General features: G+C 70.3%; 56 protein-coding genes (1 of these 56 cut by a window edge). 21 read left to right on the forward strand and 35 right to left on the reverse strand.

Annotated features, from left to right (window positions below):
- Positions 1-449, forward strand: the 3' portion of a protein-coding gene (gene lipB / locus ACIBQ6_RS22525; protein WP_358289648.1) for a lipoyl(octanoyl) transferase LipB. The gene continues 187 nt to the left of window position 1, outside the view; 449 of the gene's 636 nt are visible here — the last part of the coding sequence; its start codon lies beyond the left edge, outside the window; the stop codon is at positions 447-449.
- 4 nt (positions 450-453) lie between these two features.
- On the opposite strand, the gene ACIBQ6_RS22530 is transcribed toward lipB, so the two are convergent.
- The 4 genes from ACIBQ6_RS22530 to ACIBQ6_RS22545 form a co-directional block, all read right to left on the reverse strand.
- A complete protein-coding gene (locus ACIBQ6_RS22530; RefSeq protein WP_358289645.1) occupies positions 454-1,008 on the reverse strand; it encodes a TetR/AcrR family transcriptional regulator in 555 nt (184 codons plus the stop codon).
- Positions 1,001-1,837 (reverse strand): alpha/beta fold hydrolase, encoded by an 837-nt coding sequence (locus tag ACIBQ6_RS22535; protein WP_397214166.1) that lies wholly within the window; start codon positions 1,835-1,837, stop codon positions 1,001-1,003. Before ACIBQ6_RS22535 ends, ACIBQ6_RS22530 begins: the two co-directional genes overlap by 8 nt.
- 117 nt (positions 1,838-1,954) lie before the next feature.
- Positions 1,955-3,484 (reverse strand): amino acid permease, encoded by a 1,530-nt coding sequence (locus ACIBQ6_RS22540; protein WP_358289639.1) that lies wholly within the window; start codon positions 3,482-3,484, stop codon positions 1,955-1,957.
- A gap of 97 nt (positions 3,485-3,581) precedes the next feature.
- Positions 3,582-4,496, reverse strand: a complete 915-nt coding sequence (locus ACIBQ6_RS22545) for a zinc-binding dehydrogenase (protein ID WP_397214168.1) — start codon at positions 4,494-4,496, stop codon at positions 3,582-3,584.
- A gap of 92 nt (positions 4,497-4,588) precedes the next feature.
- On the opposite strand from ACIBQ6_RS22545, the gene ACIBQ6_RS22550 reads away from it, so the two are divergent.
- Complete coding sequence (locus tag ACIBQ6_RS22550) at positions 4,589-5,143, forward strand: TetR/AcrR family transcriptional regulator (RefSeq protein WP_387679880.1); 555 nt, start codon at positions 4,589-4,591, stop codon at positions 5,141-5,143.
- Between the two features lie 42 nt (positions 5,144-5,185).
- Here ACIBQ6_RS22550 and ACIBQ6_RS22555 read toward each other — a convergent pair whose 3' ends face one another.
- Positions 5,186-5,731 carry a type 1 glutamine amidotransferase domain-containing protein gene (locus ACIBQ6_RS22555; protein ID WP_358289634.1) on the reverse strand — a complete coding sequence of 182 codons (546 nt, stop codon included), beginning with the start codon at positions 5,729-5,731 and terminating at the stop codon, positions 5,186-5,188.
- A 110-nt stretch (positions 5,732-5,841) separates the two neighbouring features.
- On the opposite strand from ACIBQ6_RS22555, the gene ACIBQ6_RS22560 reads away from it, so the two are divergent.
- Positions 5,842-6,102, forward strand: coding sequence for a heavy-metal-associated domain-containing protein (locus ACIBQ6_RS22560; RefSeq protein ID WP_352325934.1), 261 nt, complete (start codon positions 5,842-5,844; stop codon positions 6,100-6,102).
- Positions 6,103-6,106: 4 nt separating this feature from the next.
- Here the strand turns inward: ACIBQ6_RS22560 and ACIBQ6_RS22565 are convergent, their stop codons facing one another.
- The gene (locus ACIBQ6_RS22565) at positions 6,107-6,457 is read right to left on the reverse strand and encodes a DUF2809 domain-containing protein (RefSeq protein ID WP_397214170.1); all 351 of its coding nucleotides are present in this window, start codon (positions 6,455-6,457) and stop codon (positions 6,107-6,109) included.
- 146 nt (positions 6,458-6,603) lie between these two features.
- On the opposite strand from ACIBQ6_RS22565, the gene ACIBQ6_RS22570 reads away from it, so the two are divergent.
- From ACIBQ6_RS22570 to ACIBQ6_RS22590, 5 genes are read left to right on the forward strand one after another with little or no spacing between them, the layout of a single operon-like run.
- Entirely contained in the window at positions 6,604-8,424 is a 1,821-nt protein-coding gene (locus ACIBQ6_RS22570; RefSeq protein WP_397214172.1) for an ABC transporter substrate-binding protein, read from the forward strand.
- Entirely contained in the window at positions 8,421-9,476 is a 1,056-nt protein-coding gene (locus tag ACIBQ6_RS22575; protein ID WP_397214174.1) for an ABC transporter permease, read from the forward strand. Before ACIBQ6_RS22570 ends, ACIBQ6_RS22575 begins: the two co-directional genes overlap by 4 nt.
- Positions 9,473-10,354 (forward strand): ABC transporter permease, encoded by an 882-nt coding sequence (locus ACIBQ6_RS22580; RefSeq protein WP_397214176.1) that lies wholly within the window; start codon positions 9,473-9,475, stop codon positions 10,352-10,354. Before ACIBQ6_RS22575 ends, ACIBQ6_RS22580 begins: the two co-directional genes overlap by 4 nt.
- Complete coding sequence (locus ACIBQ6_RS22585) at positions 10,351-11,331, forward strand: ABC transporter ATP-binding protein (protein ID WP_397214178.1); 981 nt, start codon at positions 10,351-10,353, stop codon at positions 11,329-11,331. The genes ACIBQ6_RS22580 and ACIBQ6_RS22585 overlap by 4 nt, the downstream gene beginning before the upstream one ends.
- Positions 11,328-12,332 carry an ABC transporter ATP-binding protein gene (locus ACIBQ6_RS22590; RefSeq protein WP_358289613.1) on the forward strand — a complete coding sequence of 335 codons (1,005 nt, stop codon included), beginning with the start codon at positions 11,328-11,330 and terminating at the stop codon, positions 12,330-12,332. The genes ACIBQ6_RS22585 and ACIBQ6_RS22590 overlap by 4 nt, the downstream gene beginning before the upstream one ends.
- A gap of 1 nt (position 12,333) precedes the next feature.
- On the opposite strand, the gene ACIBQ6_RS22595 is transcribed toward ACIBQ6_RS22590, so the two are convergent.
- Together ACIBQ6_RS22595 and ACIBQ6_RS22600 are read right to left on the reverse strand one after the other, a co-directional pair.
- The gene (locus ACIBQ6_RS22595) at positions 12,334-13,158 is read right to left on the reverse strand and encodes an NAD(P)H-binding protein (RefSeq protein ID WP_397214180.1); all 825 of its coding nucleotides are present in this window, start codon (positions 13,156-13,158) and stop codon (positions 12,334-12,336) included.
- A gap of 60 nt (positions 13,159-13,218) precedes the next feature.
- Positions 13,219-14,394: an FAD-dependent monooxygenase gene (locus ACIBQ6_RS22600; RefSeq protein WP_397214182.1), complete on the reverse strand. Its 1,176-nt coding sequence runs from the start codon at positions 14,392-14,394 to the stop codon at positions 13,219-13,221.
- A 73-nt stretch (positions 14,395-14,467) separates the two neighbouring features.
- On the opposite strand from ACIBQ6_RS22600, the gene ACIBQ6_RS22605 reads away from it, so the two are divergent.
- Positions 14,468-15,037, forward strand: a complete 570-nt coding sequence (locus ACIBQ6_RS22605) for a TetR/AcrR family transcriptional regulator (protein ID WP_358289605.1) — start codon at positions 14,468-14,470, stop codon at positions 15,035-15,037.
- Between the two features lie 13 nt (positions 15,038-15,050).
- Here the strand turns inward: ACIBQ6_RS22605 and ACIBQ6_RS22610 are convergent, their stop codons facing one another.
- From ACIBQ6_RS22610 to ACIBQ6_RS22630, 5 genes are all read right to left on the reverse strand, one after another.
- Positions 15,051-15,689 carry a maleylpyruvate isomerase N-terminal domain-containing protein gene (locus ACIBQ6_RS22610; protein ID WP_358289603.1) on the reverse strand — a complete coding sequence of 213 codons (639 nt, stop codon included), beginning with the start codon at positions 15,687-15,689 and terminating at the stop codon, positions 15,051-15,053.
- A 100-nt stretch (positions 15,690-15,789) separates the two neighbouring features.
- The gene (locus tag ACIBQ6_RS22615) at positions 15,790-16,536 is read right to left on the reverse strand and encodes a nucleotidyltransferase domain-containing protein (protein ID WP_397214185.1); all 747 of its coding nucleotides are present in this window, start codon (positions 16,534-16,536) and stop codon (positions 15,790-15,792) included.
- 54 nt (positions 16,537-16,590) lie between these two features.
- Positions 16,591-17,529 carry a ribose-phosphate pyrophosphokinase gene (locus ACIBQ6_RS22620; RefSeq protein WP_358289597.1) on the reverse strand — a complete coding sequence of 313 codons (939 nt, stop codon included), beginning with the start codon at positions 17,527-17,529 and terminating at the stop codon, positions 16,591-16,593.
- A gap of 18 nt (positions 17,530-17,547) precedes the next feature.
- A complete protein-coding gene (locus ACIBQ6_RS22625) occupies positions 17,548-18,006 on the reverse strand; it encodes a GNAT family N-acetyltransferase (RefSeq protein ID WP_397214187.1) in 459 nt (152 codons plus the stop codon).
- Positions 18,003-18,629 carry an HAD family hydrolase gene (locus tag ACIBQ6_RS22630; protein ID WP_397214189.1) on the reverse strand — a complete coding sequence of 209 codons (627 nt, stop codon included), beginning with the start codon at positions 18,627-18,629 and terminating at the stop codon, positions 18,003-18,005. The genes ACIBQ6_RS22625 and ACIBQ6_RS22630 overlap by 4 nt, the downstream gene beginning before the upstream one ends.
- 160 nt (positions 18,630-18,789) lie before the next feature.
- Between ACIBQ6_RS22630 and ACIBQ6_RS22635 the strand changes: the two genes are divergently transcribed.
- Positions 18,790-20,589, forward strand: coding sequence for an alkyl/aryl-sulfatase (locus ACIBQ6_RS22635; RefSeq protein WP_397214191.1), 1,800 nt, complete (start codon positions 18,790-18,792; stop codon positions 20,587-20,589).
- 156 nt (positions 20,590-20,745) lie between these two features.
- Here ACIBQ6_RS22635 and ACIBQ6_RS22640 read toward each other — a convergent pair whose 3' ends face one another.
- Both ACIBQ6_RS22640 and ACIBQ6_RS22645 read right to left on the reverse strand, forming a co-directional pair.
- Positions 20,746-20,973, reverse strand: a complete 228-nt coding sequence (locus ACIBQ6_RS22640) for a hypothetical protein (protein WP_352327393.1) — start codon at positions 20,971-20,973, stop codon at positions 20,746-20,748.
- A 41-nt stretch (positions 20,974-21,014) separates the two neighbouring features.
- A complete protein-coding gene (locus ACIBQ6_RS22645; RefSeq protein ID WP_397214194.1) occupies positions 21,015-21,902 on the reverse strand; it encodes a maleylpyruvate isomerase N-terminal domain-containing protein in 888 nt (295 codons plus the stop codon).
- Positions 21,903-22,068: 166 nt separating this feature from the next.
- On the opposite strand from ACIBQ6_RS22645, the gene ACIBQ6_RS22650 reads away from it, so the two are divergent.
- Entirely contained in the window at positions 22,069-22,827 is a 759-nt protein-coding gene (locus tag ACIBQ6_RS22650) for an NAD(P)H-binding protein (RefSeq protein ID WP_397214196.1), read from the forward strand.
- Positions 22,828-22,832: 5 nt separating this feature from the next.
- Here the strand turns inward: ACIBQ6_RS22650 and ACIBQ6_RS22655 are convergent, their stop codons facing one another.
- Positions 22,833-22,964: a hypothetical protein gene (locus ACIBQ6_RS22655; protein WP_397214198.1), complete on the reverse strand. Its 132-nt coding sequence runs from the start codon at positions 22,962-22,964 to the stop codon at positions 22,833-22,835.
- A gap of 133 nt (positions 22,965-23,097) precedes the next feature.
- On the opposite strand from ACIBQ6_RS22655, the gene ACIBQ6_RS22660 reads away from it, so the two are divergent.
- Positions 23,098-23,601 carry a diadenosine tetraphosphate hydrolase gene (locus ACIBQ6_RS22660; RefSeq protein ID WP_397214200.1) on the forward strand — a complete coding sequence of 168 codons (504 nt, stop codon included), beginning with the start codon at positions 23,098-23,100 and terminating at the stop codon, positions 23,599-23,601.
- Between the two features lie 24 nt (positions 23,602-23,625).
- Here the strand turns inward: ACIBQ6_RS22660 and ACIBQ6_RS22665 are convergent, their stop codons facing one another.
- Positions 23,626-24,432 carry an inositol monophosphatase family protein gene (locus ACIBQ6_RS22665; protein WP_397214202.1) on the reverse strand — a complete coding sequence of 269 codons (807 nt, stop codon included), beginning with the start codon at positions 24,430-24,432 and terminating at the stop codon, positions 23,626-23,628.
- A 10-nt stretch (positions 24,433-24,442) separates the two neighbouring features.
- On the reverse strand, positions 24,443-24,778 hold the full coding sequence (locus tag ACIBQ6_RS22670) for a hypothetical protein (protein ID WP_358289570.1): 336 nt from the start codon (positions 24,776-24,778) through the stop codon (positions 24,443-24,445).
- A 162-nt stretch (positions 24,779-24,940) separates the two neighbouring features.
- On the opposite strand from ACIBQ6_RS22670, the gene ACIBQ6_RS22675 reads away from it, so the two are divergent.
- Positions 24,941-25,462 carry an EF-hand domain-containing protein gene (locus ACIBQ6_RS22675; protein WP_387679623.1) on the forward strand — a complete coding sequence of 174 codons (522 nt, stop codon included), beginning with the start codon at positions 24,941-24,943 and terminating at the stop codon, positions 25,460-25,462.
- A gap of 2 nt (positions 25,463-25,464) precedes the next feature.
- Here ACIBQ6_RS22675 and alc read toward each other — a convergent pair whose 3' ends face one another.
- Genes alc through ACIBQ6_RS22730 form a run of 11 tightly spaced genes read right to left on the reverse strand, consistent with a single transcriptional unit; the run spans position 25,465 to position 37,677 of the window.
- On the reverse strand, positions 25,465-26,646 hold the full coding sequence (alc, locus tag ACIBQ6_RS22680) for an allantoicase (RefSeq protein WP_397214204.1): 1,182 nt from the start codon (positions 26,644-26,646) through the stop codon (positions 25,465-25,467).
- Positions 26,643-27,983 (reverse strand): allantoinase AllB, encoded by a 1,341-nt coding sequence (allB, locus tag ACIBQ6_RS22685; RefSeq protein WP_397214206.1) that lies wholly within the window; start codon positions 27,981-27,983, stop codon positions 26,643-26,645. The genes alc and allB overlap by 4 nt, the downstream gene beginning before the upstream one ends.
- Positions 27,983-28,765, reverse strand: coding sequence for an aspartate/glutamate racemase family protein (locus ACIBQ6_RS22690; RefSeq protein ID WP_397214208.1), 783 nt, complete (start codon positions 28,763-28,765; stop codon positions 27,983-27,985). Before ACIBQ6_RS22690 ends, allB begins: the two co-directional genes overlap by 1 nt.
- Before the next feature lies 1 nt (position 28,766).
- The gene (locus ACIBQ6_RS22695; RefSeq protein WP_397214210.1) at positions 28,767-30,020 is read right to left on the reverse strand and encodes a DUF6986 family protein; all 1,254 of its coding nucleotides are present in this window, start codon (positions 30,018-30,020) and stop codon (positions 28,767-28,769) included.
- The gene (locus ACIBQ6_RS22700; protein WP_397214212.1) at positions 30,017-31,471 is read right to left on the reverse strand and encodes an amidohydrolase family protein; all 1,455 of its coding nucleotides are present in this window, start codon (positions 31,469-31,471) and stop codon (positions 30,017-30,019) included. The genes ACIBQ6_RS22695 and ACIBQ6_RS22700 overlap by 4 nt, the downstream gene beginning before the upstream one ends.
- Positions 31,468-32,253: an ABC transporter ATP-binding protein gene (locus ACIBQ6_RS22705; RefSeq protein WP_397214214.1), complete on the reverse strand. Its 786-nt coding sequence runs from the start codon at positions 32,251-32,253 to the stop codon at positions 31,468-31,470. The genes ACIBQ6_RS22700 and ACIBQ6_RS22705 overlap by 4 nt, the downstream gene beginning before the upstream one ends.
- 16 nt (positions 32,254-32,269) lie before the next feature.
- Entirely contained in the window at positions 32,270-33,199 is a 930-nt protein-coding gene (locus ACIBQ6_RS22710; RefSeq protein WP_397214216.1) for an ABC transporter ATP-binding protein, read from the reverse strand.
- Positions 33,196-33,996: an ABC transporter permease gene (locus ACIBQ6_RS22715; RefSeq protein WP_387679601.1), complete on the reverse strand. Its 801-nt coding sequence runs from the start codon at positions 33,994-33,996 to the stop codon at positions 33,196-33,198. The genes ACIBQ6_RS22710 and ACIBQ6_RS22715 overlap by 4 nt, the downstream gene beginning before the upstream one ends.
- The gene (locus tag ACIBQ6_RS22720; RefSeq protein ID WP_397214218.1) at positions 33,993-34,925 is read right to left on the reverse strand and encodes an ABC transporter permease; all 933 of its coding nucleotides are present in this window, start codon (positions 34,923-34,925) and stop codon (positions 33,993-33,995) included. Before ACIBQ6_RS22720 ends, ACIBQ6_RS22715 begins: the two co-directional genes overlap by 4 nt.
- On the reverse strand, positions 34,922-36,547 hold the full coding sequence (locus ACIBQ6_RS22725) for an ABC transporter substrate-binding protein (protein ID WP_397214220.1): 1,626 nt from the start codon (positions 36,545-36,547) through the stop codon (positions 34,922-34,924). The genes ACIBQ6_RS22720 and ACIBQ6_RS22725 overlap by 4 nt, the downstream gene beginning before the upstream one ends.
- Positions 36,547-37,677, reverse strand: coding sequence for an amidohydrolase family protein (locus tag ACIBQ6_RS22730; RefSeq protein ID WP_358289537.1), 1,131 nt, complete (start codon positions 37,675-37,677; stop codon positions 36,547-36,549). The genes ACIBQ6_RS22725 and ACIBQ6_RS22730 overlap by 1 nt, the downstream gene beginning before the upstream one ends.
- 76 nt (positions 37,678-37,753) lie before the next feature.
- Here ACIBQ6_RS22730 and ACIBQ6_RS22735 point away from each other — a divergent pair, with 76 nt between their 5' ends.
- Both ACIBQ6_RS22735 and ACIBQ6_RS22740 read left to right on the forward strand, forming a co-directional pair.
- Positions 37,754-38,422 carry a FadR/GntR family transcriptional regulator gene (locus ACIBQ6_RS22735; RefSeq protein ID WP_397154222.1) on the forward strand — a complete coding sequence of 223 codons (669 nt, stop codon included), beginning with the start codon at positions 37,754-37,756 and terminating at the stop codon, positions 38,420-38,422.
- A 129-nt stretch (positions 38,423-38,551) separates the two neighbouring features.
- On the forward strand, positions 38,552-39,013 hold the full coding sequence (locus ACIBQ6_RS22740) for an NUDIX domain-containing protein (RefSeq protein ID WP_358289529.1): 462 nt from the start codon (positions 38,552-38,554) through the stop codon (positions 39,011-39,013).
- Between the two features lie 116 nt (positions 39,014-39,129).
- Here the strand turns inward: ACIBQ6_RS22740 and ACIBQ6_RS22745 are convergent, their stop codons facing one another.
- Positions 39,130-39,780 carry a histidine phosphatase family protein gene (locus ACIBQ6_RS22745; protein WP_397214222.1) on the reverse strand — a complete coding sequence of 217 codons (651 nt, stop codon included), beginning with the start codon at positions 39,778-39,780 and terminating at the stop codon, positions 39,130-39,132.
- Positions 39,781-39,920: 140 nt separating this feature from the next.
- Between ACIBQ6_RS22745 and pyrH the strand changes: the two genes are divergently transcribed.
- The 3 genes from pyrH (at position 39,921) to ACIBQ6_RS22760 (ending at position 41,845) form a co-directional block, all read left to right on the forward strand.
- A complete protein-coding gene (gene pyrH, locus ACIBQ6_RS22750) occupies positions 39,921-40,634 on the forward strand; it encodes a UMP kinase (protein WP_397214224.1) in 714 nt (237 codons plus the stop codon).
- A 15-nt stretch (positions 40,635-40,649) separates the two neighbouring features.
- Positions 40,650-41,258, forward strand: a complete 609-nt coding sequence (locus tag ACIBQ6_RS22755) for an SMI1/KNR4 family protein (protein WP_397214226.1) — start codon at positions 40,650-40,652, stop codon at positions 41,256-41,258.
- A gap of 332 nt (positions 41,259-41,590) precedes the next feature.
- Entirely contained in the window at positions 41,591-41,845 is a 255-nt protein-coding gene (locus ACIBQ6_RS22760) for a hypothetical protein (protein ID WP_352323926.1), read from the forward strand.
- A gap of 593 nt (positions 41,846-42,438) precedes the next feature.
- Here ACIBQ6_RS22760 and ACIBQ6_RS22765 read toward each other — a convergent pair.
- From ACIBQ6_RS22765 to ACIBQ6_RS22775, 3 genes are all read right to left on the reverse strand, one after another.
- On the reverse strand, positions 42,439-42,693 hold the full coding sequence (locus ACIBQ6_RS22765; protein ID WP_397214228.1) for a hypothetical protein: 255 nt from the start codon (positions 42,691-42,693) through the stop codon (positions 42,439-42,441).
- A gap of 82 nt (positions 42,694-42,775) precedes the next feature.
- On the reverse strand, positions 42,776-43,135 hold the full coding sequence (locus ACIBQ6_RS22770) for a CPCC family cysteine-rich protein (RefSeq protein WP_397214230.1): 360 nt from the start codon (positions 43,133-43,135) through the stop codon (positions 42,776-42,778).
- Between the two features lie 58 nt (positions 43,136-43,193).
- Positions 43,194-43,472: a hypothetical protein gene (locus tag ACIBQ6_RS22775; protein ID WP_397214232.1), complete on the reverse strand. Its 279-nt coding sequence runs from the start codon at positions 43,470-43,472 to the stop codon at positions 43,194-43,196.
- A gap of 1,516 nt (positions 43,473-44,988) precedes the next feature.
- Here ACIBQ6_RS22775 and ACIBQ6_RS22780 point away from each other — a divergent pair.
- Together ACIBQ6_RS22780 and ACIBQ6_RS22785 are read left to right on the forward strand one after the other, a co-directional pair.
- The gene (locus ACIBQ6_RS22780; RefSeq protein ID WP_397214234.1) at positions 44,989-45,375 is read left to right on the forward strand and encodes a hypothetical protein; all 387 of its coding nucleotides are present in this window, start codon (positions 44,989-44,991) and stop codon (positions 45,373-45,375) included.
- Between the two features lie 297 nt (positions 45,376-45,672).
- Positions 45,673-46,215 carry a hypothetical protein gene (locus ACIBQ6_RS22785; RefSeq protein ID WP_397214236.1) on the forward strand — a complete coding sequence of 181 codons (543 nt, stop codon included), beginning with the start codon at positions 45,673-45,675 and terminating at the stop codon, positions 46,213-46,215.
- A 19-nt stretch (positions 46,216-46,234) separates the two neighbouring features.
- On the opposite strand, the gene ACIBQ6_RS22790 is transcribed toward ACIBQ6_RS22785, so the two are convergent.
- Together ACIBQ6_RS22790 and ACIBQ6_RS22795 are read right to left on the reverse strand one after the other, a co-directional pair.
- Positions 46,235-46,384, reverse strand: coding sequence for a hypothetical protein (locus tag ACIBQ6_RS22790; RefSeq protein ID WP_397214238.1), 150 nt, complete (start codon positions 46,382-46,384; stop codon positions 46,235-46,237).
- A gap of 942 nt (positions 46,385-47,326) precedes the next feature.
- Positions 47,327-47,734 carry a DUF5655 domain-containing protein gene (locus ACIBQ6_RS22795; protein ID WP_397214239.1) on the reverse strand — a complete coding sequence of 136 codons (408 nt, stop codon included), beginning with the start codon at positions 47,732-47,734 and terminating at the stop codon, positions 47,327-47,329.
- An 898-nt stretch (positions 47,735-48,632) separates the two neighbouring features.
- Between ACIBQ6_RS22795 and ACIBQ6_RS22800 the strand changes: the two genes are divergently transcribed.
- On the forward strand, positions 48,633-49,646 hold the full coding sequence (locus ACIBQ6_RS22800; protein ID WP_397214241.1) for a Shedu anti-phage system protein SduA domain-containing protein: 1,014 nt from the start codon (positions 48,633-48,635) through the stop codon (positions 49,644-49,646).
- The last annotated feature ends 65 nt before the right edge of the window (positions 49,647-49,711 follow it).

Below are 49,711 nucleotides of genomic sequence, written 5' to 3' on the forward strand. Positions count from 1 at the left end.
CGCGCGGCATTCCCGTGCTGGAGACCGGGCGCGGCGGGCAGCTCACCTACCACGGCCCCGGCCAGCTCGTGGGCTATCTCATCGTCAAGCTCGGAGAGGACGAGGGCATCGTCGACTACGTGCGGGAGGTGGAGCTGCGCCTGGTCGAGGCGCTGGGCAAGCTCGGCCTGCCCGCCGAGCGGCGGGACACCCCGCCGGGCTCGGAGCTGCTGACCGGCGTCTGGACGTCCACGACCGGCCGCAAGATCATCTCGATCGGCATGCGCCAGAGCAGGGGCGTCACCAGCCACGGGTTCGCGCTCAACGTCGACGGCGACCTCACGCCCTGGAACTGGGCGGTGGCCTGCGGCATGCCCGACGTGGACATGACCTCGCTCAAGCGGGAGCTGGGCGACATCACCATGCAGGACGTGCGGCCCGCCGTGGCCGCCGCCTTCGAGGCGTCCTGACCCGTCAGCGGGGAGTGGTCAGCCCGGCCACGACCATGTGCTTGAGCAGGTCGTAGCTCTCGTCGAGCAGCTCGGGCAGGCCGAACCCGCCCGACGCCTCCAGCACCGCGAACCCGTGCGCCGTCGCGCGCAGGCAGCGGGCCGCGTGGATCGCGTCGGAGCCTTCCAGCCCGTAGCCGCGCAGCGCCGCGAGCATGATGCCCATCAGGCGCTCGCCCGACGCCCGCATGCCGGGGTGCGGCTGCTGGATGACCATCGCGTAGCGGTGCGGGTGGCGGGTGACGTAGGCGCGCCAGGCGTCCATGAGCGCGCCGACGGCCTCGTCGCGGGAACGGCCCAGCACCGCCTGGGCCAGTTCGTCGGTGATCTCGTCGGTGATCCGCACCGACAGCAGCTCGCGCAGCTCGGCCAGGTTGCGCACGTGCTTGTACAACGACGGCGTCGCGACCCCGGCGCGGGCCGCCAGCGCCGAGAGCGTCAGGGCCTCGGGCCCGTTCTCGTCCATCAGGGACACCGCCAGGTCGACGACCGTGTCCCGGGACAACGCCGCCCTAGGCATGCAGGCGCTCCTTGACGAACGCCAGCACCTCGGCGGCCACCTGAGCCGGGAACTGGGCGTGCGGGTAGTGGCCGGCGCCCTCGATCATGGCGATCCGGCCGCGCCCGGCGGGCATGGCGGCCACGACGCCCTCCGCCTCGGCGCGCGGGTCGGCCCAGTCGGGGTCGAGCGTGCCCATCACGACCAGGACGTCGCGGGTCAGGTCGGGGAGTCGCGCGCCGGCGTCGGCAGGGGGCGCCTGGCCCATCTTGGAGACCACGGCCATCCGGCCGGGCCGGCGCAGGTCGGCTTCGAGCGCCGCGATGTGCTCCGCGTGGTCGGCGGGCTTGACGCCCGGCATGGCGTGGTCGAGGTACTTCTTCCACAGGCCGATGCTGCGCAGGAGCGCCGCGCCGAGCAGCAGCATGGCCCCCTTGCGATGGCGGGCGTTGCGCAGCAGGCCGCCGCCGTCGATCTTCTGCACCCGGGTGAACGGGCCGATCTCCACCACGGCGCTGACCAGCTCGGGCGCCTGCGCGGCGGCGATCGTGACGGCCCCGCCCGCGAACGAGTGGCCCACCAGGACCGCCGGGCCGCCCAGGTGGCGGACCAGCGCGAGCAGGTCGCCCGCGACGTCGGTGCGGGTGTAGGAGGGCCAGTCGCGGCTGGACTCGCCGTGACCGCGCAGGTCGGTGGTCGCCACCCGGAAACCCGCCGCCACCAGCTCGGGCACCAGGAACCTGAACGACTGCCGTCCGACGCCCATGCCGTGCGCCAGCACCATCAGCGGCCCTTCGCCGGTCACGTCGTAGGCGAGCTGTCCACCCTCGACCGTCAGGAACTCCGTCATGTCCAACCCCTCTCGGCTAACTCTTATAGCCCTCAAGCTAAAGCCTTTAGCCAGGCGGTGTCAAGCAGCAGAAAAAGACGGGCACAGCCGGATCGGCCGTGCCCGCCCACAGGGTGCTCAGGAGATCGGCACCTCGTCGATCGTGCGGCGCGGGCCGGTGAACCAGTGCCTGGCCGACAGGCTCCACCACAACCAGATGCCGATCAGCACGACGCCGACCGCGATCGGCGCGTAGTTGACCGACGTCCAGGTGAAGTCCTTGTTGCCCGGCACACCGGCCGGGGAGAACGGCATGACGAAGTAGACCGACACGATGACGATCTCGACGCAGGCGATCCAGCCCAGCACCCGGTACTTGCGGCCGAGCGTCCACGGCCCGGGACGGAAGGCGTCGCCCATGCGCAGGCGCAGCCAGATCGGGATGAGGAACGCCAGGTAGAGGCCGATGACCGCGATCGACACGACGGCGTAGAAGGCGACCGGGGTCGTCGAGCCGGCCGGGGCGTACAGGGCGGGCAGGGTGATCAGGGCGGCGATGAGGCAGCCGGCCAGGATCGCGTTGACCGGGGTGCGGTTGCGGTCCACCGTCGACCACAGCCGCCAGCCGGGCACCGCGCCGTCGCGCGAGAACGCGTACGTCATGCGCGACATCGAGGTCACGCAGCTCATCCCGCAGAAGAACTGGCCGATCGTGGAGATCGCGAAGATCGCGGTGGCCAGCGGGGAGGAGAGCGCGGTCTCGAAGATGGCGCCGACGAAGCCGGACTGCTTGTTGATCTCGTCCACGTTGGTCGCGGCGAACAGGAACGCCAGCAGCAGGATCCAGCCGCCGATCGCCGAGTAGAAGATCGACTGCCACAGGCCGCGGGCGGCCGTCCTGGCCGCGCCCTGCGTCTCCTCCGACACGTGGGCGCAGGCGTCGAACCCGGTGATCGTGTACTGGGTGAGCAGGAAGCCGAGCGGGAGCACGTACAGCCAGAAGGGCACGCCGCCGTCGCCGTCGCCGAAGCCGGAGTTGTTGATCGTGCCGCCGAACACGAAGCCGAGCGACTGGTGCTCGGACGGCGCGAACACCAGGATCGCCACGATCACGACCGCGCCCGCGACGTGCCACCACACGCTGATGTTCTGCAGCAGCGAGATGAGCCGGTGGCTGAAGATGTTGATGAGTGCGTGCAGGATGAGGATGATCACGAACAGCAGGAACGCCTGGGGGAGCGTCCCCTCCCACGCGCCGCCGGTCAGGCGGCTGATCGTGATGTTGAGGAACGTGGCGCAGCCGTAGTCGACCGACGCGGTGACCGCGATGAGGCCGATCAGGTTGAGCCAGCCGGTGAACCAGCCGTGGATCGGCTTGCCCATGGTGGCGGCCCACCAGTAGATGCCGCCCGCCGTCGGGAACGCCGAGACCAGCTCCGACATGCAGAAACCGATGATCAGGATGAATGCGGAGATCAGCGGCCAGCCCCACGAGATGGCGATGGGGCCGCCGTTGTTCCAGGCCTGCCCGAAGGTCGTGAAGCAGCCGGCGAGGATCGAGATGATGGAGAAGGAGATCGCGAAGTTGGAGAAGCCGCTCCAGGTCCGGGCCAGCTCCTGCTTGTAGCCGAGCTCGGCGAGTCGCCTGGAATCCTCTTCGAGTGACATGAGGTCTCCCTGGGGGGCGCGGAGGACGCTCTGTTTGGTCTAGGTCTAGACCATTTCTTCCCGAGGGACAAGGCGTGACAGACGAGTTTCGATGTGGTCAGGAGAGAGCGTGTCCTGCCGGGCCGACGTCGAGCACGACCTTGCCCGTGACCGTGCGGTCGAGCTGGGCCGCGGCGGCCTCGTCCAGGCGGTCCCAGGGCACGCGGCGGCCGATCTCGACGGTCAAATCACCCGCGGCCACGAGGCCGAGCAGGAAGGCCAGGTCGGGGCCTGGGGGGCTGACGTCGCCGAAGGAGTTCATCGAGCGGGCGGGGCCGAGGGAGAAGGTCGAGCCGGGCGGGAAGACGGCCGGCTGCCCGCTGGCCCAGCCGACGCTCTGGAGGTTGCCGCCCGGCTTGAGCAGGCCCCAGGCGGCCACCAGGGTCGGGCCGCCGACCAGTTCGATCACGACGTCCACGGGGGCCACGCCGTCCAGGGCGGTCACGACGTCCACGTCCGGGCCGAGGGTCTTGGCGCGGGCCGGGGAGCTCACCGAGGCGACGACGTGGGCCCCGGCCAGCCTGGCGAGTTGCACGGCCAGCGTCCCGACCGAGCCGGACGCCCCCGTCACGAGCACGCGCGATCCGAGGGAGACGCCGGCGGCGCGTAGTGAGCGCAGGGCGGACAGGCCGGACATCGGCAGGGCGGCGGCCACCGCCAGGTCCACCCCGTCGGGCACCACCGCGAGCGAGCCGGTGTCGAACGCCGCCCGCTCCGCCCACGCCCCCGCCCCGAACGCCGCCACCCGCGTGCCCTCGGCCGGGCCCGTGCCGTCGGCGGCGGGCCGCAGCACCACCCCGGCGGCGTCGTAGCCGAGCACGACGCCCTCCGGCAGGCGGTCCATGTGCCGCAGCTCGCTGAAGTTGACCGACGTCCGCCGCACCTCGACGAGTGCCTGCCCGGCCCCCGGAACGGGCTCGGGGACGTCGGCGAGCCGCCCCACGGCCCCGGGGCCGACCACCAGTGCGCGCATACGAGATCCTCCCGCCATCATGCGGACCGGCGGTCCGCTTCGTTGCCGGGATACTATGGGGACCGACAGTCCGCTTGCAAGGAGGGGCCTTGGTGCGATCAGACGCCACCCGCAACCGGGAGGCGATCCTGCGGGCCGCCGAAGAGCTCCTGGACGCCCACGGCGCCGAGCACATCTCGCTCGACCGGGTGGCCGCGGCGGCCGGGGTGGGCAAGGGCACGGTGTTCCGCCGCTTCGGCAGCAGGACCGGCCTGTTCCAGGAGCTGCTGGCCGAGCGCGCCGCCGCCCTGGCCGAGGCCATCGAGACGCCCGGCTCGCCACTCGGGCCGGGGGCGCCGCCGCGGGAGCGGCTGCTCGCGTTCCTGGACGAGCTGGCCGGGCTGGCCGAGCGCAACCTGGCGCTGTTCGCCGCGCACGAACGGGCCTGCGCGGCCGACAAATACCGCGACCCCACCTACCTGCGGTGGCACGCCCACGTGACGGGGCTGGTCGCGGCGGCGGCGCCGGGGCTCGACGCCGAGTTCGCCGCCCACACGTTGCTGGCCTCCTTCGACGCCGACCTCGCCCGGCACGTGATGGCCGAGGGCGGCGCCGACCGGCTCAGGGCCTCGGTGCGCGGCGTCGCCGAGGCCCTGCTGCGCGCCTGACCTCACCAAGGGGCCGAGGCGGGCTCGGATCGGTGTGCCGGGCTAGGCCGAGAAGGCGTCCGTGGCGGCCTGGCAGAAGGCCTTGAGGTCGTCCGGTTTGCGGCTGGTGACCAGGGTGTTCGGGCCGTCCGTGCAGACCACGACCTCCTGGTCCTTCCAGGTCGCGCCGGCGTTGCGCAGGTCGGTCTGCAGGCTCGGCCAGGACGTGAGCGTACGCCCGCGCACGACGTCCGCCTCGACCAGCGTCCAGGGGGCGTGGCAGATGGCGGCCACCGGCTTGCCGGCGTCGAAGAAGGCGCGCGCGAACCGGACCGCCTGCGGCACCGTGCGCAGGAAGTCGGGGTTGGCGACGCCCCCGGGGAGCAGCAGGGCGTCGAAGTCGCCGGGGTCGGCGTCGTCCACCGTGGCGTCCACGGTGAAGGTGTCGGCCTTGTCCAGATGGTTGAACGCCTGGATCTTCCCGGAGGATGTGGAGACCAGCCTGGGCGTGCCGCCCGCCTGCTTGACCGCCTTCCACGGCTCGGTGAGCTCCACCTGCTCGACCCCTTCGGGGGCGACCAGGAACGCGATGGTCTTGCCGTTCGACATGACTGTCCCTTCGTTTTCCCCTCCCCTATCCGGACACCGGGGAAGTATGCACTCTCTACCCTGGGGGGGTATAGAGTGGGCCGCGAAGCCTAGGGAAGAGGAGTTCGGGCATGGTGATCACCGCGTACCAGGTCGAGGGCATGACCTGTGGCCACTGCGTCAGCTCGGTGCGGGCCGAGGTCGGCAAGGTCGACGGGGTCCAGGCCGTCGAGGTCGACCTCGCGGCCAAGGAGATGGTCGTGACCAGCAGCGCGCCGATCGACCAGGCCGTCATCGAGTCGGCCGTCGTCGAGGCCGGCTACGAGCTGGGCGGCGGCCGCGAGCTGCTGCCGCAGGCCGGGTCGTGCTGCGGCTCGGGCGGCTGCCACTGACCCCTCAGGGGGATCGGCGCCGGGCCCACAGGGTGTGCGTGGCGCACGCGGCGGCCGCGCCGACGGCGTACCAGAGCAGGTCGGGCGGGTTGAAAGTGCTGCCCAGCAATGGCCGCAGGACTGCCGGGATCTCACCCAGCTGGGCGAACTCGATCGCCCAGCTCAGCCCGCCCGACACCGTCGCGGCCACCCACGGCCGCGCCCGCGGCAGCGCCAGCACGACGAGCGCGTAGATCAGTACGGTGTACAGCGCGTCACCCGCGTATTTGGGCACGGGCCCGTCCCACAGCACCCGGACGCCGAGCCCGGCCACGACGGTCGCGACGGCGGCGAGGAGAACGGGCAGGCGGGGCACCCGATCACGGTAGTGCCAAGCCTACTGAAAATTTACACCGCAAAAGGAAACGAGAATGAAACAATTTTCCGCCACTCGTTGACACGCGGTCTCCGTATGGTGTGCCTTCATCTACACAGGAATCCCCCGCCTGAAGGTGAGGCATCATGAGGAAATGGTTCGCACGCCTGGCTGTGCTGGGCGTCGCGCTGTTAGTGGCCGGCCAAGGCGCCACGGCGGCCCAGGCCCAGGAACCTGCGGCGGGGAAGAAGATCCTACGCGTCGGCGCCACCCAGGCGATGGACTCCATGAACCCGTTCCTGGCGGTCCGGCTGGTCTCCACCGCGATCCAGCGCACGATGTACGGCTTCCTCACCGTCCCTGACTCCAAGACGCTCCAGCCCAGCCCCGATCTCGCCGAGTCGTGGACGACGTCCGACGACGGGCTCACCTGGACGTTCAAGATCCGTAACACCAAGTGGTCCGACGGCCAGCCGGTCACGGCCGAGGACGCCGCCTGGACGTTCAACAAGATGATGACGGACGAGGCGGCCAAGACGGCCAACGGCCCCGCCGTGGAGAACTTCGCGAGCGTCACCGCCAACGGCCAGGACTTGATCATCAAGACCAAGGCGCCGCAGGCGTCCATGCTGGAGAACCCGGTCCCGATCATGCCCAAGCATGTGTGGGAGAAGGTCACCGACATGGCCAACTACGAGGCGGAGACGTACCCGACCGTGGGCAGCGGCCCGTTCATCGCGGTCGAGCACAAGAAGGACCAGTACGTCAAGCTGCAGGCCAACCCCAACTACTGGCGGGGCAAGCCGAAGATCGACGAGCTGCAGTTCATCTTCTACGACAACCCGCAGGCCGCCATCGCCGGCCTCAAGAAGGGCGACATCGACCTGCTCGGCCGCATGACGCCGCCGGAGTTCCAGGCCATCGAGAACGACCCGAACATCGAGGCGTGGAACACCCAGGGCCGGCGGGCGTCGTACCTGCAGATCAACCACGGCGCCACGACCACCGACAACAAGCCCATCGGCGACGGCCACCCGGCGCTGAAGGACCCGAAGGTGCGCCAGGCGCTGCACTTCGCCATCGACAAGCAGAAGCTGGTCGACGAGGTGCAGGGCGGGCTGGCCAAGCCCGCCGACGGCTCGATCATCCCGCCCATGTACAAGGACTTCTTCTGGGAGGCCACGGGCGAGGAGAAGGTCACCTACGACGTGGCCAAGGCGAACAAGATCCTCGACGACGCCGGCTACAAGAAGGGCGCCGACGGCGTCCGCACGATGCCCGACGGCAAGCGCAAGCTGGAGTTCCGCTTCAGCATCCACACCGACACGCCGATCGAGGACAAGCTCGCCGAGTACCTGACCGGCTTCTGGAAGGAGATCGGCATCACGCTGACCACCCAGAAGCTCGACTCCAGCAAGTTCACCGAGGAGACCGGCGTCACGGCGCTGTTCGACATCGCGATCAGCGGCTGGTCGGTCAACCCCGACCCCGAAGAGGTCCTGGCCACCCACCTGTGCAGCCGCAGGCCGGCGCCGGGCGGCGAGGGCGGCGGCACCGAGTCGTTCTACTGCGACCCGACCTTCGAGAAGCTCTACCAGGAGCAGCTCAAGGAGCTCGACCGGCCCAAGCGCGCCGAGCTCATCAAGCAGATGGAGCAGCGGCTCTACGTCGACGCCCCCGTCATCGCGATCTACTACACCAACGACCTTGAGGGTTACCGCAAGGACCGGATCACCAGCATCACCCCGATCCCCGAGGACAAGGGCCTGCTGTACGGCGGCAGCGGCTACTGGCCGTTCTACACGGCCGACGTCAAGGCGGCCGCGGCGGGCGGCTCCGGCGCGGGCGGCGACTCCGGCTCCAACACCGGTCTCATCGTCGGCGTGGTCGGCGGCGTGGTCGTCATCGGCCTCGTGGCCTTCCTCCTGACCAGGCGGCGCAAGAGCGCCGCGGACGAGCGCGAATGACCACACCGCTCGAAGCAGCAGAGCCCGCCGCCGTCCAGGCGGCGGGCCCTGGTGAGGACCGCCCCGCTCGCCGCGGCACGCTGAGGTACGCGTTGTCGAAGGCCGGCGGGGCGCTGTTCAGCATCGCCGCGGTGATCGTCGGGACGTTCTTCGTCTTCCGCCTGCTGCCCGGCGATCCGGTGCGGAACCTGGCGCAGGGCCGCAACATGACCCCGGCGCAGCTCGACATGGAACGTCACCGGCTCGGTCTCGACAAGCCGGTGCTCGAACAGTTCTTCGACTTCGTGGGCAAGACGCTCAGGCTCGACCTGGGCACGTCGTACGAGTACAAGCGGCCGGTGCTCGACCTCATCGGCGAGCGCATCGGCCCGACGCTGCTGCTGGCCGGGACCGGTCTGGTCATCGCGGTCAGCCTCGGCATCTGGCAGGGCACCAGGGCCGGATGGCGGCGGGGAAGCCGGTTCGACCGCTTCTCCACCGGTCTGTCGCTGGTGTTGTGGTCGGTGCCGACGTTCTGGCTCGGCCTGCTGCTGATGATGGTGCTGGGCGTGGGCATCGGCCCGATCCCCGGCATCCTGCCCTTCCGCGGCATCGAGAGCGTCGACGCGCCCGACGGGTTCGCCTACGTGCTCGACGTGGCCTCGCACATGGTGCTGCCGTGCCTGACCCTGGTGGCGGTGATCTACGCCCAGTACCTGCTGGTCATGCGGTCGTCATTGCTGGAGGAGGTCAGCCAGGACTACGTCACCGTGGCCCGCGCCAAGGGCCTGCGCGACGACGAGGTACGCCGCCGCCACGCGGTGCCCAACGCCCTGCTGCCCACGGTGACGCTGGTCTTCATGCGCATCGGCTTCGTGGTCGGCGGCGCGGTCACCGTGGAGACGATCTACACCTGGCCGGGCCTCGGGCAGCTGTTCTACCGGGCGGTCCGGGTCCCCGACTTCACGCTCATGCAGGGCACGTTCATGCTCATCACCGTGGCCGTGATCCTCATGAACACGCTGGCCGACTTGCTCTACCACGTTCTCGACCCGAGGGTGAGGTCGGCATGACGAGTGTCGCTGCCACGCGCAGGCGGCAGGCGCTGAGCAACTTCTGGACCGACTTCCGCAGGCACCGCGCCGGGGTGGCCGGGATGGTCGTCCTGCTGGTGGCCGTGGTGCTCGCGCTGGTCGCGCCGCTGTTCATCGACGAGGGCGTGACGAGCGTCATCGACGCGCCGGGCGAGAAGTTCCAAGCCCCCGGCCTGGACTTCCCCTTCGGCACCGACGAGTCGGGCCGGTCGATCCTGCTGATGATCTGGTGGGGCTCGCGCGCCTCGCTGCTCATCGGCTTCCTCGCCGCGCTGCTCAGCATCGTGATCGGCATGGTCATCGGCATCGCCGCCGGGCACTTCGGCGGCTGGCTCGGTGGCGCGCTGATGCGGGTCACCGACTGGTTCCTGGTGCTGCCCTCGCTGGTGACCGCGCTGGTGCTGGCGGCCATCCTCGGCGGCAGCACGTTCACCATCATCATGGCGATCGGCGTCACCACCTGGCCGTCCACGGCCCGGCTGATCAGGGCGCAGACCTTCGCCGTCGAGGCCCGGCCCTACATCGAACGCTCCAAGGCGCTCGGCGGCGGCCACTGGCACATCACCACCCGGCACGTGCTGCCCAACGTGGCGCCGCTGCTGCTGGCCAGCACGACGCTGGAGGTGGCCAGCGCGATCGTCACCGAGTCCACGCTGGCCTTCCTCGGCGCCAGCGCGAACAAGACGTCGTGGGGCACCATGCTGCGCGGCTCCTACGACTACGGCGCGGCCAACGAGGGCGCGTGGTGGTACATCATCCTCCCCGGTCTGGCCATCCTCGTGGTCGTCATGGCGTTCACCCTCGTCGGACGGGCGCTGGAGGCCGTGCTGAACCCAAGGCTCAGGAGGGCGGCATGAGTCTCCTCGAACTGGACGGCCTGTCGGTGACCTACCGCATCGCGTCGGGCGAGGTGCCCGCGGTGCGCGGCGTGTCGCTGACCCTCGACCCCGGAGCGGCGCTCGGAGTCGCCGGCGAGTCGGGATCCGGCAAGTCGACGCTGGCCATGGCGCTGCTCAGGCTCCTGCCCAAGAGCACGCGCGTCGGCGGCCGGATCCTGCTCGACGGCGACGACGTCCTCACCATGAAGTGGGGACGCATGCGGGCCGTGCGCTGGGCCGAGGCCTCGATCGTGTTCCAGGGCGCGCAGCACGGCCTCAACCCCGTGCGCCGGATCGGCGAGCAGATCGCCGAACCGCTGCTCGTCCACGGCCTGGCCAAGCCGGACGGCGCCCGCAAGCGCGTCGGCGAGCTGCTCGAACAGGTCGGCCTGCCCGCCTGGCGGGCCCGCAGCTACCCGCACGAGCTGTCCGGCGGCCAGCGGCAGCGCGTGATGATCGCGATGGCGCTGGCCTGCTCGCCCCGCCTGATCATCGCCGACGAGCCCACCACCGCGCTCGACGTGATGGTCCAGGCGCAGGTCCTGACGCTGATCAAGGAGCTGATCGCCGAGCACGGCATCTCCCTGATCATGATCTCGCACGACCTGTCGGTCCTGGCCGACGTCTGCGACCAGCTCGCGGTCATGTACGCCGGCCGGGTGGTCGAGCACGGCCCCTCCCGCGAGGTGTTCCACGACGCCCGCCACCCCTACAGCCGGGCGCTGGCGGCCGCCTTCCCCACCGTGGGCGACCCGGTCTCGCGGCTGGCCCCCAAGGGGCTCGGCGGCGACCCGCCGGACCCGATGCAGCTCCCGACCGGCTGCGCGTTTCACCCGCGCTGCCCGGTCGCGCTGGACGAATGCGCGGGCCTCGACGTCGAGCTGTGGCCCGCCGGTCCCCGCCACGCCGCGGCCTGCGTGCACGTACGCTCCAAGGAGGAGGTCGAGGCTTCATGACCGAGACGCAGACCGCGGCCGAGACCGTCTCGACGGGCAAGGGCGCGCTGCTGGAGGCCCGTGACCTGCACGTCGCGTTCTCCTCGCGGGGCCGCAGCGCCCGCGCCGTCGACGGCGTCAACCTGGCGATCGGCCAGGGCGAGATCGTGGCCCTGGTCGGCGAGTCGGGCTGCGGCAAGACCACGCTGGCCCGCACGCTGCTCGGCCTCGAACGCCCCACGTCCGGCGAGGTCCGCTACGACGGCAACGCGCTGAACTACGGCTCCAAGGCGCTCCGGTCCTACCGCCGCCAGGTCCAGCTCGTCCTGCAGGACCCGATGGGCTCGCTCAACCCCCGCCAGACCGTCTACGAAGCGGTCGCCGAGGGGCCGCGCATCCACGGCCTGCCCGACGAGGAGGAGATCGTGGCCTCGGCCCTGTCCAGGGCCGGGCTGCGACCGCCCGAGCGGTTCTTCCTGCGCTACCCGCACGAGCTGTCCGGCGGGCAGCGGCAGCGCGTCGTGATCGCCGGCGCGCTCGCCCTCGACCCGAAGGTGCTGATCGCCGACGAGCCCGTGGCCTCGCTCGACGCCTCCGTGCGCGGCGAGATCCTGGCGCTGATGCTCAAGCTCAAGACCGACCTCGGCCTGTCGGCCCTGGTCGTCACCCATGACCTCGGCCTGGCCTGGAACATCGCCGACCGGGTCGCGGTCATGTACCTGGGGCGGATCGTCGAGTCGGGGCCGGTGGAGCAGGTGCTGACGGCGCCGCGGCATCCGTACACGCAGGCGCTGATGTCGGTGTTGCCGGAGTCGCCCGAGCGGATCGTGCTGTCCGGCGAGCCGCCGGACCCGACCAGGGTGCCGGGGGGCTGCCGCTTCCATCCCCGCTGCCACGTGCTGGCCTCCGGCCGCGCGGCGGAGGCGGGCGTGGACGCGGCCTGCCGGTCGCAGGCGCTGAGCATCCTGCCCGCGGTCCCCGACGCCCAGGCCGCCTGCCACTACGCGGCGGTCACCGGGTAGCTCACCCGCGGAACGCGTCGGCGTGCTCGCGCGCCCACTCGGCGAAGTCACGCGCGTCCCGGCCGGTGATCTCCCGGACGGTCGGGACGACCGTGTAGCCGACCTCCGGCGTGTTGCCCAGCGCGCCGACCAGGAACTCGATGGTCTGCTCGCCCATGCCGTCGGCGCGCCACTTGGCCCGCGCCTCGTCCACGGTGAGCTCGACGAAGCCGACGTCCCTGCCGACGGCCTCGGCCAGGACGGCGACCTTCTCCCGCAGGGTGATCGCGCGGGGGCCGGTCAGCACGTACGTCCGGCCGCCGTGGCCGCCCTCGGTCAGGACCTTCGCGGCCACCGCGGCGATGTCGCGCTCGTGCACCAGGGCGCTCAGCCGGTCGCCGAACGGCTCCTTGATGACGCCTTCCGTCCTGATCGTGTGCGCCCACCACTGGAGCGTGTTGGCCATGAACTCGACCGGGTGGAGCAGCGTCCACTCCAGGTCGGTGGCGGCGAGCGCCTGCTCCAGCTCGCCGTCCTCGCGGCCGCCGAGCACGGTGACCCGGCGCACGCCCGCCTCGACGGCCAGCTCGGCGAGCCCGGCGCCGTCGGGCAGCGGGGCGTAGTCGTCGCCGGCGAAGTTGATGAAGTGCACTGCGGTGACGCCCTCGAACGCGGCGGCCAGGGAGGCCGGCTCGGCGAGATCGCCGCCGACGACCTCGACGCCCTCGGGAAGGGCGGCCTTGGCGGGGTTCCTGGTCAGCGCGCGGACCTTCTGGCCGGCCTGGAGGAGCTCCTCGACGACGAGGCGGCCGACGGTCCCGGTGGCACCGGTGACGAGGATGGTCATGTGAACCCCACTTCTTTCGGAACGGAACGTTCTGCTCTTACTATAGCAGAACGGAACGCTTCATTCCGAGTAGTTCTTGAGCCGGATCGCCACGGCGGCCCGATGGATCGCCCCGGCGATCCGCTCGACGACCTTCTCCTTGCCCGGCAGGTACGGCAGCAGCCTGAGCATCCTGAGCTGGAACCACAGCGCCAGCCGTGAGCCCATCACCATGCCCCTGACGTTCACCGGGCCCAGCTCCTGGTTGACCCGGACGAACTCCCGCATCTCCCGCTCGTAGCCCGCCGCGCCGCCGCCCCCGGCCAGCTCGCCCGCCAGCACGTACGCGCCCACGATCGCCAGGCTCGTGCCCTGTCCGGAGGCCGGCGAGGCGCAGTAGGCGGCGTCGCCGAGCAGCACGACCCGGCCCTTCGACCAGCTGTCCATGTGCACCTGGCTGACCGAGTCGAAGTAGAAGTCGTCGGCGTCGCGCACCGCGCCGAGCAGCGCCGGCACCTCCCACTCGACCCCCGCCATGGCCTCGGCCAGCAGGTCCTTCTGGCGGCCGGTGTCGCGGTGGTCGTAGGACAGCGGCTGGGAGGCCCACATGAACAGCGCCTTGGCGGCGCCGTCCTGGCGGGTGCTGTAGACGTTGGCGGTGCGGCCGGGGGCGGCGTGCACGGCCTCCTCGCGGTCCAGGCCCAGGGTGTTGGGCACGGTGGAGATCGAGACGTAGTAGCCCAGGTCGCGGACGAACCGAGCGTCCTCTCCGAACACGATCCTGCGGATGTTGGAGCGCATCCCGTCCGCGCCGACGATCAGGTCGAACCGGCGGGGCGCGGCGTGCTCGAAGGTGACCAGGCCGTCGTCGGAGACGGCGGTGACGGAGTCGCCGAAGAGGTATTCGGCGTCGTCGCGGGTGAGGTCGTACAGGAGCTCGTTGAGGTCGCCGCGCATGATCTCGACGTCGTCGCCCGCGCGCCCGCCGAACAGGTCGGCGTCCATGGTGGCCACCCGGCGGCCCTTGCGGTCGTAGTGGGTGGCGACGCGCATGCCGGTGCTGCGGGCGGTGACCGCGTCCAGCAGGCCCATGCGCTCGATCACGTCGAGGGCGGCGCCGCGGATGTCGACCTTGTAGCCGCCGGTGCGGACGGCCGGAGCGCGCTCGACGACGGTGACGGTGCAGCCGTGGCGGCGCAGCCAGTAGGCCAGCGAGGTGCCGGCGATGCTCGCGCCGGAGATCAGGACGTTCTTCATGCCGAGAACAGTACATCTGTCTCAGACGCTTGTCTAGGACGATGTTTTCAGACGTTCGTGTTAACGTCTGGGCATGGGAAACAGGGAAGACCTGCTGGCCGGGGCGAAGCGTTGCCTGATCGAGAAGGGCTACTCGCGTACCACCGCGCGCGACATCGCGACCGCGTCGGGCGTGAGCCTCGCGGGCATCGGCTACCACTTCAAGTCCAAGGACGCGCTGATGAACGAGGCGCTGTTCGAGGTGATGCAGGAATGGGGCGACGACCTGGCGCGGACGCTCGTCGCCGACGCCGAGGAGGGCGCCTCACCGCTGGAGCGGTTCGAGGCGGCGTGGGACCGGGTGGTGGAGTCGTTCGACCGGCTGCGGCCGCTCTGGATCACCCAGCTTGAGCTGCTCGGGCAGATCGATCACGTGCCGGAGCTGCGCGAGCAGCTCGTCCCGGCGATCAAGGGCGCGCGGCTGGGGCTCGCCGAGCTGTTCCAGGACGTGCGGGCGGAGACGGACCCCGAACGGGCCCGGCTGGTGGGCTCGCTGTACCAGGCCATGCTGACGGGGTTCCTGGCGCAGTGGCTGCTCGACCCGGACAGCGCGTTGTCCGGGCGCGAGGTGGCCGAGGCGCTGCGCCTGGTGAGCGGCTCGTGAAAGGTGTCGGGGACTAGAAGGCGCTTATCGTGGCGGGGGCGCGTTCGGCCCTGCTGAGGGTGCGGATGACGGCGGTCGCGCCGTGGCGGTGCACCGCCAGGCGGGCCAGCAGCTCCACGACCGGCTCGTTGATCGACGGCGGCAGCTCCGGCGTCTCGACGCCCACGCTGGCGGCCAGGTCGTCGGAGTGCACGACCAGCTCCATCACCCTGGTGAGCAGGAAGTCGTCGAGCCGCAGCGACCAGCCGGCCCACGGCAGCCGCACGACCCGGTCCGCCGGCGCGGCGGGCAGCTCGGCCAGCAGCCGGTCCAGCAGCGCCTGCGTGCGCTCGACGAGCGCGGCGTGCCCGTCCGCGGCGGCCGCCTGGCCGCCTGCCCGGACGCTGACGTTGCTCTCGTGGTCGAGGCCGGCCTGCACCCACGGCGACCTCGTGTAGTGCTCGATGAGCGGGATCGGCGCCCCGGGTTCCTCGCCGGAGTCGAGCACGTCGACGACCCGGACGATCTGGTGGGCCAGGTGCCCGGCCAGGCCCGCGACGCTGAACTCGGTCAGCGCGCTGGGCTTGTCCCACGCCGCCCGGACGGCCGGGTCACGCAGCAGCGACATCGCCGACGCCGCGGCCACCAGATAGGACTGCCTGATCTCCCCCATATGCCGCCCTTTCCCCGGTTCAGGTGGTAACTCGGGGCCAAGACTATCCCTCGGCGATCCGCGGAGGGCCGCCGTCCTGCCCACTGAGACGGGGCCGGGCTCAGGTCTCGCCGGGGCCCTCCGCCAGCACCTTCCCGATGGCCGACCGGACGAAGGCGCGGGTCAGCCTGCCCCTTCTGAAGCGGCTCAGCACCGGGCGCGGCGTGCCGTACCGGCGGGCGCGCACGTCGGCCAGGACGGCCTCCGGCGCGCCCATCCCGGCCAGCACGTCCAGGGCCTCCCGCTTGGTGATCAACCGGCCCTCCCGCAGCGTGACCGAGGCTCTGGCGACGGTCAGCAGGCCGAGGTCCACCCAGACGTCCCGCAGCCAGCGCCGCCGCCCTCGGGTCTTGTCCAGCCAGAACTCGCGCAGGTCCGTACGGACGAAGTCGGCCAGCACGGCGTCGGAGACGGCCGGCAGGAGTTCGGCGGGCGGCGGCCCGTGCAGCACGAGCGGGGCCGTGTGCAGCTCGCGGCGGGTCACCGCCGTCACCGGACGGCGGAAGATCTGCTCGTGGGCCCACGTCACGTGCTCGACCCGCGGGTCCGCCAGCTCCTCCAGCGGCAGGTAGGAGCAGTGGAGGAGGTCGGCGAGCGGCAGGTCGAGCCCCCGGTGCAGCCCCTTGATCCGGCGCCACTGCTCCATCGTGACCGGTGTCTCGACCACCGCGATCAGGTCGAGGTCGCTGCGCCCCGGCTGGTAGTCGCCGGCGCCCAGCGAGCCGTGCGCCCACAGTGACACCAGGGGCACGATCTCGCCCACGCCATCTCGGAACCGCCGGAGCAGGACGTCTGTGGCCGCATGCATGATGTCCACTATGATCCATTCCCGGCCGTCCCGGAAGATCACCGGGGCGGGCCGTCAGGACGTGCTGAACAGAGCGCTCACCGACTCGCCGTCGTGGATCCGGCGCATGGCCTCGGCCAGTGCCGGCGCGATCGACAACACGGTCAGCTTGTCACTCGGCTTGGGCGGCGGCACGGTGTTCGTGCAGACGATCTCCATGACCTCGGGGAACGCGCCCAGCCGCTCGATCGCCCCGCCCGCGAACAGCCCGTGCGTGCACGCCACCCGGACGGAGTTGACGCCCTGCTCACGCAGCCGGCCCAGCAGCTCGATGACCGTGCTGCCCTTGGCGATCTCGTCGTCCAGGATGATCACGTCCTTGCCGGCGACCTCGCCGATGACCGAGCTGATCACCACGCGGTCGTCGGCGAAGCGCTGCTTGGCGCCCATCGCGACGCCCGTGCCGAGCAGCCGGGCGAAGTGTGCGGCCTCCTTGGCGTTGCCCAGGTCGGGGGAGACGACGACGGCGTTCGACAGGTCGTAGCGGCGGAAGTGCGCGGCCAGCTCGCGCAGCGCGTGCAGGTGGTCGACCGGCACGCTGAAGAAGCCGTGCACCTGCGGCGAGTGCAGGGTCATGGCCAGCACCCGGTTCGCGCCCGCGGCCACCATCAGGTCGGCGACCAGGCGCGCGCCGATGGAGATGCGTGGCGCGTCCTTCTTGTCTGATCTGGCGTAGGCGTAATGCGGCAGCACCACGGTCGTCCTGGCCGCGGACGCGCCGCGCGCCGCGTCGATCATGAGCAGCAGCTCGACCAGGTTCTCCTGCGTCGGCGGCACCAGGGGCTGGATGAGGAACACGTCGCGCTCGCGGCAGTTGGCCTGGAGCTGCACCTCAAGCGCGTCGTTGGCGAAGCGGGCGACCTTGACGGGGTGGAGCGGGGTTCCGAGGTGGGAGCAGATCTCCTCGGCCAGCTCGGGGTGGGCGCTGCCACTGAAAACCGTGATGTCTCGCACGATTCCCAAAGGATAGCCTCACGGGCTCACGTAGTGGTGGAGCAGGGCGGGTTCGCCCGCGGCGTTGAGCCATCGAGCGCGGGTGCTGCCGACGCGGCGCCAGCCCAGCCGCTCGTAGAGCGCGACGGCCGCCCGGCCCTCGTCGGAGACCTCCAGGACGACGGGCGTTCCTGCGGCCTTCCGCACGGTGTCCAGCAGCACGGGAGCCAGCCCGCGGCCCCGGGCGGCGGGCACCACGAAGAGCCGGGTGACCTGCGGGCCCTCGTCGGTGCCGGCCAGGCCCACGTGGCCGAGCACCTGGCCCTCCTCGACCGCCACCCAGGCGCGCAGGAGGTCGCCCGGGGTCAGCCAGCCCCGCGGGTCGGCCGGCCAGTCGACGGGGTAGCGGTCGGCGGCGTGCACCAGGGCCAGGGCGTCGGCGCAGGCGTTCAGGTCGGCCGGCGTCCGGGGACGGACGCCCATGTCGCCGGTCGTCACGTCAGCGCCTCGATCGTGAGCGCGTCGAGGTCGGGCAGGACCTGCCAGGCGAGGGCGAGGGCGTCGTCGTCGGGCGGGTAGCCGGGATGCGGCACGGCGATCACCCGCATGCCGGCCGCGTGCGCCGAACGCAGCCCGTTGCTGGAGTCCTCGACCGCCACGCAGTCCTTCGGGTAGATCTCCAGCCGCCGGGCGGCCTCCAGGTAGCCGTCGGGGGCGGGCTTGCCGCGCGCGACCTCCTCCGTGGAGACCGTGGTGACGAAGTACTCGCGCAGCTCGGCCGCGTCCAGCACCACGTCGATCAGCCGCCGCGGCGACGAGCTGGCCAGGCCGAGGGTGAAGTGCCCGGCCAGCCGGCGCACGGCCTCGCGGGCGCCCGGCAGCAGCGGCACGCCGTCCTGGTAGCGCTCGGCCATCTGGTCGACCACGCCCGCGGCGATCTCGTCGGGCGTCAGGCGCACCCCCAGCTCGTGCAGGTAGGCCGCCCACTCGCCGGTGCTCATGCCCATCAGCCTGGACTGCGTGTCGGGCTGCCAGGTGCCGCCGTGGTCGGCGACGAAGGCGCGCCGCACCTGCTCCCAGACGGGTTCGGAGTCGACGAGCACGCCGTCGAGGTCGAACACGCACGCTTCCATGACCACCCCCGATGAGATCAGCCTGGAACCACCCAATCACACCGTCCGAGTCGCTACGCCGCCGCTCCCTGTCCTTATTGCCCGAGTTTCATGCTATTGGGGCTGGTTGTTGAGCTACGAGCGTCCATTCGGGGGCATGCGAGCAGACATGGCAGACCTTCCATTTCATGACACGGGCGACTTCGAGGACGCCGATCGCGGCTTCATCGCGAAGTTGACCCCCGCCGTGGTCAGGTCGAGAAGCGGCGAGGTCGTCTGGGACAACGACTCCTACGCCTTTCTCAACGCCGAATGCCCCGAAACCGCTCATCCCAGCCTGTGGCGGCAGAGCCAGCTCTGCGCCAAACAGGGCCTGTACGAGGTCGCCGACGGCATCTACCAGGTACGCGGCCTGGACCTGTCCAACATGACCCTGGTCGAGGGCGACGTCGGCGTCATCGTCATCGACCCGCTGGTCTCCACCGAGTGCGCCGCCGCCGCGCTCGCGCTCTACCGCCGCCACCGCGGCGACCGGCCGGTCACCGGCGTCGTCTACACCCACAGCCACGTCGACCACTTCGGCGGCGTGCGCGGCGTCACCGACGGCAACGTGCCGATCCTGGCCCCCGCCGGCTTCATGGACCACGCGGTCTCCGAGAACGTCTACGCCGGCCCCGCCATGAACCGCCGCGCCGGCTACATGTTCGGCCTGGCCCTGCCGCACGCGCCGGACGGCCAGATCGGCTGCGGCCTCGGCATGACGTCCTCGACCGGCACCACGTCCCTCATCCCGCCCACCGTGGACGTCAGCCGCACCGGCCAGGAGGAGATCGTGGACGGGGTGCGGATCGTCTTCCAGCTCACCCCCGGCACCGAGGCCCCCGCCGAGATGAACTTCCTCTTCCCCGACCGCGACGCCCTGTGCCTGGCCGAGAACGCCACCCACAACCTGCACAACATCCTCACGCTGCGCGGCGCCCAGGTGCGCGACGCCCGCGTCTGGGCCCGCTACCTGTCGGAGACCCTCACGCTGCTCGCCGATCGGGCCGAGGTCGCCTTCGCCTCCCACCACTGGCCGACCTGGGGAAAGAGCAACATCGTCCGGTTCCTCCAGGAACAGCGAGACCTGTACGCCTACCTGCACGACCAGACCCTGCGCCTGCTCAACAAGGGACTGACCGGCGCCGAGATCGCCGAGCAGATGCGGGTGCCGCCCGCGCTGGAACAGGTCTGGCACACCCACGGCTACTACGGCTCGGTCAGCCACAACGTCAAGGCCGTCTACCAGCGCTACCTCGGCTGGTACGACGGCAACCCCGCCCACCTGTGGGAGCACCCGCCCAGGGAGAGCGCGATCCGGTACGTCGAGTGCATGGGCGGCGGCGCGGCCGTCGTGGCCTTCGCCCGCCGCTACATCGAGGAGAACGACCTGCGCTTCGCCGTCCAGCTGCTCAACCACGCCGTCTTCGCCGACGAGGGCAACAAGGCGGCCAGGGACCTGCTGGCCGAGGTCTACACCCAGCTCGGCCAGGGCGCGGAGAACGGGACGTGGCGCAACTCGTACCTGACGGGGGCCATGGAGCTGACCGACGGCATCGCCCCCACCCGCGTCACCACCACCTCGCCCGACCTGCTCGCGGCCCTGACCGTGGAGCAGATCTTCGACTCCCTCGCCATCCGCGTGGACGGCCCCAAGGCCTGGCACGAGAGCCTGTCGATCGACTGGCACCTGACGGACCTGGGGGAGCTGTACCGCACCACGCTGTCCAACGGCGTGCTCGTCCAGCGGCTGAACCCGCCGGAGGAGCCCGTGGACCTCACGCTCCGCCTCACCAGGGCCCAGCTGCACGGCCTGCTGGCCGGCAAGGGCGTGGAGGGGGTGGAGCGGGAGGGCGACATCACGGCGCTGCAGCGGCTGGTCGCCGTGCTCGACTCACCGGCCCGCGACTTCGCCATCGTCACCCCCTGAGCCGCCGACTCCACTCCGCGACTCCACTCCGCGCGCCATCGACCCACGAGCGTCTGTCCCCGTGAGTCACTGAAACCCGGCGCCCTCGGCCGGGCCCGCCGCGCGTCGGTCCCGCCCATGCGGCCCTCGGGGCACACGGGCGTCGCGGACCGGCTCTCAGAGTTTGTACAGCTTGTTGAACGGCGTCGTGATCCGTTCCTGCCGGGATCCGAAGTCGACCAGTACGGCGACGTCGTCCTCCACACCGATGACGACACCGAGGCCGAATCGGTCGTGGCTCACCCGGTCGTGCATGTCGAACTGCTCCGCGGGTGGCGCCGGAGGCGGCGGTTTGAAGGGACTTGTGGGCAGGTGACGACGAGAATCGCCGCTGGCTCGCTTCATCTCCTCCAGTATGCGCCCACCGGGTGAATACTTTGTGGCGTTCACACCTGTATGGACTCGGCGCGTGAGCGCGGGACCGTCGTCGTGGGCAGCCGTACGAACCGCAGGAAGGCCGGCAGCAGCCACGGACGCCGCCCCCAGACCGCCACCTTGCCCGTGAGCGCGGCCCGCGTCCTGGACATCCGGCCGAACAGCAGCAGGTTCAGCGCCGCCGGGTCGAACCGCACGTGCACGTCCACCTGCGGCCCCATCTCGGCCACCGACACCCGCCCGTTCTCGAGCGCCAGCGCCGCCGGCGCGGTGTGCGCGGAGTGGAACCCGACGGTGATCCGCCGGGGCGGGGCGGGCGTCCCGGTGTCCATCAGATGTCCGTAGTCGTTCCTGATCATCCCGATGAGGAACAGGTCGAAGAACAGCCCGGCGTCCCGCGCGGGCACCGACCAGGGGGTACGGGTCGCGCGGGCGATGTCCCAGCCGTGCAGCAGCAACTCGTTCAGCAGGTGGGCCAGCACGCCCGCGACGGGCACCCGCGCGTCGCCCAGCCACGGGACCGGCGTCGCCGGATCCGCCTCCGCGCCGGCGCGCAGGATCTCCCGGACGTCGCCGCGCAGCCGCTCGGCCAGGACGACCGGGTCCCGCTCGGGGAAGTGCTCGAACGCCAGCTCGTTCAGGGCGCTCACCGTGTCGACGTTCGCGCCGAGTATCGGCTCGGCCAGCTCCGGGAAGGGCGTGGTCACGTCGCCGCGCACCACGCAGGTGTAGAGCGAGGCGATCGCGGTGACGTGGGCCGCGGTCTCGGCGACGGTCCACTCCCGGGTCGCCATGGCGTGGGGATCGACGATGGAGACCAGCTTCGCGAACCGGTCGGTGGCCGCCTTGAGCGAGCCGCGCACCGACGCCCATTTGCCGTACGTGATGAGCTCGTCCATGTTCTCTCCAGAGGTCCACGATCACGCTAACCCGGGTGACCTGGGCGGTCTTCTCCGGAAATGCTCCTCTGGGGCCGTCGTGGGCCCGTCCCGGGCGAAAAGCAGTGGCGTCGCAGGACGTCGCGGCAGTTCACTTTCAGCACTCATCCTGATCAGAGGGAGCTCCATGATTGTTATCTCGGCGGCGTCGGGCGCGCTCGGCCGTCTCGTCATCGACCGGCTGCGCACCAGGGCGGACGTCGTCGCCGCCGTGCGCGATCCCGCCCGCGCGCCCGAGGGCGTCCCGGTGCGGCGGGGCGACTACGACGATCCGGCGAGCCTGCGCACGGCGTTCGAGGGCGCCACCCGCCTGCTCCTGATCTCCTCGCCGGAGCTCGACCCCGGCCGCCGGATCGGCCACCACCTGGCCGCCCTCGCCGCCGCCGCGGACGTGGGCGTCGGCGCCGTCGTCTACACCAGCTTCCTGGACGCCGACACCGTCGCCACCGGCATGACCGAGGCCCACCACGCCACCGAGCAGGCCCTCCTGCGCAGCGGCCTGCCGTGCACGATCCTGCGCCACCCGTTCTACAGCGACGCGTTCGTCCCCCGGGTCTCAGGCGGTGAGCTGACCGGGAGCGGCGGAGGGCGCGGCCTGAACACCGCGTTCCGCTCCGACCTGGCCGAGGCGGCGGCCAACGTGCTGACCGGCGAAGGCCACGAGGGCCGCGCCTACGACTTCACCGGGCCGCTGTGGACCCACCCGGAGGTGGCGCGGGCGCTGGGCGTGCCCTACCGCGAGGTCCCCGACGCCGCCCCCGGCCCGATGGCCTGGCTGAACGCCCGGATCCGCGCCGGCGCCCTGGAGAGACAGACCCCCGATCTGGAGAACATCCTCGGCCACCCCGCCCGCACGATGCTCTCCCACCTCCACGCCACCCTCTGACCGCCCTACCTGCGGCCGCGCGACATCACCACGGCGATCCAGACGATGGTGGGCAGCAGAATCAGGAACACCATGACTCCGACACCGATGGCCATGCCCGCGTCGGACAAGTGCTGAGACGGCAGATCATCCTCCATCCGGCGATGCCATCGATCACCGCCGGGCCGCCAAGCGCCCGTGCGCAGCGGCCGTGTTGACGTCGGCTGTCAGAAGTGTCGATGGGAGTGCTCGCCGGTGAGCTGTGGCGGCTTGTGTGTAGGGTCGGGGGCCGTGAGCGGTGACTGGCGGCGGGACAGGGTCGGCAGTGCGTTGGCGGGCCGGAACCCCACGGTGCTCAGGCGGCTGGACGCCGGCTTCGCCGTGATCGGTGACACGCAGTTCCTGCCGGGATACTCGGTTCTCCTGACGGACGAGCCCGGCGTGCAGCGGCTGTCCGACCTGCCCCGGGCCAGGCGGATGGCCTTCCTGTCGGACATGGAGCTGCTCGGCGAGGCGGTCGAGCGGGCCTGCGGCGCGCTGGACCCGGCGTTCCGGCGGGTGAACCTGGAGATTCTCGGCAACACCGACCAGTTCCTGCACGCTCACGTCTGGCCGCGGTACGAGTGGGAACCGGACCACCTGGCCGGCCGGCCGGTGTGGCTGTATCCGCCCGGCAGCTGGACCGACCGGCGATTCGCCCTCGGCCCGCGGCACGACCCGGTGCGTACGGAGATCGACCGGCGACTCGGCGTGCTGTACGCGGCCCACGCAGCCCAGGGCCGCGCCGGCGGCTGAAGCGGGGCCCGGGACCGGCCAGACCTATTCCGAGGCGTGCGGAAGGGCGGCGGTGAGGAGCTTCAGGAGCTCGGGGGCGAGGGCGGGGCTCGTCGCGATGGTCGCCCGGGAGGCCATGTCGTGGGGGCTGCCGTCGAGGTCGACCACCAGGGCTCCGGCCTCGCGGGCGATGACGACGCCCGCCGCGGTGTCCCACGGGTTGTTGCTGAGCATGACGCTCGCGTCGAGCTTGCCGTCGGCCACCCACACGAGGTCGATCGCTGCTGAGCCGAGCATCCTGACGCGCTGGACTCGCGCGGCCAGTTCCTGGGTCAGGGCGAAGCGGGGGCGGTTGCGTTCCGCCGCGTCCGCGCCCACCGCGTAGTCGCCCAGGGCGACGACGGCGTCCTGGAGTTCCGCGGCGCCGCTGACCTGGACGGGCGAGCCGTTGGCCGTCGCGCCGGCGCCTTGCGCGGCCGAGTAGCGGACGCCGAGGAACGGCAGGCCGACGACGCCGAGCAGCGGCACGTCCCCGGCGACCAGGCCCAGGGAGACCCCGCACAGCGGGATGCCGTGCAGGAAGTTGGCCGTGCCGTCCACGGGGTCGAGCACCCAGGTCAGGCCCTGGCCCGGCCGGCTCGCGCCCTCCTCCTCGCCGAGGAAGCCCAGCTCGGGCGTCTCCTTCGAGAGGAACTCGCGTACGGCGTGCTCGACGGCGTAATCGACCTCGGTGGCCATGTCGCGGTCGCCCTTGGCGGTGAGGACGCCGGGCGCCCGGGTCGTGATGATCTCGCCGGCGATCGACGCGGCCCGCTCGGCGACGGGCAGCAGCGTCCGGACGTCGATGGTCATGCGGGCCGTCCTAGGGCAGTTCGGGACGCGTCAGGGCCGTGGCGAACGGCTCTCCGGTGGCCCGTGCGTGCGCCATCCGCGCGCGAGCCGCGCCGAGCGTGCGCGGCCGGTAGCCGGGCCCGCCGCAACAACTCTTGTGGAAGCCGACGCCCGCGTGCAGCAGCAGCGACAGCACCCGCCAGGCCGCGGTGTCGCGTCGCCGGGGAGCCGCGAAGGCGGAGCCCACGTGGATCAGCGGCTCGCCGCACCGCGGGCACGACCGGCCCCGGTCGCCGGGCAGCGGGTAGGGCTGCTTGTACGAGGCCCGGCACGGCAGGCAGACGAACGACGTCTTCGCATGACCCATCCGCCCAGGGTAACTGCGTGACCGACCGGACGACGGGCGGCTCCGCTGCGCGGGCTTCACCTGACTGGCCACAATACGTAACGGATTAGTCACTCAAACGACTATGGTCACGAAAAGTGATCACTCGACAGCATTGAGTCTCCCCGAAGAGTGGAGGCAGATGTGGCCAGTGAGTTCCAGCGCAAGAAGGTCGGCGGAGTCTTCCGGGCGATGGACGTCGACGGCGACGGCCGGCTGACCCAGGCCGACTTCCAGGCGCTCGCCCACCGCTGGTCGGCCCTCGCGGGTCCGGCCGGCCCGGAGCGGCTGACCTCCGTCATGACCGGCTGGTGGCCGGTGCTCAGGGCCGCCTCGGGCGGCGACGCCGGCGTCTCCCTCGACCAGGTGCTCAGCGTGGTCGACGTGCTCGGCGACATGACCGACGCGGTCACCGGCACCGCCGACGCGATGTTCGAGGCCATCGACCTCAACGGCGACGGCCTCATCTCCCGTGCGGAGTACGGCGCGCTGATCGAGACGTGGAACGGCGCCCCCTCGGCGACCGACGACATCTTCCCCCGCCTCGACCTGGACGGCGACGGTCACCTCTCGCGCGAGGAGTTCCGCCTCCACTGGACCGAGTTCTGGGCCGGCGACGACCCGGACGCCCCCGGCTCGTACGTGTTCGGCGCGCCGCCCGAATGACCTCAAGGTCGGAAAGGCGGCCCCGCCGGCAGGAGCAGCGCCGGGGGCAGCACGTCGCCGTCGGCGAACGGCCGGCGGCCGACGAGCTCCTCGGCGGTCCGGCCGGGCACGCCGGCCCCGCGGAGCACCTCGACGGCGTGCCCGGCCGGCAGCAGGTCGAGCCAGCGCAGCACGGCCGCGCGGTGGGCGTCGGCGTCCAGCTCGCCGTGCACCCTGAGCCGGGCCAGGCCGCCGTCGGGGAAGACGTCCAGGCGGACGTGCGTCACGGGCGCGGCCGACACCGGGCGCAGGAAGTGCCGGGTGTCCGGCTGCAACCGGGTCTTCGGGATCAGCTCGAACCACTCTGCGCCCGCGCCCGGAGAGTCCGCGTCCGGAGAGCCCGAGTCCGCGTCCGGAGAGCCCGCGTCGGTTCCGGTCAGCGAGGCCCAGCCGGCCGCGTTGCCGACGAAGTACGACGTGTCGATCTCCACCCGGCGCACCCGCCCGCGGCCCGCCAGCCTGACCGTCACGTGGTCGTTGCCGCCGTCGCGGCGGCGGGCGTTCTCCCAGCCGTCGCCCATGATCCGGGCCCTGCCGGGCAGCAGCAGCTGCACCGGCGATGAGTAGAACGTGTCGGAACAGGCCACCACGTTGCCGCCGTGCTCCAGCGCGGCCAGGTCGATCGTGCCGTCCAGCAGGCGCGGGTCGGGCACCGGCTCGCCGTGCACCCGGAACCGGGCCACCCCGCCGTCGGGGTAGATGCTCAGCCGCACGTGCGTCCAGCGCCGCCGGTCCGCGACCTCGAACGCGTTCTCGGCGTCGCCCCTGATCGCGCTCTTCCCGACGATCGTCTCCCAGTTCGCCCGCTCCAGCTCGGCCGGTGACGGCGCGCCCTCGACGCTCGCCGCCTCCACCGAGGCGTACGGCGGGTAGTTGCCCTTGAACCAGGCGGTGTCGATCACCACCCCGCGCACCACGCCGGGCACGCCGAGCCGGACGATCGCGTAGTCGTTCCCCGGCTCGCGCCGGCGACGGGTCTCCCAGCCGTCGTACACCTTGCCCTTGTGGCCGAAGTCCTCCGCCGAGAACGCGGCGGGGCCGGGCTTGATCAGGTTCTCCCGCTCGGCGAACAGCTCGTCGTTGGCGTGCACGACACTGCCGGCCAGCGCGCGCGAGGCCAGGTCCGGGAAGTGGGTGAAGGTCATGCTTCTCCTCGGGTGAGCAGCCGGCCCCGCGGCGGGCCGTCGATGTCGATGCGTTCGCCGCGCAGCCAGCTTCCGCGGACCACGCCGGCCAGCGTGCGGCCGTGGTAGGGCGTCACGGGGTGGCGGTGGTGCAGCCGGTATTTGTCGGCCACGAACGTCTCGTCGGGCGCGAACACGCAGAAGTCGGCCTGGTGGCCCGGCGCGATCCGGCCCTTGCCGGACAGCCCCGCCACCTGCGCGGGCCGGCCGGCCATCCAGCGCGCCACGTCGGTCAGCGGGTGGCCGCGGCGCCTGGCCTCGGTCCACACCGCGGGCAGGGCGAGCTGGAGCGACGCGATGCCGCCCCAGGCGAGGCCGAAGTCGCCGGTGTCGAGCCGCTTGAGCTCCGGCGTGCACGGCGAGTGGTCGGAGACGACGCAGTCGATCGTGCCCTCGGCGAGCCCTCGCCAGAGCGACTCGCGGTTGGCCGCCTCGCGGATCGGCGGGCAGCACTTGAACATGGTGGCCCCCTCGGCGATCTCCTCGGCGCTGAACGTCAGATAGTGCGGGCAGGTCTCCACGGTGATCCGCACGCCGTCGTCCCGGGCCGAGCGGATCATCGGCAGCGCGTCCGAGCTGGACAGGTGCAGAATGTGTACCCGGCAGCCGGTCCGGCGGGCCAGCTCGATGACGTGCGCGACCGCGAGGTTCTCCGCGCCGCGCGGGCGGGAGCGCAGGAAGTCGCGGTAGCCGGCGCCGCGTGCGGGCGGCGCGTGGTCGATCACCTGCGGGTCCTCGGCGTGCACGATCATCAGCGCGTCGAACGCCCGCAGCTCGCGCAGCGCGTCCGCCAGCTCGGCCGGCTCCAGGGGAGGGAACTCGGGCACGCCCGAGTGCAGCAGGAAGCTCTTGAACCCGAACACGCCCGCGTCGTGCAGCCCGCGCAGCTCGCGCAGGTTGCCCGGCACCGCGCCGCCCCAGAAGCCGACGTCCACGTGCGCCTGCGCGCGGGCGGTCGCCCGCTTCACCCGTAGCGCCGCCGCGTCGGTGGTGGGCGGGACGCTGTTCAGCGGCATGTCGACGATCGTCGTGACGCCGCCGGCCGCGGCCGCCCGGGTGGCGGTCGCGAACCCCTCCCACTCGGTCCGTCCGGGGTCGTTCACGTGCACGTGGCTGTCCACCAGGCCGGGCAGCAGCACCTCGTCGTCGCCGAGCCGGACGACCTCGGCGGCCGCCAGGTCGGCCTCCAGCGCTTCGACCGCGACGATCGTCCCGTCCCGCACGCCGATGCTGCGGGCCACCTCCCCGGCGTCGGTGACCACGCGACGGGCCCTGAACAGCAGGTCCAGCCGGGCCATCAGGCGACACCTCCTTGGCTGCGCCGTCCCGCGCGGACCGGCCCGGCGACGGCCGCGGGGCCGCCGGTGATCGGCCACCCGGTCACGGTCTTGGGGCGCGGCGTCCCGTAGGTGCGCACCTTGCTCGTGGTGAGGCCGAGCCGGACGAGCCCCTCGGCGAGCGCGACCGCCGCGGCCACGCCGTCGACCACGGGCACCCCGGTGGCAGCCGTGATCTTCCGGTCGAGTCCCGCCATGCCACCGCATCCCAGGCAGATCACCTCGGCCCGGTCGCCGATGACGGCCTCCCGGGCCTGGGCGACGATCGCCTCGACGGCCCGGCCGGGATCCTCCTCCAGCTCCAGGACCGACAGCCCGCTGGCCCTGACCGACGCGCACCGGCCGGCCAGCCCGGCGAGCCGCAGCCGGTCCTCGATCTGCGGCACGGCGCGGTCCAGCGTGGTGACCACCGAGTACGTACGCCCGATCAGCATCGCGACCTGCGCGGCCGCCTCGGTGATGTCCACCACGGGGACGTCGAGCAGCTCCTGCAACCCCTCGCGGCCGTGTTCGCCGTACCCGGCCTGGATCACCGCGTCGTACGGTTCGTCGTAGCGGACGACCCGGTCCATCACGGCGACCGCCGCCAGGTAGCTCTCGAAGTTGCCCTCCACCGACTCCGGCCCGAACGACGGGGTGAGCGCGACGATCTCGACCCCCGGCGAGGCGTGCGCCGCCGCCTGGGCGCGGATCGTGTCGGTCATCGACCGGGTGGTGTTCACGTTCACGATGAGGATGCGCACGTCAGCCACCCGTCCCGGCGCGCATGGCGCGCAGCTCGGACGGCGTGACCCCGGCCAGGGCGCCCAGCTCGGCCGCGCCGATCGCGCCGCAGTCGAGGCCGCGGGCGAGGAACCCGGCCATCGCGCGGACGGTCGCCGGCTCGTCCAGGAAGCCGGACGTCCGGCGTTCGCGATGGCCGCGCAGCCGGGCGGCGGCGGCCGGCAGCCCCTCCCTGAAGAAGGAGTGGACGGCGGCGTACCGGCTCGGGAGCTGCCCGGGATGCAGGTCCCACCCCTGGTAGAGGCCGCCCTCCAGGGCGCGCAGCACCAGGCGCGCGTGCAGCCGCCAGGCGGCGCGGACGGCGTCGCCGTCGCCCACCGGCAGCACGTTGCTCGACCCGTCGCAGACGCGTACGCCGGTGCCGGCGGCGGCGACCTGCATCACCGCCTTGGCATGGTCGGCGACCGGATGCTCCGCGCTCTGGTACGCCGCCGACACCCCGAGCGCCGCCGAGTAGTCGTAGGTGCCGTAGTGCAGGCCCGCGCAGCGCCCGGCCGAGGCGCGGATCATCGACGGCAGCGGCGAGACGCCGTCCGCGCCGAGTATCGCCTGCGGCGTCTCCACCTGGAGCTCGAAGCGCAGGCTCCCGCTCGCCAGCCCGTACGCCGCCTCCAGCCGTCCGGCGGCCAGCGCCATCGCCTCCACCTGCTCGACCGAGGTCACCTTCGGCAGCGTGACGACGAAGCCGCCGGGCGGCGGTCCGAGGGTCTCCAGGAAGAGCGCCAGGGTGCGCAGGCCGCGCCGCCGGGTCGGCGCCTCGAAGCTCTTGAACCGGATCCCGCAGAACGGCGAGCCGGCTCCGGCGGCGGTGGCCTCGGCCAGGGCCTTCGCGGCGGTCCGGGCGGCGGCGTCCTCGTCGGCGTCCGGGCGGTGGCCGTAGCCGTCCTCGAAGTCGATCCTGAGGTCTTCGACCGGTTCGCGGGCCAGCTTGGCCCGGACCTGGTCGTACACCTCCGCCGCCGTGCGCGGCGGCAGGCCGAGCGCGTCGGCGAACTCCGTGGCGGTCCGGCCGTGCTCGGCCAGCGCCGCCAGCGCCCGCCGGCCCCACGCCGGTACGGTGTCCGGCGTGTAGCGGTCGGCCGGGACGTACACCGTGTGCACCGGCTGCCGGGTGGCCGGCTCGCCGGGGTAGGCCGTGCGCAGCCGCTCGTCCGCGGCGGCGAGCCGGACGTCGAGCTCGGCGGCGAGCCCGGACAGGAAGGTCACGTCGGTCATGAGCCGTCCTCGACGACGCGGAAGGACGCCGGGAACAGCAGCGCCGGGTCGCGGCGCAGGTGGTCGCGCTCGGAGTAGGCGGCCTTCATCGTCTCGAAGTAGCTCTGCGCGCGCAGCCGCATCGACTCCTCGTCCACGCCGGGAATCGTCCGGTCGCGCATCACCGGCCGGCCGTCGATCACCACGGTGGACACGTCGGCGCCCGTGCAGTTCATCAGCATCGTCCTGATCGGGTCGTCGACCGGGCCGGTGCGCGGGCCGGAGAGGTCCACGACGACCAGGTCGGCCTTGGCGCCGGGGGCGAGCCTGCCCAGGTCGTCCCGGCCCAGCGCGCGGGCGCCGCCCAGCGTGGCGGCCCGGTAGTAGTCGGCGGCCGAGCCCGCGTCCAGTCGTCCGGTGACGAGTTTGGCCAGGTTGTTGCCGTAGTCCATGTTGCGGATCATGTCGGGCGGGAAGGAGTCGGTGCCCAGCGCCACGGTCACGCCGGCCGCCCGGTAGCGGTCGAAGTCGCGCAGCGCGTCGCCGTACCTGACGAAGGTGAGGGGGCAGTGCACGATCCCCGCCAGCGCCGCGAGCCGGTCCGGCGATCCCTCGAACGGCGTGCCGGGATCGCCGAGGTACAGGGCGTGCGGCACCAGCAGCCGCGGGCCGAGCAGGCCCACCTCGGCCAGCACGTCCAGGGGGTGCCGGTCGTACCATTCGCGCAGCAGCCGCAGCTCCGTCAGCCCCTGCATGCAGTGCAGGCGCACCAGGCAGTCGAGCTCCTCCGCGGCCTGTGCGGTGGCGCGCAGCAGGCCGAGGGTGACGGTCTCGATGCGGCACGGCAGCAGCGCACCCCGGATCCGGCCGTCGTGGGCGCCGTCGACGTCCCGGACGAAGCGGACGGCGTCGGCGAGCCCCCGCTCACCGAGTCCGGGCTCCCAGTGCACGTCCCGACTGCCGTCGGCGCGCAGCACCGGCACGCCCGAGCGGTAGGACGGCCCCAGGTACATGCGCAGGCCGAGCCGCCCGGCGATCTCCACGACGCCGGCCAGCTCCTCGTACGACTCCGCCCACGCGCTGTGCGTCTCGGCGGCGATCGGCATCGCGGTGGTGATGCCGTTGCGGATGAGCTGGGTGAGCGCGTACTCCCGCATGAAGAGCGTGTCCTCCGGCGGGAAGACGGCCCGGCGCCGGTTGACGGCGTAGTCGTGCGACCAGTTCAGCCCGCTGGAGTCGGCGTGCCAGGTGTCGAGGACGGCGTGGTCGATGTCGGCCAGCGCGTCCAGGTCGATGAAGCCGGGCCCGACGATCGCCTCACCGGCGTCGATCACCTCCTCGACCGGCCCTTCGTAGGAACGGCCGACGTGGACGACCCGGTCGCCGTCGTAGACGACGCACGCGTCGCGGTGGATGACGTGGTCCTCGCCGTCGAAGCCGATGACGAACGACGCCCTGATCAGCGTGCTCACTGTGTGTTCCTCCGGGTCGGCTTCCATCCGGGCCTGGGCACGGCGGCCAGCAGGGCGCGGGTGTACTCCTCCTGCGGCTCGCGCAGCAGGGCGCGGGTGGCGCCGCGTTCCACGACGCGGCCGTGCCGCATCACCACGGCCGTGTCGCTGATCTGGTTGACCACGGCCAGGTCGTGGGAGATGAAGACGTAGCTGATCGAGCGCCGCTCGCGGATGTCGGCGAGCAGGTTGAGTATCTGCGCCTGGATCGACACGTCGAGCGCGGCGACCGCCTCGTCCAGCACCAGCACCCGCGGCTCCACCGCCAGGGCGCGGGCGATGGCCACGCGCTGGCGCTGCCCGCCGGACAGCTGCCTGGGCAGCATCGCCGCGTGACGTTCGGCCAGACCCACCGATTCGAGCAGGTCCAGCGCCTTCTTCCGCCGCTCGGCGGAGGTGAGCGGGAAGTGCAGGGCAAGGCTGGTCTCGATGACGTCGCCGACCCGCTGCAGCTTGTCCAGCGACGAATAGGGGTCCTGGAAGACGATCTGGATCTCCCGTGCCCGCCTGCGCCGCTCCGCCGCCGAGACCCGGCCCGCCGCCCGCGGACGCCCGCAGACGCTGATCGTGCCGCTGGTGGGCGTCTCCAGGCCGAGCAACATGCGGGCGACGGTGGTCTTCCCCGACCCGGACTCGCCCACGACGGCCAGCGACTCACCTTCGGCCACGGTGAAGGAGACCTCGTCCACCGCCGTGGCCGGGCCGTACACCTTCCGCAGCCGCTGCGCTTCGATCACGCTCATGCCGCCTCCTCCGCTCTCATGCCGTCTCCTCCGCTCTCAGGCAGGCGACCCCGCGGACGGACGGCGGCCGGCTCTCCCGGCAGCGCGGCTCGGCCAGCTCGCAGCGTGGCGCGAACGCGCAGCCGTCCTCGGCCTCGAAGGCGGCCACGGGCCGTCCGGGGATCACCGGCAGCCGGTGCGCGGCCTCCTCAAGGCTCGGCCGCGACCTCATGAGGCCGCGGGTGTAGGGGTGGCGCGGCTCGCCGTCGAGGTCCTCCACGATGCGGCCCGCGTACATCACCGCCAGCCGGTCGCAGGTCGCGGCGGCCAGCTCCAGGTCGTGGGTGATCAGCAGCATGGCCATGCCGCGCTCGCGGCGCAGCTCGTCCAGGATGGCCATGACCTCGGACTGGGTGGTCACGTCGAGCGCGGTGGTCGGCTCGTCGGCCAGCACCAGGTCGGGCTCGACGGCCAGGACGGAGGCGATCATCACTCGTTGCAGCAGGCCGCCGGACAGCTCGTGCGGGTGCTGGCGCAGGCGCCGCTCGCCGTCGGCGATGCCGACCTCCTTGAGGAGCCGGACGGCCCGCGCCGACGCCTGCCGCACCGGCATCCGCAGGTTGTGCACCATGGCCTCGGTGAGGAAGTCGCCGACGCTGCGGACGGGGTTGACGTGCGCCCGCGGATCCTGGAAGACCATCGCGATCCGCCTGGCCCGCAGCAGCCGCAGCGCCCGGCCCGAGGGCACGGCGGCGCCGTCGAAGACGATCCTGCCGGTCACGCGGGCGCCCGGCGGGGTCAGGCCGATGACCGCGCGGGCGGTCATCGACTTGCCCGAACCGGACTCCCCGACCAGCCCGACGGCCTCTCCCGCGCCGATGGTCAGGTCCACGTGCTCGACCAGCGTCCGCCAGCCTCGTTCGTACGGCACGGCCAGGCCGAAGCCCTCCAACGTCAACAGGCTCACGACTGCCTCCCCAGGCGATCGCCCAACAGGTTCACCGCGGCCACCACCAGCGCGATCAGCAGGCCGGCGCTCAGTGCCTCCAGCGGCTGGCCGCGCATGGCGCTGTCCAGGCCGCTCTTGACCATCAGCCCCCAGTCGGCGGTGGGCGGCTGCACGCCCAGCCCGAGGAAGGAGACGGCCGCGACGTCGATCACCGCGAAGCCGAGCGCCGAGACCGACTGCGCGACGATGATCGGCCGCAGATTCGGCAGCAGGTGGCGCAGGCAGATGGCGGTCGCCGACCGGCCCTGCACCCAGGCGGCGGCCACGTACGGCAGGCTGCGCTCCCGCAGCGCCGCGCTGCGCACCACCCGGGCCACGTACGGCGTGTACGCGACCGCCAGGCCGATCACCACGCCGGGCACGCCGGGACCTAGCACGGCCACGGTGACCAGCGCGAAGACGATGCCCGGCACGGAGAACAGCACGTCCAGCAGGCGGGAGACGACCGCGTCCACCTTGCCGCCCGCCCAGGCGGCGACGATCGCCAGCGTGGTCCCGGCGGCGCTCGCGACGCAGATCACCAGCACCGGGGCGAGCAACGTGGTCCGCGCGCCGTACATCAGCCGGGACAACACGTCCCTGCCCAGGACGTCCCCGCCGAGCGGATGCGCGACGGAGGCGCCGCCCAGCGCGTTGAACAGGTCGGGCTGGTCGGGGTCGTAGGGCGCGAGCAGCGGCGCGAGCAGGGTGATCGCCACGACGACGGCCAGCAGGACGGCGGCGGCCACGCCCAGCCCGCCCAGGCGGCGGGTCACTGCCGCGACAGGCGCGGGTCGAGAGCGGAGTAGCACAGGTCCACCACCAGATTGATCAGGACGAAGGCGGTGACCAGCACGAGCACCACCGCCTGGACGATCGCGAAGTCGCGTTGCAGGATCGCGCGGACGAACAACGAGCCCAGACCGTCCAGGGCGAAGATGCTCTCCACCACGACCGAGCCCGCGATCAGCCCGGCGACGTTCAGGCCGACCACGGTCACCACCGGGATGGCCGCGTTGCGCAGCACGTGCCTGCGGACGATGTGCCCCTCGGCCAGGCCGCGGCTGCGGGCGGTCTCCACGTGCTCGCGGCCCAGCTCCTCCGACACCGAGGCCCGCGTGATGCGGGCGAGGAAGGCGGCGCCGGCCAGGCTGAGCGTGATCGCCGGCAGCGTGAGGTGGTGGATCCGGTCGCCGAACCCGTCGCCGGGCCCGAAGACCGGGAACCAGCCGAGTCCCAGCGCGAAGACGATGACGAGGATCACCCCGACCACGAACGGCGGCGTGGCCAGGAACACCGAGGAGACCAGGCTGACCAGCCCGTCGGCCCGGCCGCCGCGCAGCGCCGCGAGCAGGCCCATCGCCACGCCCCCGGCCACGATCAGCAGCGTCGCGTAGACCACCAGGAAGACGGTCGTCGTCGCCCGGGACGCCATCAGCGCGGAGACGTCCTGCCGGTAGACCAGGGAGGCGCCGAAGTCGCCCGTCACCGCGTCGCGCAGCCAGGCGGTGTAGCGCAGCAGGAACGGATCGTCCAGGTGGTACTGCGCGCGGATGGCCGCGACCTGCTCGGGGGTGCCGCTGCGGTTGCCCAGCAGGAACGCCATGGGCCCGCCGGGCACCAGGTAGAGCAGGCCGTACACCAGGAAGGAGGCGACCAGCAGGACCACGATCAGCCCCGCCAGCCGTTTCGCCAGGAACCTCATGCCGCGCCGAGCCCCGCGGCCCACGGGTAGTACAGGTAGGGGAAGGAGGCGACGGCTCCGGTCACCCGCTTGTTCATGTAGAGGATCACCGGCAGGTTGTTCAGCGGCATCCACGGCACGTCGGTGGTGACCTTCTGCTGGATCGCCGTCACCAGCCCCGCCCGCTCCGCCTCGTCGTAGGCGGCCCGCGCCTTGGCGATGTCGGCGTTCACGGCCGCGTAGTCGTTGAAGTTGGTACGGCCGCCTGCCAGGAAGACGGTGTAGATGTCGAGCGGGTCCGGCACGTTGCCGTACCAGGTGGAGAAGAAGGCGTCGATGCCCTCGCGGGCCTTGGGGTCGCTGTAGAGGTTCCCGTACTGCTCGACGGGGATCACCCTGATCTCGATCTTCAGGCCGAGCGCCTCGCCGGTCGCCTTGATCAGGTTGGCGGTCTGCTCGTGGACGGCCGAGCTGCCCTGGATCCCGATGGTGATCGTCTGGGTGGGGGAGCCGGCCTCGGTGAGCAGCTGCTTGGCCTTGGCCAGGTCGGGCGTCTCCGGCGGGATCGCGTCGTAGGCCTTCTGGAAGGCGTCCCGCTGGTATCCCCAGTACTCGGCGCCGGCGAGGGTGCGCTGCGGCATCGCCGTCCCCTGGAAGACCACCTTGGAGATGGCCGCCCGGTCCAGTGCCAGCGACAGCGCCTGGCGGACCTTCGGGTCGGCGTACGGGCCGGACTTTGCGGCGCCGAGCAGCGTCCAGAAGGTCAGCGACTTGCCGAGCGTGACCGAGCCGGTCGGCGACTGCCGGAGCTGGCCGAGCCCCGCCGGCGGCAGGTAGAAGTACTGCCCGTCCACCTCGCCGGAGCGCAGCGCGTTGATGGCGGTGGTCTCGTCGGCGATGAACCGGAAGACCAGTTCCTTGGTCTTCGGCCGCAGCGCGGTGTCCCAGTAGGCGTCGTTGCGGGTGATCGTCAGCGCGTCGCCGGACTTCCAGCTCCCGTACTTGTACGGGCCGGTGCACATCACCCCGCCGGTCGGCGAGCCCAGGTCCTTCTTCCCGGCGTACCCGGCCGACACGATCGCGCCGGCCGCGGTGGCCATCGCCTGGTTGAACAGCACGTCGGGCTGCTTCAGCGTGACGGTGACCTGCATCGGCCCGGTCGCCTTGATCGACTGCACGGTATGGAAGTAGTCGCCCCACCAGGTGCCGAGCGCGGGGTCGAGGTGGCGGTTGAGGCTGGCCGCGACGTCCTCGGCGGTCAGCGGCGTGCCGTCCCAGAACTTCACGCCGTCCCGAATCGTGTAGACCCACGTGGTCGGGGTGGGGTTGTCGGCCTTCTCGGCCAGGCCGGGCTCGATGCCGAACTCGGGGGTCAGCCGCAGCAGGCTCTCGCACATGTTGGCCAGTACGGTGTTCTCGGCGTAGTTGAACGACCTGATCGGGTCGACCGTCTGCGGCTCGTACGGCAGGTTCCACGTCACCTTGTCCAGTTCCCCGGTGGCCGGGGCGGTGACGGTCCTGAGCTCCAGCTTGGGCGCCTCGCCCGAGCCCTGCTGCTGTTGTTGCGGTGCTGCGGCCTGCTGGCCGCATCCGGCCAGGGCCACCGCGAGTGCGGCGGCCACCGGTAGGGCTCGACGGATCATCAGGAGGACCTTTCGCGAACGCGTCCGTTGCGGACGACGAACTGGGGGATGGGCTTGTCCACGACCGCCTGGGCCATGGACTCGGCGCGTACCAGGAGGAAGTCGGCGGGATCTCCGGGCTGGAGCCGGGCCTGCTCCAGGCCCAGCAGGGCGGCGCCCCCGTGCGCCGCGATCTCGTAGCATCTGGCCAGCTCCTCGTCGGTGCGGGCGTCGGTGCGGTAGGCGAGCAGGTGGGCGCGGTTGATCATGTCGCCGTCGCCGAACGGCGTCCACGGATCCCGCACCCCGTCGGACCCGAGGCCGACCAGCACCCCGGCCTCGACCAGGGGCCCGACCGGCAGGACCGGGTCGGCGCCGAGCGCGCAGGTGGTCAGCGAGACCTTCGCCTCGGCCAGCGTCTCGGCGAGGTCCGCGCGGTCGGCCAGGCAGAAGGCGTGGCTGATCGTGGTCGGCACGCCGCTGGACCTCGCCCTGCGGGCGATCTCCAGCACCTGCGCGACCCCTTCGTCGCCGCCGTCGTGCAGGTGGATGTCGAGCGGGACGGTGTGCCGCTCGGCCAGGCCGTACAGCAGGTCGAGGTGGCCGTGCAGGTCGCCGTCGATGCCTACGGGGTCGAGCCCGCCGAGGATGTCGGCGCCCTCCTTGAGCGACTGCTCCATCAGCTCCGCCGTGCCCGGCCGCGACAGCAGCCCGAGCTGGGGGAAGGCGACGATCTGCACGTCCAGCAGGCCGGCGCGGGCCTGAGCGGCCTCCCGTACGCCGTGCACGTTGCTCAGCCCGTACACCGGGGCGACGTCCACGTGCGCCCGCCAGGCCCGGGTGCCGCGGGCGATCGCGTGGTCCATGAGCGCCAGGGCCCGCGTGGCGACCGGGGCGGTCATCTCCGCCCGCGCCGCGACGTCGCCCTCGATCAGGTCGCGCAGCGTCCCGGCCGGGGTGCGGCTCAGCCAGGGCTGGCCCCAGGTGGTCTTGTCGGGATGGACGTGCGCGTCCACCGGGGCGGGCAGGGCGAGCAGTCCGCCCGCCGCCACCACCTCGCAGTCCTCCGCCCGGCGCGCCGGCGGGACGACGCGACCGTCTTCGATCAGGACATCGTGGGGGCGTACATCGGTGAACAGAATCTGAGCCATACCGGCTGATCCCCTTAACCCGAGGGCGACAGTGGCATAGAATTATCAGACATCAGATGATTAGAGAAGAGGACAAATGCGGCACGTGGGCCGGACCTCCCTCGTCGACTCCGCCATCCGGGAGCTCCGCCAGGAGATCACCAGCGGCGTCTGGCCGGTCGGGGCCAAGATCCCTACGGAGAGCCGGCTGGCCGAGGCGCTGGGCGTGAGCAGACTGTCGGTACGCGAGGCCGTACGCGTGCTCGTCCACGCCGGGCTGCTCACCACGCGTCAGGGCGACGGCACGTACGTCACCGCGACCGACGAGAGCGAGGTGGCGTTCAAGCGCCGCCTCGACCGCGCGGCCACCATGGACATCATCGACGTACGACGCGGCCTGGACCTCGTGGCGGCCCGCCTGGCCGCCGAACGCCGCAAGCCGGCCGACCTCGACGACCTGAGGAAGGCCCTGGCCCGGCGCACCGCCGCCCACCAGGCCGCCGACCTCGACGCGTTCGCCGACGCCGACGTGGAGTTCCACCTGTCCATCGCCGCGGCCTCGCACAACCCCGTGCTGCTGGACCTGTACCGCGGCATGAGCGAGGCGGTGCGCGAGACCGTCCGCCGCGACCACTGCATGGAACGCGCCGTGCTCGGCTCCGACTCCACCCACGAGGACCTGTACGAGGCGATCGAGTCCGGCGACGCGGCCGGCGCGGCCACGATCGCGCTCACCATCCTCAACGACCAGGAACGCGACCTCTGACGCCCTCTATGCTTCCCGTCCATGAGCGGAACCGGGCCCCCTGTCGTGCACACCGAGCGGCTGGACGTGTACGGGCTGGAAACCGCAGTGATCGCGGCCCGTGCGACGCCGGATCGTATGATCCGTCTCATGCCGATCCCCCGAGCGGTCGCCGTGGTCGTCGACGGCGCCCGGGTCCTGGTCATCAAGCGGTACTTCCGGCGCGGCCCCGGCGTCGCCTGCGGCATCTGCACCGCCAAGGGCCGGCAGGGGCAGCCGTGTCCCGGGCACCACTACGCGCTTCTCCCGGGAGGCCACGTGGAGGACGGCGAGTCGCCGGAGAGCGCCGCGGTCCGCGAGCTCCACGAGGAGACGACTCTCACCGCGACGATCGACCGGTTGCTCTTCACCGGCTCGCACGGCGGCCGGCCCGCCTCCTACTTCCTCATGCGGGACGTGATCGGCGTCCCGTCGCTCTCCGGTGACGAAGCCGTGGACCACGGGCCGGACAACACCTTCGAGCTCGTCTGGGCGAGCGCCGCCGAGTTCGGGCAGCTCGACCTCTACCCCGCCGACGTGCACGAGCCACTCACCCACCTGCTCCACAGCTGACCCGCGCCTGGAACCCAGGGGTGCTCCCATGAACAAGCTTCTGCGATTGGCGCCCATCACCCCTGCCAACGTCGAGATGGCCCGCGCGGTGAACGTCCCTCCCGACCAGGAGCGGTTCATCCCGGAGCCGTAGCGCCTCCCCCAGGGGCTGGGGTGTCGTTGAAGCGCACGAGCGTCCACCTGGGTGGCGGCCACTGTGTCGGCTCCTCGTCGGTGACCCATTCCGTCACCGAGGCCGGGGACACCTTGAGGTCGAAGGACCGGTAGACCGGCAGCAGCCCGAGGGCGTTGAAGGAGATCTCGACCGTCTCGGCGTGGCCGACCACGACGACGGTCTCGCCGCGGTGGCGGTGGGCGAGGTCGGTGATGGTGCGGCTGGTGCGGGTCACCATCTCGGCCCAGGTCTCGTTGCCCTGCTGCCACGGACGGTAGATGCCGCCGCCTTCGATGTCGAGGCGCCGGAACTCCGCGTGGGTGAGCCCGTCCGCCTCTGGCGGTGTGTGCCACGTGCAGAGCCCGCAGTCCTGTGACGAGGGCAGGCCGGCGGCCGTCGCGATCGCGGCGGCCGTCTGCACGGCGCGTGGCAGGGGCGAGGAGTAGATCGTCGTCGTGTCGTCGCCTGTTTCCGCGGCGATCTGCCGCCCGAGTCGTGCTGCTTGCTGATGTCCGGTGTCGGTGAGGCCGCGGCATCCCTTCGGGCCGCCTATCACGCCGTCCTGCTTGTGCAGGGAGTCCCCGTGGCGTACGAAGAGCATCCGGGTTCGCATGCTGTGGATCATGCCAAATGGGGCGGCCGTCGAGGCGCCTGCAGCCGGGATGCTTCTGGCGAGGATGCGCCTCGTATCCTTGATCAGGTCGCCGAGGGCGCGGCCGTGAAGGGAACGGGATGAGTCGTTACTCACGGGTCGTGGTGAAGCTGAGCGGCGAGGCACTTGCGGGCGACGCCGGTTGGGGAACCGATCCGGCCAGCCTCGCTCAGCTGGCGGATGAGATCCTCTCCGTCAGCACGTTGGGCGTCGAGGTCGCGGTGGTCATCGGCGGCGGCAACTACTTCCGCGGCCGGATGGCCGACGGCTGGGGGATAGGCCGCGCCGAAGCCGACAACATCGGCATGCTCGGCACGGTGATGAACGCGCTGATGTTGCGTGGTGTGCTCACCGCGCGTTCGCAGACCGATGTGCGGGTGATGACGGCTGTGCCGATGCAGAGTGTCGCCGAGCCCTTCATCCGGCTGCGCGCCGACCGGCACCTTCGCCGCGGGCTGATCGTCCTGCTCGCCGGTGGCATCGGCCAGCCGTACGTCACGACGGACTATCCGGCTGTCCAGCGGGCTCTGGAGCTCGAAGCCGACGCGCTGCTGGTCGCCAAGCGCGGCGTCGACGGGGTCTACTACAGCGACCCGAACGTGAACCCGGACGCCAAGCGCTACACCAACCTCACCTATCGAGAAGCCCTGGCGGCCGGGGTGAGGGTGATGGACGAGAGCGCCTTCGTGCTCGCCAATGAGCAAGGGCTGCTCATGCACGTGTTCGACGTGGCGGCGACGGGCGTGATGAAGGCGATCTGCCAAGGGGAAGACGTGGGAACGAGAATCACCCGGGATCCGGATTCCGCCAGATAGCCATCTCGGGCGGGCATGAACGAGCAGGTGGCGGCTGAGATCGCAGGAGAGTGCCCGTCGTGGGCAGCTGACAGGATCATCGTCGTGACGGACAACGATGATCTCCTTCGGCGTGTGTCGGCGAAGGCGAGCACGATCACGGAGCACCTGCCTCCTCCCGCGACGGCGGAGGAGGTGGCCCAGGCCGAACACATCTTGGGATTTCGACTCCCTCCGGTGCTCGCCCGGCTCTACCGAGAGGTGGCCAACGGCGGCTTCGGCCCCGATTGCCAGCTCCTCCCGCTCGCGGGAGAAGGACGTACCGTCGTGCGCGAATACCGCGAGGTCCGGGAGACCTCAGGCCCCGGCACGGACGCGCACTGGCCGGCGGACGTGCTGCCCATCCTGGACTGGGGGTGCGGCATGTACGCCGCCGTGGACTGCCGCACCCCCGAGGGCGCCGTACTGCTCTTCGAACCGAACGGGATCGGCGACGACTGGCACCACGCCTGGTATGTCGACTCGGAGAGCCTGACCGATTGGCTGGAGACCTGGCTCTCGGAAACGGGCTGGTACGAAGAAGACGCCGACGAAGACGGCGAAATGCGGCCATGGGAGTCGGCTGAGCAGCGGCTGGCCGACTGAGGCGCCCTTCCTGAAACCCGGGATGCAACAGCGAGAGGGCTCTGGGCTGGAGACTCGTTCTCCGTAGACGCCCGCTGAGCCCCGCCGCCCTCCGCCTTTTGACTCGGAGACTAAAGCGGTTGCGCAGCGGGGAACCGGCGGCACATCATCTGGAACGTGGCCGCCCTGCCTGACCCCCTGCCCGTGTTCTCCGACTGCGGCTGTCCGGACATCTACTACTGCCCGCGAGCCGGCGAGGTCGAGTGCCCCCGGCACGGCGGCTTCGCTGCTTGCTGCGACGCGCTTGAGCAGCACATCCCGGTTCGTGCCGCCACCAGCCATCAGGAGGCTTCGTGACAGAGGAAAGGGAAGTACCCGTCGGCCAGGCCCTGAACGGCCTCGACGTCTACCCGCTTCCCGAAGGATGGACCGCTCTGGGCGCGATAGTCCTCGTGAAGTGCCTCGACGAGGAAGGCCATTCCTCATGGGCCTTCCGAACCACGGACGGGCTGAGCGACGAGGAACTCCTCGGCGCCCTGACCGTCCGAACCGACCTCCTCCGCCGCAAGCTGTACGAGGCCTACACGGGTGACGAGGACGACGAATAAGACCAGGCGTTTTTTCGGCGACGACTGAAACGCCACAGAGGCGAAGCGTTGGAGCGGGCGACGGGAATCCCGCCCGCACCGGCAGCTTGGCAACTGCATTGATGACGGTTCGGACGAGGGGTGGTGCTGTGGGTTTCGGGACATACGCCAGACGCGTCCGCGACCGCGACCTCTCTCACAAGAGACGCTTGTGCGCGCTGAGGTGCGCAGTCGGCTGCTACCACCCGATCGGCTTCAATGCGACCTACTCATACCTTGCCACGGCGGGAAACCTCCGACGTGATGAGTCGGCTCTGATCCGAGCGCTGGACATGCTGGAACTCAGCCGGAATGCCTGGCTGGCGGAGGTCGACGCCTTCGCAGACCGGCGCCGCCTCGAAAAGCCGAAGCATCGCCGTAGTCCGTCGGCGTCCGAGGTACGGTACCTGTACGGATGGCGATGGCCCGGCCCGGAGGGCCATCGGGTGATGCACCGAGAGGTTGGAATCCTGTGGGGCCGGCATGCGACCGTCCCATGTCCTGACGTCCCAACCCCGGTGCGGCACGACCTCCTCGAATTGAACGCCACTCTTGCCGGCTGCGTATCGACCTACCTACGAGACGACGGCACGCTCGGTCCCGGTCATGAGGCCACTCTTCTCAGCTGCCTGCGCAAACTCCGACGGCATCTGCATCACCGGGGCCACCTCTCCTCTGTCCACGACGCCTTTGACTACTACAGCCGTCTGTTCAATGTGGCGGAACTGGTCGTCAACGACGCGTACCCGTTCTCTGCCAAGACGTAGGACAAGGGCTGGTTTCAGAACGACGATCAGCGCATGCTGACCGCTTGGTACGAGCACGATCAACCACGCGGCCGTACGGCTCCCGTTGCGTGGAACGTCGGTTTCGGAGTCCGGGTTGCTGTGTCTTCGTTCGTGGCCGTTGTCGTCACAGGTCCAGCGGCGGCAGTCCACGCATATCGCGGTAGCGCCGCCGCGCTGCGGTAAGGCTGTCCGGCCCGTTGGGGCCGCCCATGACGACATCGGCGTTGTGATCGTCCTGGCCGTCGTCCTCCCAGTCGCACTCTTCGCAGAACCCGAAGCCGCCACGGTCCAGAAGGGTGGGGTGGAAGCAGCATGGGCACGTGTATGGCTGATCGGCCGGCGGCAGGTCCAGGCGATCTCCGCCCTGCTCTGCGATCACGGACAAGACCCATCGCTTGCGCTCGTGGATCTCCTCGATGCTGGGATGGTTCATTTCCGTCCTGATGTCGTACGGCTCCGAACCCTTGTCATCCTGTCCAATCACACGCTGATGGTGCGGTGATCACCCGGTCGGGCTGGAAAGTGCTCGCGTTGCGATTCGGCTACGCCCGTCGACGGAGAAAGGCCATCGGCACGCAACTGAACGTGGTCATGATCATCACGGCCAAGAAGGGCAGCATGTCGACTCGAATGTTCATCTCCGGCTGATAGGTGTTCATGTACCATTCGTCCAACGCAGCCAGGAACCAGGCGGCTGCCGGCCACAAGAGGTAATGAGCGTGCCGCTGCGCGCGTCGAAACGCCAAGAACAAGGCTACGAAGACGACTCCGCCTACTGTCAGGGGGATCGTCCGATAAAGCATTCCGATGAGTTCGGCCACGTGTACACCTCAATATGTAGGTGAAGCTCCGCCACTATAGGTTTATTGCGGCGCCGCGCGCATCTTCACCTTAAGACGCTCCTGTCGGTCGCCGTTCCGCCTGAAGGTGAAGCGGGCCATCGTTATGGGGGAGAGGTAGAGCGTCCCAGGTGTGCTCGGATTGTCCGGGCGATGGCGGGCGGAGTAGCTCACCCACCTACGACCCGGGCGTGACGCAGGTCATCACCCGGAACTGGAGCGCCCCCGCCACGACAGTCATGGATTTCCTCGACGCTGGGGCTCCGGTGACCCGCCCTCATATGCGATCATCGTGGCCATGTCATCGACCAGAAAGGGCCATGCCGCGTAGGCGCCCTTCGGAGGTCCGTACGCGCGGATCGGCGTGTGGGACCCACAGAGCTGTGATCCATCATGTTCCCGGGCTCGGCCGTCGTCCGATGGCCGCGGTGATCGCCCTGGAACACACCCGAATGTGGCCCGGCGCGGTGGCGGCGGCCCTGGCGGCTTGGCAGGAGGCGGTCCTGATGGGGACCGCCGACCGTGTCTTCTTCAGGTGTGAATGCGAGGAGTGCACGGGAGACGCACCCCGTCGGCGACTGCAACAGGCGCTCATCGGCTTACCACCGTGGGCAAGGGCGAGCCTGTACGCCTTGGTCCTGCCGCTGGACCTGTACTACCTCCGCCGCACCTCACCAATGTCGCCCCCGTCGCCCGACTCGGACTGGGCTTGGTGGCAACTGCGTCGTCGGCGCAAGGACCCGAGCGAGTAGAGATGGAAAGGGTCGACGTGTTGAACGGGCCGGAGCGTTCGATCGGTACGCCTCAACAGGTGTGCGCTGCCCGGCCCGGTGTCGCTTCTCTCCATACCTCGCCCAAGGCGGGTCCCTGCGGGGTGATGTCGGGTCCGTGGGTACGAAAGAGCCAGGCGAACGCCTCTTCCCCGAGGCCCACGCGGCCTGATCAGCAGGCGTCACATGAACGCTGACCTAGCTCCCGTGTCGATGGCATCGCGTGGACCACGCTCCGTTGGGGGCCAGTCGATCTTCGGCCGTCCGTGCCACCACCAGACGCCCATTCTCGAAGCCGAGCCGATCACCGACGTTGAGCAGAAGCGGCGACTCCAGCTCGAAAGCGTAGCCGTCGTCCGTCTCGACCTCGTTCGCTATCAGGCTTCCTGGCAAGGGCGTTCTGCCGTCTGCGGCCACCTTCACGGTCGGAGAATGCCACACGGCTGCGAGCCCGCACGTCTTCCCCTGCTTGATCACCAGTCGATCGCCGGAACGGGAAGCGAGCCAGGACCGCGGGGACAAGGCCGAGGCCCGGCCGGAGGAACGCCCTTGGCCCCTTGGCCCCGTGGCCCTGGTCTGCTCATCTTGTCTCGGTCGATTGTGGACGGGATGAGCAGGCTTCGACCTCCGCCATCCGCGGTCCTCATAGACGGCGTGGTGGTCATTCCGGAGCCCGAGCGCCACCGCCGGAGGCATTCCTGCAATCCTGATCTACGGATACTTGTGGCATGGCACCCTCGGAGATCCCGCGCACCGTCAAGGTCGTCAATACGGCCGAGCTCATACATCTTGATGACGAGGCGAGGGTGTGCGGCCTTAATCGTCAGCACGGAGCCGGATGGCTGGCCGAGCATGCTGATCCGGAAGCGGCTCACTACTTATGGCCGGCGTTTGTTCATCGCCTGAACCGTCGGCCAGAGTACTCGCCGCATTGGCGCTGCATGCTGTTGCTGGCTCTCCGGGATGGCCAGCACGTCTTCTCGCTGCTGGATGTCCTGCCGGCTACTTTTTATCGGCTGCCTGAAACCTTGGACTGTGAGACGAAAGCCCAGGTCGTGGAAAGGCTGTCGGGGCAGATCCAGACCGTGGCCGAGTGGTCCGCGCGTAACGTTTAAGGCGTTGCCCGATGGTGTGTAGGACCTGGATGCTCTACGGGGTTCTACGGCCCGCGCGTCGCGCTCGTGAACGGTTCCGTGCAGGTCGGCTTCGGCTCGTAGGGTACGTACGAGCACGCGACGGGCACTGCCGGAAGGGGGAGCCTGGTCCTTGCATGCATATAGCACAGTGGTCGTTGGGCGAGGCTCCTGACGCAGCCTGGTTCCTGCATGCCCATGCAGGAACCACCTTCCGATCGATCGCGTTGGACAATCGTGGACCCTTCTGCAAGCCGACAAGGGAAGGCAAGGGGCTAGATGACCGACGAGACAGACATTACAGCTCGGCTGAATCTAGCCCAATGGCATCTCACTCGATCGGATCAGCTCCGGCTGGGGCTCATCAGCAGAGCTGGCGGAATATTGAGCGCCAATGCTCTGGTGGTCACCGGAGTAGTATTCATCTCAGGGCTTAACACGTCCTCCATATCGCCGATCACCGGGACGTTCGCGCTAGCCAGCCTAGCGGCCATTGCCTACTCGACCATAAGTGCGGTTGGAGTGTTCACCGGCTCGCGATCTATACGGAAAATCTCTCTAGGGCGTGACGATCGCACTCCAATCGCATTCAGTTACAGCGACACAATCAGCAAGATAAGCTCCGCAAAGGATTTTCGCGACGCGTTCACCAAGCAAACCGCAGCGGAGACATTAGATGCGGCAGTGCTGGAGCTATGGCGTTGCATCTGCGTACATCACGCGAGGACCAAAAAGCTCGGAAGCGCGACTCGATGGATGCTGGTGAGTTCCGCAGCTCTCATCGCAGCGGCAGCCGCGAAGATTCTCTTGGGCATCTTCTAGCGTCCATAACGTTCAGGTATCACAGCACAGAGACCACGGCGCACAGCGCCGTGGTCTCACGGCGTTGAGTGGGATCGGCCTCGGCGGTGACGCGGACAGAGGTCTCCTCGCCGAGGCGGACGTAGCGGCTGAGGCTGGTCAGGTAGTGGTGGTCGCTCTTACAGCTCATCGAGTTAGGGCCTCCAAGTCCGGAACCGGCGCGTTGAAGCGGGTATTGCTTCGTGTGCGGCATGTGTCCTGAACTGCAGAGGAGCGCCGGCGTGATCAGGCGCTTCCCATCCCAGGTCCCACCCCATTCCGCGGTATGTTCCGGATTTCAGGACCGCCGTTTTAGCTGGTTGGGGCGGTGGATGTGATGCGAGCGTCGGGGTCGGCAAAGTGGAAGGCGCACGAACAGTCGAGGGCCTCCTCGGGTGAGCCCGAAGATGGCCGCTGGGCAGGGGACTGTTCTGGTAGATGTCATCGCTAGGAAGGTAGAGCGCGAAGGCCCAGGTGTGCGGGAGGCCCTCGAAGCGCAGACGGCACAACCGCGCGTAGGCACCGCCCTGCAGATGCGCTTCGACATAAGCGAATTCGCCACGAAAACGCACGTCGATCCCGGACACCTGCCACCGCGAACGAGCGTGATCGTTCAGGCGCTGACGCAAGTGACGCTTCACCGACTCAGGCGGACTCTTCGGCATGCTGCTTATGGTGCCCTCCGAGGGCTCAACCGCGTTACTCGGTGAGCCAGGGTCCGGACAGTCGATCGCCCGCGAGCACGTACGGCGTACAGCCATGCAGTGGCGGTCGTGGGGCTGTATGTGTGCGGCGCCCCGGCAATCCCGGTCGGGGCGTTCGGTCGGTACGGCGGGGAACGGGCGCGGAACAGGCGCAGAAGATCGAAACGCCAGCAGGAAATTGTGAAGCCAGGTCGGGAGCGAGTGCCTGGCCTGGCTTTCGCTGTGTGAGAGCGGGTGATGAGAATGGAATCTGCGCTGCCAGCTTGGGAACTGCAATGATCAACGGGCTTCGGGGCGCTGAGCTGGACGAAGGGCCGGTCATGAATGTCCGTGATTGACCCCTCGTTCCCGTGTCTGATCGCACGACGATCAGCTGACGACCAGGGACCTCACAGCTCGTGTCGGGGCTGGCCTTCTTGTGAAGCGCCCAGGTGTCCACCCTGACCCACTCCGTACGCCTCGCGGAGCCAGCCGGCGAATTCCTCATCAAGCTCAGCGAGATCAGAGATTCGGAAGGAATGAACGTACAGCCGCTTCGTGTACGGAGCCACGCTGGTGATGCGAGCGTCGTCGCTGATCGTGCGCTGGATGTCGAAATAGCCTCGGAGCCCTCGCGCGTCCGGCTTTGCTCCGGCGAAACCACGACGTGTTCCCTTGACGGTGATCATGCTCTTGGACACCGCGTACGTGAAGGGGCCGCACGCCTCAACCAACCTGACGAATTCGCGGTACAGGGCCACCGATGTGTCGGGCTTGCCGTCAAGGTGATCGTCGATCGTCCAGGTCTCACGGTTCATGGACCGAGAAAGTAGCAGGCGGGGGCGACGGTTTTCGGGCCGCGAACCCGTACGGACACCCCTGCCTGACGCTCCTACGTGCAAGGGCGCGTTGCGCGAAGTCTCGTCACGGGCCGTGCTTGTCGGAGGACAAGGCCAGGTAGGCGGCGCCGGCCGAGTTCAGGACGTTGATCCACCCAGGATGGTCGACCTGCGTAGAGACGAGCCAGGATCGCTCACGTTCCTGGACCAAGGGCGAATCGATCCGTTGCGGCAACTTCAGCAGTCGTCCCGGTGGATCGATGTGGTGTCCGACATGGGCCTGCCCGGGCCGGACTTCCGCGACCTGAGGCACACGGGGAACATGCTCGCCGCCGCGTCGGGCGCGGGCACAAGGAGCTCATGGCGCGGATGGGGCATGACAACGTGTGAGCGGCGTTGATCTACCAGCACGCGGTCTGAGGGGCGGACGAGGCGATCGTCGACGCCATGGACAGGCAACTCGCGGCCCGTGATGGCAACAAGGGGACGGCGCTGCCGGAGCGCTGGTGCCCGCAGGGATGATCAATGGCTAATGGCCCCTGGATGAACGACCTTGTCCCCATGGCCTTGATCTGCTCGGCTCTGCCCGGGACGATGGCGGACGCGTGATCATCCCGGCCCCTGGAGTGCCACCGCCGGAGGCAAGCCTGCATCCGGGCAGGGTGTCGCAGGCGCCGGATGAGCCCATCCGTCACATGGCGGTCGACCGCTCGCCTGGAGGAGTTCGAGAACATCTCAGACCTGGGGCTGTTCACGGCGAGTTCCGGACCTGGGTTTCCGTAATCGGCAGGGCGACCTCTAACGTGCCTTGACGGCGTCGGGAACGTACCTGGAACCCTTGCAAAAAGTGTCACACCTGTCGGTCACACTTCGGTCCATGAGTGTCAGATCAGACTTCTCATTGGACCTGCAGCTTGAGCACGTTCACGAGCAGGCGGCCAGCGACGAGGTGAAGCGCGCGGTCACCTCCGTGCTCCAGCACATGCGAACTGGACGTGGCGGCCACCGGAGGGGCGGGAAGGCGCTCGTGCAACTCCTGATACAGGCACGTGGCCAGGCGGCCGCGGTCGGCGAGTGGGATGTCGTGCGGCTGCTGCAGGACTCTCTGGATTACGCCGAGGAGCGTATCCTGCAACCGGAGTTCAACGAGAGATACCGACTGTTTCAAGACGGCGTACGCAATCAAAGCCTGCGGCAGTTCGTGGCGAACATGCTTGAGGTCAAATTCAAGTACGTTGCCGAGGCGGGGCGTGAGTTTCTCGATGAACACCCCGGTGCAGATGTGGATGATCTGCTGGCCTATATAAGCTCGCTCAGCCATGACGCTCGGTATCTCGTAGCGCCGGCAGGTCGGCCAGGGCGATACTCGCTCTTGCGCGGCCGGAGGGAAACGATGGTATGGCTTGAGCGTGTGCTGCAGGAGCGCGTTGATATCGAAGACCCGGAGGAAGCCGCTCAGCGGATTGCCGCGTCACCAGAGGCATGGGCTCTCCTGGCCGCTGATTCGGATGGTCAGATGATCCTCCGGGCATCCCAGCTTCAGCAGCGCTCGGCCCGCCTGGAGAGCCTGCGCAAAGTGGTGGAGGACAGAACTGCCACGGAGCTGGACCTACAACGGGCGCTGGAAGGGCAGCACTGGATCTTCGGTGGCCGTTTCGTCGGGGAAGCCGCTCAGCGCAGGCTGGTGTCGGGTGACGAGGTTGACATTCCTCTGATCCGCGGCGATGGAAGCCTGCACATCGTCGAGTTGAAGCGGGCCATGAGCATGAAGGGTTCTCTGGTGAAACGACATCGCGGAGCCTGGGTGCCAACTGCTGAAGTTCATGACGCGGTCGGCCAGGCCGTCAACTACCTGGTCGGACTAGGCCGTGTTTCGAAAGGTCGCGTGTGAGGCGTGTCGGTGATCGTTGAACGAAGAGGTCTCCGGTAGTTGGTTCAACGACCAAGAAGAACGAA

This window comes from Nonomuraea sp. NPDC049655, assembly GCF_044465465.1.
In the GTDB taxonomy this organism is placed as follows: domain Bacteria; phylum Actinomycetota; class Actinomycetes; order Streptosporangiales; family Streptosporangiaceae; genus Nonomuraea.

Excerpts from the sequence above, each read along its gene's own strand:
- ACIBQ6_RS22555 (WP_358289634.1), bottom strand. The coding sequence starts at position 5,731 with ATGTCGAACGGCAAGACCATCGCGTTCCTGGTCGCCCCCGAAGGGGTC.
- ACIBQ6_RS22645 (WP_397214194.1), bottom strand. The coding sequence starts at position 21,902 with ATGGACGAGCTCATCACGTACGGCAAATGGGCGTCGGTGCGCGGCTCG.
- ACIBQ6_RS22655 (WP_397214198.1), bottom strand. The coding sequence starts at position 22,964 with ATGGAGGATGATCTGCCGTCTCAGCACTTGTCCGACGCGGGCATGGCC.
- ACIBQ6_RS22795 (WP_397214239.1), bottom strand. The coding sequence starts at position 47,734 with ATGAACCGTGAGACCTGGACGATCGACGATCACCTTGACGGCAAGCCC.
- ACIBQ6_RS22585 (WP_397214178.1), top strand. The coding sequence starts at position 10,351 with ATGAGTCTCCTCGAACTGGACGGCCTGTCGGTGACCTACCGCATCGCG.
- ACIBQ6_RS22670 (WP_358289570.1), bottom strand. The coding sequence starts at position 24,778 with ATGGGTCATGCGAAGACGTCGTTCGTCTGCCTGCCGTGCCGGGCCTCG.
- ACIBQ6_RS22650 (WP_397214196.1), top strand. The coding sequence starts at position 22,069 with ATGATTGTTATCTCGGCGGCGTCGGGCGCGCTCGGCCGTCTCGTCATC.
- ACIBQ6_RS22695 (WP_397214210.1), bottom strand. The coding sequence starts at position 30,020 with ATGACCGACGTGACCTTCCTGTCCGGGCTCGCCGCCGAGCTCGACGTC.
- ACIBQ6_RS22790 (WP_397214238.1), bottom strand. The coding sequence starts at position 46,384 with ATGAGCTGTAAGAGCGACCACCACTACCTGACCAGCCTCAGCCGCTAC.
- ACIBQ6_RS22665 (WP_397214202.1), bottom strand. The coding sequence starts at position 24,432 with ATGACCATCGACGTCCGGACGCTGCTGCCCGTCGCCGAGCGGGCCGCG.
- ACIBQ6_RS22570 (WP_397214172.1), top strand. The coding sequence starts at position 6,604 with ATGAGGAAATGGTTCGCACGCCTGGCTGTGCTGGGCGTCGCGCTGTTA.
- ACIBQ6_RS22580 (WP_397214176.1), top strand. The coding sequence starts at position 9,473 with ATGACGAGTGTCGCTGCCACGCGCAGGCGGCAGGCGCTGAGCAACTTC.
- ACIBQ6_RS22785 (WP_397214236.1), top strand. The coding sequence starts at position 45,673 with ATGACCGACGAGACAGACATTACAGCTCGGCTGAATCTAGCCCAATGG.
- allB (WP_397214206.1), bottom strand. The coding sequence starts at position 27,983 with ATGGCCCGGCTGGACCTGCTGTTCAGGGCCCGTCGCGTGGTCACCGAC.
- ACIBQ6_RS22605 (WP_358289605.1), top strand. The coding sequence starts at position 14,468 with ATGGGAAACAGGGAAGACCTGCTGGCCGGGGCGAAGCGTTGCCTGATC.
- ACIBQ6_RS22800 (WP_397214241.1), top strand. The coding sequence starts at position 48,633 with ATGAGTGTCAGATCAGACTTCTCATTGGACCTGCAGCTTGAGCACGTT.
- ACIBQ6_RS22705 (WP_397214214.1), bottom strand. The coding sequence starts at position 32,253 with ATGAGCGTGATCGAAGCGCAGCGGCTGCGGAAGGTGTACGGCCCGGCC.
- ACIBQ6_RS22600 (WP_397214182.1), bottom strand. The coding sequence starts at position 14,394 with ATGAAGAACGTCCTGATCTCCGGCGCGAGCATCGCCGGCACCTCGCTG.
- ACIBQ6_RS22530 (WP_358289645.1), bottom strand. The coding sequence starts at position 1,008 with ATGCCTAGGGCGGCGTTGTCCCGGGACACGGTCGTCGACCTGGCGGTG.
- alc (WP_397214204.1), bottom strand. The coding sequence starts at position 26,646 with ATGACCTTCACCCACTTCCCGGACCTGGCCTCGCGCGCGCTGGCCGGC.
- ACIBQ6_RS22720 (WP_397214218.1), bottom strand. The coding sequence starts at position 34,925 with ATGAGGTTCCTGGCGAAACGGCTGGCGGGGCTGATCGTGGTCCTGCTG.
- ACIBQ6_RS22740 (WP_358289529.1), top strand. The coding sequence starts at position 38,552 with ATGCCGATCCCCCGAGCGGTCGCCGTGGTCGTCGACGGCGCCCGGGTC.
- ACIBQ6_RS22610 (WP_358289603.1), bottom strand. The coding sequence starts at position 15,689 with ATGGGGGAGATCAGGCAGTCCTATCTGGTGGCCGCGGCGTCGGCGATG.
- ACIBQ6_RS22730 (WP_358289537.1), bottom strand. The coding sequence starts at position 37,677 with ATGGCTCAGATTCTGTTCACCGATGTACGCCCCCACGATGTCCTGATC.
- ACIBQ6_RS22780 (WP_397214234.1), top strand. The coding sequence starts at position 44,989 with ATGGCACCCTCGGAGATCCCGCGCACCGTCAAGGTCGTCAATACGGCC.
- ACIBQ6_RS22545 (WP_397214168.1), bottom strand. The coding sequence starts at position 4,496 with ATGCGCGCACTGGTGGTCGGCCCCGGGGCCGTGGGGCGGCTCGCCGAC.
- ACIBQ6_RS22725 (WP_397214220.1), bottom strand. The coding sequence starts at position 36,547 with ATGATCCGTCGAGCCCTACCGGTGGCCGCCGCACTCGCGGTGGCCCTG.
- ACIBQ6_RS22595 (WP_397214180.1), bottom strand. The coding sequence starts at position 13,158 with ATGACCATCCTCGTCACCGGTGCCACCGGGACCGTCGGCCGCCTCGTC.
- ACIBQ6_RS22590 (WP_358289613.1), top strand. The coding sequence starts at position 11,328 with ATGACCGAGACGCAGACCGCGGCCGAGACCGTCTCGACGGGCAAGGGC.
- ACIBQ6_RS22535 (WP_397214166.1), bottom strand. The coding sequence starts at position 1,837 with ATGACGGAGTTCCTGACGGTCGAGGGTGGACAGCTCGCCTACGACGTG.
- ACIBQ6_RS22635 (WP_397214191.1), top strand. The coding sequence starts at position 18,790 with ATGGCAGACCTTCCATTTCATGACACGGGCGACTTCGAGGACGCCGAT.
- ACIBQ6_RS22640 (WP_352327393.1), bottom strand. The coding sequence starts at position 20,973 with ATGAAGCGAGCCAGCGGCGATTCTCGTCGTCACCTGCCCACAAGTCCC.
- ACIBQ6_RS22745 (WP_397214222.1), bottom strand. The coding sequence starts at position 39,780 with ATGCGAACCCGGATGCTCTTCGTACGCCACGGGGACTCCCTGCACAAG.
- ACIBQ6_RS22540 (WP_358289639.1), bottom strand. The coding sequence starts at position 3,484 with ATGTCACTCGAAGAGGATTCCAGGCGACTCGCCGAGCTCGGCTACAAG.
- ACIBQ6_RS22735 (WP_397154222.1), top strand. The coding sequence starts at position 37,754 with ATGCGGCACGTGGGCCGGACCTCCCTCGTCGACTCCGCCATCCGGGAG.
- ACIBQ6_RS22575 (WP_397214174.1), top strand. The coding sequence starts at position 8,421 with ATGACCACACCGCTCGAAGCAGCAGAGCCCGCCGCCGTCCAGGCGGCG.
- ACIBQ6_RS22560 (WP_352325934.1), top strand. The coding sequence starts at position 5,842 with ATGGTGATCACCGCGTACCAGGTCGAGGGCATGACCTGTGGCCACTGC.
- ACIBQ6_RS22615 (WP_397214185.1), bottom strand. The coding sequence starts at position 16,536 with ATGCATGCGGCCACAGACGTCCTGCTCCGGCGGTTCCGAGATGGCGTG.
- ACIBQ6_RS22755 (WP_397214226.1), top strand. The coding sequence starts at position 40,650 with ATGAACGAGCAGGTGGCGGCTGAGATCGCAGGAGAGTGCCCGTCGTGG.